This is a genomic window from Streptomyces sp. MK7 (assembly GCF_032658145.1).
Taxonomy (GTDB): domain Bacteria; phylum Actinomycetota; class Actinomycetes; order Streptomycetales; family Streptomycetaceae; genus Streptomyces; species Streptomyces spiralis.
Window position 1 is genome coordinate 57,672 of the sequence record NZ_JAVACL010000004.1, and the last position, 57,671, is coordinate 115,342.

Annotated in this window: 48 protein-coding genes (2 of these 48 cut by a window edge); 31 read left to right on the forward strand and 17 right to left on the reverse strand. The window is 72.8% G+C overall.

Annotated elements, in window-relative coordinates; all coding sequences use genetic code 11:
- Both R2S09_RS07020 and R2S09_RS07025 read left to right on the forward strand, forming a co-directional pair.
- Positions 1-1,099, forward strand: the 3' portion of a protein-coding gene (locus R2S09_RS07020) for a succinic semialdehyde dehydrogenase (protein WP_316740166.1). It extends 515 nt beyond the left edge of the window; only the last 1,099 of its 1,614 coding nucleotides appear in the window; its start codon lies beyond the left edge, outside the window; it ends in the stop codon at positions 1,097-1,099.
- A gap of 63 nt (positions 1,100-1,162) precedes the next feature.
- Positions 1,163-2,983 carry a GMC family oxidoreductase gene (locus tag R2S09_RS07025; RefSeq protein ID WP_316740167.1) on the forward strand — a complete coding sequence of 607 codons (1,821 nt, stop codon included), beginning with the start codon at positions 1,163-1,165 and terminating at the stop codon, positions 2,981-2,983.
- Positions 2,984-3,120: 137 nt separating this feature from the next.
- Here the strand turns inward: R2S09_RS07025 and R2S09_RS07030 are convergent, their stop codons facing one another.
- Positions 3,121-3,885 (reverse strand): LAETG motif-containing sortase-dependent surface protein, encoded by a 765-nt coding sequence (locus tag R2S09_RS07030; protein ID WP_306186460.1) that lies wholly within the window; start codon positions 3,883-3,885, stop codon positions 3,121-3,123.
- Position 3,886: 1 nt separating this feature from the next.
- Between R2S09_RS07030 and R2S09_RS07035 the strand changes: the two genes are divergently transcribed.
- Positions 3,887-4,015: a hypothetical protein gene (locus tag R2S09_RS07035; RefSeq protein ID WP_316740168.1), complete on the forward strand. Its 129-nt coding sequence runs from the start codon at positions 3,887-3,889 to the stop codon at positions 4,013-4,015.
- 705 nt (positions 4,016-4,720) lie between these two features.
- On the opposite strand, the gene R2S09_RS07040 is transcribed toward R2S09_RS07035, so the two are convergent.
- Positions 4,721-5,023, reverse strand: a complete 303-nt coding sequence (locus R2S09_RS07040; RefSeq protein ID WP_316740169.1) for a chorismate mutase — start codon at positions 5,021-5,023, stop codon at positions 4,721-4,723.
- Positions 5,024-5,364: 341 nt separating this feature from the next.
- On the opposite strand from R2S09_RS07040, the gene guaA reads away from it, so the two are divergent.
- Positions 5,365-6,945, forward strand: coding sequence for a glutamine-hydrolyzing GMP synthase (gene guaA / locus R2S09_RS07045; protein WP_306186455.1), 1,581 nt, complete (start codon positions 5,365-5,367; stop codon positions 6,943-6,945).
- 19 nt (positions 6,946-6,964) lie between these two features.
- Here guaA and R2S09_RS07050 read toward each other — a convergent pair whose 3' ends face one another.
- On the reverse strand, positions 6,965-7,468 hold the full coding sequence (locus tag R2S09_RS07050) for a pyridoxamine 5'-phosphate oxidase family protein (protein WP_306186453.1): 504 nt from the start codon (positions 7,466-7,468) through the stop codon (positions 6,965-6,967).
- A 139-nt stretch (positions 7,469-7,607) separates the two neighbouring features.
- Here R2S09_RS07050 and R2S09_RS07055 point away from each other — a divergent pair, with 139 nt between their 5' ends.
- Positions 7,608-8,402 carry a class II aldolase/adducin family protein gene (locus R2S09_RS07055; RefSeq protein WP_316740170.1) on the forward strand — a complete coding sequence of 265 codons (795 nt, stop codon included), beginning with the start codon at positions 7,608-7,610 and terminating at the stop codon, positions 8,400-8,402.
- Positions 8,403-8,521: 119 nt separating this feature from the next.
- Here the strand turns inward: R2S09_RS07055 and R2S09_RS07060 are convergent, their stop codons facing one another.
- The gene (locus R2S09_RS07060) at positions 8,522-9,406 is read right to left on the reverse strand and encodes a DUF4429 domain-containing protein (protein ID WP_306186449.1); all 885 of its coding nucleotides are present in this window, start codon (positions 9,404-9,406) and stop codon (positions 8,522-8,524) included.
- Between the two features lie 161 nt (positions 9,407-9,567).
- Between R2S09_RS07060 and R2S09_RS07065 the strand changes: the two genes are divergently transcribed.
- A complete protein-coding gene (locus tag R2S09_RS07065; RefSeq protein WP_306186447.1) occupies positions 9,568-10,845 on the forward strand; it encodes a hypothetical protein in 1,278 nt (425 codons plus the stop codon).
- Between the two features lie 134 nt (positions 10,846-10,979).
- Positions 10,980-11,507, forward strand: coding sequence for a DoxX family protein (locus tag R2S09_RS07070; protein WP_306186445.1), 528 nt, complete (start codon positions 10,980-10,982; stop codon positions 11,505-11,507).
- Between the two features lie 32 nt (positions 11,508-11,539).
- Here the strand turns inward: R2S09_RS07070 and R2S09_RS07075 are convergent, their stop codons facing one another.
- Both R2S09_RS07075 and R2S09_RS07080 read right to left on the reverse strand, forming a co-directional pair.
- On the reverse strand, positions 11,540-11,782 hold the full coding sequence (locus R2S09_RS07075) for a hypothetical protein (RefSeq protein ID WP_306186443.1): 243 nt from the start codon (positions 11,780-11,782) through the stop codon (positions 11,540-11,542).
- Complete coding sequence (locus R2S09_RS07080; protein WP_316740171.1) at positions 11,769-13,424, reverse strand: PspC domain-containing protein; 1,656 nt, start codon at positions 13,422-13,424, stop codon at positions 11,769-11,771. Before R2S09_RS07080 ends, R2S09_RS07075 begins: the two co-directional genes overlap by 14 nt.
- A 277-nt stretch (positions 13,425-13,701) precedes the next feature.
- Between R2S09_RS07080 and R2S09_RS07085 the strand changes: the two genes are divergently transcribed.
- A complete protein-coding gene (locus tag R2S09_RS07085) occupies positions 13,702-14,991 on the forward strand; it encodes an ATP-binding protein (RefSeq protein ID WP_306186438.1) in 1,290 nt (429 codons plus the stop codon).
- Positions 14,991-15,734, forward strand: coding sequence for a response regulator transcription factor (locus R2S09_RS07090; protein WP_306186436.1), 744 nt, complete (start codon positions 14,991-14,993; stop codon positions 15,732-15,734). Before R2S09_RS07085 ends, R2S09_RS07090 begins: the two co-directional genes overlap by 1 nt.
- Positions 15,735-15,755: 21 nt before the next feature.
- On the opposite strand, the gene R2S09_RS07095 is transcribed toward R2S09_RS07090, so the two are convergent.
- Positions 15,756-16,814: an NlpC/P60 family protein gene (locus R2S09_RS07095; RefSeq protein WP_306186434.1), complete on the reverse strand. Its 1,059-nt coding sequence runs from the start codon at positions 16,812-16,814 to the stop codon at positions 15,756-15,758.
- Between the two features lie 489 nt (positions 16,815-17,303).
- On the opposite strand from R2S09_RS07095, the gene R2S09_RS07100 reads away from it, so the two are divergent.
- Complete coding sequence (locus R2S09_RS07100) at positions 17,304-17,657, forward strand: hypothetical protein (RefSeq protein ID WP_306186432.1); 354 nt, start codon at positions 17,304-17,306, stop codon at positions 17,655-17,657.
- On the opposite strand, the gene R2S09_RS07105 is transcribed toward R2S09_RS07100, so the two are convergent.
- On the reverse strand, positions 17,635-18,609 hold the full coding sequence (locus tag R2S09_RS07105; protein ID WP_316740172.1) for a tellurite resistance/C4-dicarboxylate transporter family protein: 975 nt from the start codon (positions 18,607-18,609) through the stop codon (positions 17,635-17,637). The genes R2S09_RS07100 and R2S09_RS07105 overlap by 23 nt on opposite strands.
- 80 nt (positions 18,610-18,689) lie before the next feature.
- Positions 18,690-19,715, reverse strand: a complete 1,026-nt coding sequence (locus tag R2S09_RS07110) for a C40 family peptidase (protein WP_316740173.1) — start codon at positions 19,713-19,715, stop codon at positions 18,690-18,692.
- 229 nt (positions 19,716-19,944) lie between these two features.
- Here R2S09_RS07110 and pcrA point away from each other — a divergent pair, with 229 nt between their 5' ends.
- The gene (gene pcrA, locus R2S09_RS07115; RefSeq protein WP_316740174.1) at positions 19,945-22,437 is read left to right on the forward strand and encodes a DNA helicase PcrA; all 2,493 of its coding nucleotides are present in this window, start codon (positions 19,945-19,947) and stop codon (positions 22,435-22,437) included.
- Positions 22,438-22,519: 82 nt separating this feature from the next.
- Here the strand turns inward: pcrA and R2S09_RS07120 are convergent, their stop codons facing one another.
- A complete protein-coding gene (locus R2S09_RS07120; RefSeq protein ID WP_316740175.1) occupies positions 22,520-24,082 on the reverse strand; it encodes a M23 family metallopeptidase in 1,563 nt (520 codons plus the stop codon).
- A gap of 195 nt (positions 24,083-24,277) precedes the next feature.
- A complete protein-coding gene (locus tag R2S09_RS07125) occupies positions 24,278-25,144 on the reverse strand; it encodes an alpha/beta fold hydrolase (protein ID WP_316740176.1) in 867 nt (288 codons plus the stop codon).
- Positions 25,145-25,584: 440 nt separating this feature from the next.
- Between R2S09_RS07125 and R2S09_RS07130 the strand changes: the two genes are divergently transcribed.
- The gene (locus R2S09_RS07130) at positions 25,585-26,001 is read left to right on the forward strand and encodes a cobalamin B12-binding domain-containing protein (protein WP_030165367.1); all 417 of its coding nucleotides are present in this window, start codon (positions 25,585-25,587) and stop codon (positions 25,999-26,001) included.
- Between the two features lie 167 nt (positions 26,002-26,168).
- Here R2S09_RS07130 and R2S09_RS07135 read toward each other — a convergent pair whose 3' ends face one another.
- The gene (locus tag R2S09_RS07135; RefSeq protein ID WP_316740177.1) at positions 26,169-27,797 is read right to left on the reverse strand and encodes a DUF5691 domain-containing protein; all 1,629 of its coding nucleotides are present in this window, start codon (positions 27,795-27,797) and stop codon (positions 26,169-26,171) included.
- A 247-nt stretch (positions 27,798-28,044) separates the two neighbouring features.
- Positions 28,045-29,400: an SWIM zinc finger family protein gene (locus R2S09_RS07140; protein WP_316740178.1), complete on the reverse strand. Its 1,356-nt coding sequence runs from the start codon at positions 29,398-29,400 to the stop codon at positions 28,045-28,047.
- Positions 29,401-29,533: 133 nt separating this feature from the next.
- Here R2S09_RS07140 and R2S09_RS07145 point away from each other — a divergent pair, with 133 nt between their 5' ends.
- From R2S09_RS07145 to sucD, 6 genes are all read left to right on the forward strand, one after another.
- Positions 29,534-30,694, forward strand: coding sequence for an AAA family ATPase (locus R2S09_RS07145; protein ID WP_316740179.1), 1,161 nt, complete (start codon positions 29,534-29,536; stop codon positions 30,692-30,694).
- Between the two features lie 184 nt (positions 30,695-30,878).
- Complete coding sequence (locus tag R2S09_RS07150) at positions 30,879-33,374, forward strand: DUF5682 family protein (RefSeq protein ID WP_316740180.1); 2,496 nt, start codon at positions 30,879-30,881, stop codon at positions 33,372-33,374.
- Positions 33,371-34,561 (forward strand): VWA domain-containing protein, encoded by a 1,191-nt coding sequence (locus R2S09_RS07155; RefSeq protein ID WP_306186416.1) that lies wholly within the window; start codon positions 33,371-33,373, stop codon positions 34,559-34,561. The genes R2S09_RS07150 and R2S09_RS07155 overlap by 4 nt, the downstream gene beginning before the upstream one ends.
- A gap of 241 nt (positions 34,562-34,802) precedes the next feature.
- The gene (locus R2S09_RS07160) at positions 34,803-35,915 is read left to right on the forward strand and encodes a hypothetical protein (protein ID WP_316740181.1); all 1,113 of its coding nucleotides are present in this window, start codon (positions 34,803-34,805) and stop codon (positions 35,913-35,915) included.
- Between the two features lie 569 nt (positions 35,916-36,484).
- On the forward strand, positions 36,485-37,663 hold the full coding sequence (gene sucC, locus R2S09_RS07165; RefSeq protein WP_306186413.1) for an ADP-forming succinate--CoA ligase subunit beta: 1,179 nt from the start codon (positions 36,485-36,487) through the stop codon (positions 37,661-37,663).
- A gap of 28 nt (positions 37,664-37,691) precedes the next feature.
- Positions 37,692-38,576 carry a succinate--CoA ligase subunit alpha gene (gene sucD, locus R2S09_RS07170; RefSeq protein ID WP_306186411.1) on the forward strand — a complete coding sequence of 295 codons (885 nt, stop codon included), beginning with the start codon at positions 37,692-37,694 and terminating at the stop codon, positions 38,574-38,576.
- A 93-nt stretch (positions 38,577-38,669) separates the two neighbouring features.
- On the opposite strand, the gene R2S09_RS07175 is transcribed toward sucD, so the two are convergent.
- Entirely contained in the window at positions 38,670-39,605 is a 936-nt protein-coding gene (locus tag R2S09_RS07175; RefSeq protein ID WP_316740182.1) for a sigma factor-like helix-turn-helix DNA-binding protein, read from the reverse strand.
- A gap of 96 nt (positions 39,606-39,701) precedes the next feature.
- Between R2S09_RS07175 and R2S09_RS07180 the strand changes: the two genes are divergently transcribed.
- Complete coding sequence (locus R2S09_RS07180) at positions 39,702-41,480, forward strand: DUF6350 family protein (protein WP_306186408.1); 1,779 nt, start codon at positions 39,702-39,704, stop codon at positions 41,478-41,480.
- Positions 41,481-41,732: 252 nt separating this feature from the next.
- Here the strand turns inward: R2S09_RS07180 and R2S09_RS07185 are convergent, their stop codons facing one another.
- On the reverse strand, positions 41,733-42,590 hold the full coding sequence (locus tag R2S09_RS07185) for a hypothetical protein (protein WP_316740183.1): 858 nt from the start codon (positions 42,588-42,590) through the stop codon (positions 41,733-41,735).
- A gap of 296 nt (positions 42,591-42,886) precedes the next feature.
- Between R2S09_RS07185 and purN the strand changes: the two genes are divergently transcribed.
- Both purN and purH read left to right on the forward strand, forming a co-directional pair.
- A complete protein-coding gene (gene purN / locus R2S09_RS07190; RefSeq protein WP_316740184.1) occupies positions 42,887-43,516 on the forward strand; it encodes a phosphoribosylglycinamide formyltransferase in 630 nt (209 codons plus the stop codon).
- Positions 43,513-45,075, forward strand: a complete 1,563-nt coding sequence (gene purH, locus R2S09_RS07195; RefSeq protein WP_306186403.1) for a bifunctional phosphoribosylaminoimidazolecarboxamide formyltransferase/IMP cyclohydrolase — start codon at positions 43,513-43,515, stop codon at positions 45,073-45,075. The genes purN and purH overlap by 4 nt, the downstream gene beginning before the upstream one ends.
- Positions 45,076-45,196: 121 nt before the next feature.
- Here purH and R2S09_RS07200 read toward each other — a convergent pair whose 3' ends face one another.
- A complete protein-coding gene (locus R2S09_RS07200; protein WP_306186402.1) occupies positions 45,197-45,760 on the reverse strand; it encodes a hypothetical protein in 564 nt (187 codons plus the stop codon).
- Between the two features lie 288 nt (positions 45,761-46,048).
- Here R2S09_RS07200 and R2S09_RS07205 point away from each other — a divergent pair, with 288 nt between their 5' ends.
- From R2S09_RS07205 to R2S09_RS07230, 6 genes are all read left to right on the forward strand, one after another.
- Positions 46,049-46,903 (forward strand): bifunctional methylenetetrahydrofolate dehydrogenase/methenyltetrahydrofolate cyclohydrolase, encoded by an 855-nt coding sequence (locus R2S09_RS07205; protein ID WP_306186400.1) that lies wholly within the window; start codon positions 46,049-46,051, stop codon positions 46,901-46,903.
- The gene (locus tag R2S09_RS07210; protein ID WP_306186399.1) at positions 46,893-47,435 is read left to right on the forward strand and encodes a DUF3017 domain-containing protein; all 543 of its coding nucleotides are present in this window, start codon (positions 46,893-46,895) and stop codon (positions 47,433-47,435) included. Before R2S09_RS07205 ends, R2S09_RS07210 begins: the two co-directional genes overlap by 11 nt.
- Positions 47,436-47,716: 281 nt before the next feature.
- Positions 47,717-48,250, forward strand: coding sequence for a helix-turn-helix transcriptional regulator (locus R2S09_RS07215; RefSeq protein WP_316740185.1), 534 nt, complete (start codon positions 47,717-47,719; stop codon positions 48,248-48,250).
- An 82-nt stretch (positions 48,251-48,332) separates the two neighbouring features.
- Complete coding sequence (locus tag R2S09_RS07220; protein WP_316740186.1) at positions 48,333-49,397, forward strand: DUF2690 domain-containing protein; 1,065 nt, start codon at positions 48,333-48,335, stop codon at positions 49,395-49,397.
- A 454-nt stretch (positions 49,398-49,851) separates the two neighbouring features.
- On the forward strand, positions 49,852-50,841 hold the full coding sequence (locus R2S09_RS07225) for a malate dehydrogenase (protein WP_306186393.1): 990 nt from the start codon (positions 49,852-49,854) through the stop codon (positions 50,839-50,841).
- Positions 50,842-51,378: 537 nt separating this feature from the next.
- Positions 51,379-52,077 (forward strand): hypothetical protein, encoded by a 699-nt coding sequence (locus R2S09_RS07230; RefSeq protein WP_306186391.1) that lies wholly within the window; start codon positions 51,379-51,381, stop codon positions 52,075-52,077.
- Positions 52,078-52,120: 43 nt separating this feature from the next.
- On the opposite strand, the gene R2S09_RS07235 is transcribed toward R2S09_RS07230, so the two are convergent.
- Entirely contained in the window at positions 52,121-52,501 is a 381-nt protein-coding gene (locus tag R2S09_RS07235) for a hypothetical protein (RefSeq protein ID WP_316740187.1), read from the reverse strand.
- A gap of 252 nt (positions 52,502-52,753) precedes the next feature.
- Here R2S09_RS07235 and R2S09_RS07240 point away from each other — a divergent pair, with 252 nt between their 5' ends.
- The 4 genes from R2S09_RS07240 to R2S09_RS07255 form a co-directional block, all read left to right on the forward strand.
- A complete protein-coding gene (locus tag R2S09_RS07240) occupies positions 52,754-54,280 on the forward strand; it encodes an aldehyde dehydrogenase family protein (RefSeq protein WP_316740188.1) in 1,527 nt (508 codons plus the stop codon).
- Positions 54,281-54,392: 112 nt separating this feature from the next.
- On the forward strand, positions 54,393-55,931 hold the full coding sequence (locus tag R2S09_RS07245) for a GMC family oxidoreductase (protein ID WP_306186388.1): 1,539 nt from the start codon (positions 54,393-54,395) through the stop codon (positions 55,929-55,931).
- Positions 55,928-57,157, forward strand: a complete 1,230-nt coding sequence (locus R2S09_RS07250; protein ID WP_316740189.1) for a glycine betaine/L-proline ABC transporter ATP-binding protein — start codon at positions 55,928-55,930, stop codon at positions 57,155-57,157. Before R2S09_RS07245 ends, R2S09_RS07250 begins: the two co-directional genes overlap by 4 nt.
- Positions 57,157-57,671 carry the 5' end (the start) of an ABC transporter permease subunit gene (locus tag R2S09_RS07255; RefSeq protein WP_316740190.1) on the forward strand. Its footprint extends 1,435 nt past the window's final position, so only the first 515 of its 1,950 coding nucleotides appear in the window; the start codon lies at positions 57,157-57,159; the stop codon falls past the right edge of the window. Before R2S09_RS07250 ends, R2S09_RS07255 begins: the two co-directional genes overlap by 1 nt.

Here is a 57,671-nt window from a genome sequence, read left to right on the forward strand (position 1 = left end):
CCAGATCGCCCCCTGGAACTACCCGCTGGAGCTCTCGGTCGGCGACGCGCTGCCCGCCTTCGTCGCGGGCAACGCCGTGGTGATGAAGCCGGACACGGAGACCTGCCTGACCGCGCTGTGGGCGCGCGACCTGCTGATCGAGGCCGGGCTGCCCGCCGAGGTGTTCCAGGTCGTCATCGGTGACGGCCCGGTCGTCGGCCCGGCGGTCGTCCAGCACGCCGACTACGTCTCCTTCACCGGCTCCACCCGCACCGGCCGCGAGGTCGCCCAGGGTGCCGCCGCGCGCCTGGTGGGCGTCTCCCTCGAACTCGGCGGCAAGAACGCCATGCTGGTCCTCGAGGACGCCGACATCGAGAAGGCCGCGGCCGGAGCGGTCCGCGCCTGCTTCTCCTCCGCCGGACAACTGTGCATCTCCATCGAGCGGTTGTTCGTCCACGAGTCGGTCGCGGACGCGTTCCTGGAGCGCTTCGCCGCCCGGACCAAGGCGATGCGCCTGGGTACGTCCCTCGCGTACGGCGCCGACATGGGCTCGCTGGTCGGCGAGCGGCAGCTGAAGACCGTCACGCGGCATGTGGAGGAGGCCGTCGCCAAGGGCGCCAAGGTGGTGGCGGGCGGTGTCGCCCGCCCGGACGTCGGCCCGTACTTCTTCGAGCCGACCATCCTCGACGGCGTCGAGACACCGATGTCGGTCTGCACCGAGGAGACCTTCGGCCCGGTCGTCTCGATCTACCGCTTCTCTGCCGACGACGAGGCCGTCGAGCATGCCAACTCCACGCCGTACGGTCTGAACTCGTCCGTGTGGACCAAGGACGCCCGCCGGGGCCGCGAGATCGCCGCCCGGCTGCGCACCGGCACGGTCAACATCAACGAGGGCTACGCGCCCGCGTACGGCAGCGCCCAGTCGCCGATGGGCGGCATGAAGGACTCCGGCCTGGGCCGCCGGCACGGCTCCGAGGGCATCCTCAAGTACACCGAGGCGCAGACCATCGCCCACCAGCGGCTGCTGCCCATGGCCCCGTCGCTCGGCATGGACGACGCGGCGTACGCGGCGTTCATGAGCCGGAGCCTGAAGCTGATGAAGGCGTTCCGCTTCCGCTAGACCACACCCGAACACCCCCCGCCCCCACCCCCGTCCCCACCCCGTTCTCGACGAGGAGAGCACGTGTCGCAGGAGAAGACTGTCCAGGCCCGGGACGAGAACGAGCACGGCGAAGACGGGTACGACTACGACGTCATCGTGGTCGGGTCGGGATTCGGCGGCTCGGTCAGCGCCCTCCGGCTGACCGAGAAGGGCTACAGGGTCGGCGTACTCGAAGCCGGCCGCCGCTTCACCCGCGACACCCTCCCCAAGAACTCCTGGGACCTGAAGAACTACCTGTGGGCCCCGAAGCTCGGCCTGTACGGCATCCAGCGCATCCATCTGCTGGGCAATGTCATGGTGCTGGCCGGTGCGGGTGTCGGCGGCGGCTCCCTCAACTACGCCAACACCCTCTACGTACCGCCGAAGGCCTTCTTCGACGACCCGCAGTGGCGTGACATCACCGACTGGCAGGAGGAACTGGCCCCGTACTACGACCAGGCCAGGCGCATGCTCGGCGTGCGGCTCAACCCCACGATGACCCCCTCCGACGTGCACCTGAAGGCGGCGGCGCAGAGCATGGGCGTCGGCGACTCCTTCCACATGGCGCCGGTCGGGGTCTTCTTCGGGGACGGCGAGGACGCCGACGGCAAGGCGAAGGCCGGGCCGGGCGAGCGGGTCGCCGACCCCTACTTCGGCGGGGCCGGCCCGGACCGCAGGGCGTGCACCGAGTGCGGCGAGTGCATGACGGGTTGCCGGCACGGCGCGAAGAACACGCTGACCGAGAACTACCTCCACCTCGCCGAGAAGGCGGGCGCGGTGGTCCACCCCATGACGACGGTCGTGTCCGTCACGGACGACTCCCGCGGCGGCTACGCGGTCGCCACGCTCCCGACGGACGACAAGAAGAAGGGCGCGGGCCGGATCTTCACGGCCCGCCGGGTCGTCCTGGCCGCGGGCACCTACGGCACCCAGACGCTGCTGCACCGTATGAAGGCGGGCCGGCAGCTGCCGCACCTCTCGCCCCGGCTGGGCGAGCTGACCCGCACCAACTCCGAGGCGCTGGTGGGTGCCCAGACCGACAACCGGCGCTACCGCCGGGCGACCGGCGAGCCGAGAGCCGACTTCACCCGCGGGGTCGCCATCACGTCCTCCGTCCACCCCGACGAGAACACCCACATCGAGCCCGTCCGCTACGGCAAGGGCTCCAACTCGATGGGCGGCCTGTCGGTCCTTCAGGTCCCCTATGCGGACGGCGGGTCGAGGATCGCGGCCTGGCTGGCGAACGCCGCCCGTCATCCGCTGCTGGTGCTGCGTTCGCTGTCGAACCGCCGCTGGTCGGAGCGGACCATCATCGGGCTGGTGATGCAGTCCCTGGACAACTCCCTGACCACGTACCTCAAGCCGGACGGCGTCGGCAAGGGCCTGCTCACCGCCCGCCAGGGCCACGGCTCGCCCAACCCCAAGCAGATCCGGGCCGCCACCGAGGCCGCCTCCGCGCTCGCCGCCGAGATCAACGGCTTCCCCGGCTCCAACGTGGGCGAGCTGATGGGCACGCCGCTCACCGCGCACTTCCTCGGCGGCTGCCCGATCGGCGACTCGGCCGAGACGGGCGTCATCGACCCCTACCACCGCCTGTACGGCCACCCGGGCATCTCGGTCGTCGACGGGGCGGCGGTGTCCGCGAACCTGGGCGTGAACCCGTCCCTGACCATCACCGCGCAGGCCGAGCGGGCGATGTCGTACTGGCCGAACAAGGGCGAGGCCGATCCGCGCCCGGCGCAGGGCGCGGCCTACGAGCGGCTGAAGCCGGTCGAGCCCCGCCGTCCGGCGGTCCCGGCGGACGCGTTCGGCGCGCTGCGGCTGCCGTTCCTGGGGATACCGGCGGTGCCGCCGAAGAAGTAGCCCCTGGGCGGACAGGGAACAGACAGGGGACAGACAGGGAACAGGGGTCCTGCGCGGTGTTCGCGCAGGACCCCTGCCCATGGATTTCAGAGAACGCGGGACGCGTCGGGAGAAGCGTCACGCGTCGTCAGAACGCGTCAGGCGTTCGAGACGCCGCCCTTGCGGCGACGCACGGCGAACAGCGCACCGGCACCGACGACGACCGCGACGCCGCCGACGAGACCGATGGTCGGCACCATGGAGCTGGAGCCGGTCTCGGCGAGGCTGCCGGTGGCGTGCTGGGTGTTGTTCTGGTTCGGCTTCTCGCTGGGAACGGGGACCTTGCCGCCTTCCTGCGGCTTGGTCCCGCCGGTGTCGGTACCGGGCTTGACGATCTGGATGATGTAGTGCGCCTGGTCCGCGCTGAGGCAGTTCGCCTCCTCGTCGAAGTAGACTCCGCCGCCGATGGTCAGGCCCTCACCGATCGGGGCGTTCGCCTTGACGTTCAGCCGGAGCTGGTAGGTGACCGTCTTGCCGCCGGCGATGTCGGAGAGGTCGAGGTAGCCCACGGAGTGGACGTCGTCGTCCGTGACGTCGACCCAGTCCCCGTCGTACTTCACCTGCAGCTGGACCTGGCTGGTCTTGTACGCGTCGGGGGCGTTCGGGTCGCTGGGGCCGACGCCCGCGTAGAAGACGATGTCCTTGACGTCGGTCTGCGTCGGGTTCTTGACGGTGAGCGTGAAGGGGTGCCAGCCGCTGCCGACCGCTATCTTGCCGGGCAGGCCGCTCAGCTGGGCGTCCAGCTTGGACTTGTAGTTGGCGTCCTCGTCCTCGCAGAAGCCGGGCTCATCGGTCGGCTCATCGGTCGGCTCGGACGACTCGCTCGGCGTCGTCGGGGCGGAGACGGTGTCGGAGGGGGACACGTTGTCGGAAGGCGACGACGTGCTGTCCGAGGGGGACACGTTGTCCGATGGCGACGTGCTGTCGGAAGGAGACACGCTGTCGGAAGGCGACGTGCTGTCGGACGGGGAGGCACTGTCGGACGGCGACTGACTGGCGGACGACTCGCTGGCGCTCGGCGAGACGCTGGGCGACTCCTGGGCGAAGGCCGTCGTCGCGGACAGGAGCGCCAGCGGGGACAGGGCAGCCGTCGCGGCCGCAGTGACCATCGCGCGGCGAAGCTTCATGAAGACCTCGGAAAGTTCAGGCGTATCGCGCGTCGGCGCGGTACGAACTGGCGAGCCACCGCGTGGCGGCGCGGGAGTGGACCTTGTTCGCCAGGTGTGACCCCGGGCGCGCGCGAATGGTTGTGCTGACTCTCACAGGTTCTTTATGTGATGTGCGTCATGGGCGGTGCCGCGGCGCTGGTCCGTACGCACTGCAAGGCGGTGGTCCGCTCGGGGACTTGGGGCCGAGGGGTCCCTGTTTCCGCCGGTCGGCCCCGGGCGTCCCCGGAGCCGACCGTTATCTGGGTGACCGGGCTGCTGTCCCCTGCCGTCCGGTCACTTCCCTGGAGCGAGGTCCCACGACGCACGGCACGGCCGCCACGTCTCATCGCTCCAGAGAGCCACGCGTGGTTCTATCGGGCCCGCCCCTGGCTGGCACGGACACCGATACCAACGAGGTGGCGCACACGGCGGTCACGCGCCGTACGGGTGAGATGCGGCGGACGCGGCACGCAGGTGCGGGACAGGGGTGCGGGACAGGGGTGCGGGATGAGGACGCGGGACGAGGAGGCGGGCGGAGCCGCGGGCGGGCTCAGATCTTGCCGCGGCACAGCTCCAGCAGGGTCATCGCCACGGTCGTGCCCGGCTTCCCGAGCGCGTCCCGGTAGTGGCCGAGGATCTCCATCTCGCGGGAGAGGTTCACCCGCCGGCCGCCGGAGGCGATCCGGGCCTCCTGGATGACGGCGGAGACGGCCATGCGCTCCTGGATCAGGCCGATGATCCGGTCGTCGAGCGCGTCGATGCGCTCCCGGGCGCCGGTGATCACGTCGGCGGCCTCGGGGGTGCGCGCTCCGGTGACGTCGGTGGCGGTGGTGGCGGCGGCTGTGGCGGTCATCAGGGGGCTCCTCGTCGGACGGGGTGCCCCGGAGCGGCAAGATCCGGAAAACACCAGGCGCCCCGGACCTTGTCGGCCCGGGGCGCCTGGGAAGTCGCTTGTCAGTTGCTCAAGCAGCACGACCATGGCAGCCGGCGGGCCGGTTGCCATAGGTAAAGACGAAGGTCTGGTGCTGGAGCATGGGGCCCAGTATGCCGGGTCCCGGGGGCGAGTCCAACACGGTTCGCATGGTGAGACGGGGGTTCCGGGTGCGGGCCCGAGGACGACGTCGAGGTCGCGCACGCCCACCCCGGTAGAATTGGCCAGCACAGAGACCCCGCCCGATCCGCCGGAAGGCTCCCGTGTCATCAGCGTCCCCCGCTGCCGCCACCCCCGACACCGTCCTGGTCGTCGACTTCGGTGCGCAGTACGCCCAGCTCATCGCCCGTCGCGTCCGCGAGGCGCGGGTCTACAGCGAGATCGTCCCCAGCACCATGCCGGTGGCCGAGATGCTCGCCAAGAACCCGGCGGCGATCATCCTGTCCGGCGGCCCCTCGTCCGTGTACGAGGAGGGCGCCCCCCGCCTGGACCGCGAGATCTTCGAGGCCGGAGTCCCCGTCTTCGGCATGTGCTACGGCTTCCAGCTGATGGCCCAGGTCCTCGGCGGCACCGTCGACAACAGCGGCGCCCGCGAGTACGGCCGTACGCCACTGCACGTCTCCAAGACGTCCTCCACGCTCTTCGAAGGCACCCCGGCCGAGCAGCCGGTGTGGATGTCGCACGGCGACGCCTGCTCCGCCGCTCCCGAGGGCTTCACCGTCACGGCCTCCACGGACGTCGTCCCGGTCGCCGCCTTCGAGAACGACGAGAAGAAGCTCTACGGCGTCCAGTACCACCCCGAGGTCATGCACTCCACGCACGGCCAGCAGGTGCTGGAGCACTTCCTGTACCGCGGCGCGGGCCTGGAGCCGAACTGGACCACGGGCAACGTCATCGAGGAGCAGGTCGAGGCGATCCGCGAGCTGGTCGGTGACAAGCGCGCGATCTGCGGCCTGTCCGGCGGTGTCGACTCCGCGGTGGCCGCCGCCCTGGTGCAGAAGGCCATCGGCTCCCAGCTGACCTGCGTGTACGTCGACCACGGCCTGATGCGCAAGGGCGAGACCGAGCAGGTCGAGAAGGACTTCGTCGCGGCCACCGGTGTGCAGCTGAAGGTGGTCGACGCCGAGGAGCGCTTCCTGAAGGCGCTCGCCGGGGTCAGCGACCCCGAGGAGAAGCGGAAGATCATCGGCCGCGAGTTCATCCGGGTCTTCGAGCAGGCCCAGGCGGAGATCATCGCGGACGAGGGCCCGGCCGTGGAGTTCCTGGTCCAGGGCACGCTCTACCCGGACGTCGTCGAGTCCGGCGGCGGCACCGGCACCGCCAACATCAAGTCGCACCACAACGTCGGCGGCCTGCCCGAGGACCTCGAGTTCAAGCTGATCGAGCCGCTGCGCAAGCTGTTCAAGGACGAGGTCCGCATGGTCGGCCAGGAGCTCGGCCTGCCGGAGGAGATCGTCCAGCGCCAGCCGTTCCCGGGTCCGGGTCTCGGCATCCGTATCGTCGGTGAGGTGACGAAGGAGCGTCTGGACCTGCTGCGTGAGGCCGACGCCATCGCCCGCGAGGAGCTGACCGCGGCCGGCCTGGACCGGGACATCTGGCAGTGCCCGGTGGTCCTGCTCGCGGACGTGCGCAGCGTCGGCGTCCAGGGCGACGGCCGCACCTACGGCCACCCGATCGTCCTGCGCCCGGTCTCGTCCGAGGACGCCATGACGGCCGACTGGTCCCGGCTGCCGTACGACGTCCTCGCGAGGATCTCGACGCGGATCACGAACGAGGTGCGGGACGTCAACCGGGTCGTCCTCGACGTGACCTCGAAGCCGCCGGGGACCATCGAGTGGGAGTAGGCCCCCGCGGTGAAGCGGCTCAGGTGCGCTTGATCGTGCGCACCGGCCGGCCGGGCTTCCAGACCTGGACGACGAGGTACGTGCCGTTCTCGACGTAGGTCCGTACGACCTCGGTCAGCTCGGTGCGGAAGAGGTGGAACGGCTGCGGCGGTCCCACCTCTTCCGTGTAAGCGGACTTCTGCGGGCCGTCGGCCACCTCGATCGCCCGCCCGCTGATCCGTACGTCGCCGCCCCCCATGCCGGTCCCCTCCCCGGGGTTCGCCTGGAGCGCGAAACGAGGGTCACGGCGCAGGTCGCGGGCCTTCAGCGAGTCCCACATCATCCCCAGCCACAGCTCGCCGCGGCGGAAGTCGACCTCCAGACCGGAGGTGCGCGGCGAACCGTCCTTGCGCAGGGTGACGAGGACGTGGTGGGTGCTGTGCTGTGCGGGGTGCACCCCCGCACCCCCGCCTCGGAAGCGTTCCTCGACGGTCCTGGCGAGGTCCGGTTCGGCGGTGACGAAGGATTCCCAGTGGGCTGCCATACCGGCGAGTGTGGCGCCGAAACCCGACATCTCCTGTCGCCTTTCGGCACGGCGGGTTCTCCTCTTCCGGCAGGGCCTGTTCTCCTCGGCTGACCGACGGTAACTTCCCGCCCGTACGCAACCGAGTGCCGGAGGACCAATGCCCGGGCCCACTCCGCCCCCACCCCTGCCCACGGACCAGCTGCGGTTCGCCATGCCGCCCAAGCACGAGTCGGCCGAGGACGAGCGCCGGTACCGCAAGGAGCGTCTCGCGGGCGCGCTGCGGCTCTTCGCGCGCTACCGGTTCGAGGACGGCGTCTCCGGGCACATCACCGCCCGCGACCCCGAGTTCAGCGACTGCTTCTGGGTCAACCCCTTCGGGATGCCGTTCAAGCACGTCACCGTGAGCGATCTGGTCCTCGCCAACCAGGACGGGCAGGTCGTGGAGGGCCGCTACCACGTGAACCAGGCCGCGTTCACCGTGCACGCCCAGGTCCACGCGGCCCGCCCGGACGTGGTCGCGGTCGCCCACTGCCACTCGGTGCACGGGCGGGCTCTCGCGGCCCTGGGCGACCTCCTGGAGCCCATCACCCAGGAGAGCTGCGCCTTCTACGAGGACCACGCTCTCTACGACGCCTACACCGGTGTCGCGGTCGACGCGCAGGAGGGCCGCCGGATCGCGGCCGCGCTGGGCTCGCACAAGGCGCTGGTGCTGCGCAACCACGGCCTGCTGACGGTCGGCGACTCGGTGGACGCCACCGCCTGGTGGTTCCTGTCCATGGAACGCTCCGCCCAGGTGCAGCTCACCGCCCGCGCGGCCGGGCGGCCGGTCCTGATCGACCACAAGGCGGCGGTGGCGACGCGCGAACAGCTCGGCGGAGACCTGGTGGCCTGGATCAACTACCAGCCTCTGTGGCAGGACATCAGCCGCAGTGAGCCGGACCTGCTGAGCTGAGCCTCCCGGGCGGCCGGGGCCCCCGGCGGCTGGGACGTCGGTCGGCCCGGGCCTCGAGCGGCTGGGACCTCGGGCGCTCCGGGCCTCGAGCGGCTGGGACGTCGGGCGCTCCGGGTGGTCTAGAACCACCGCAGCACCGCCGCCTTGGTCATCGCGAACTCCTCGTCGGTGAGCACCCCGTCCCGGTGCAACTGGCCCAACTCCCGCAGGCGGCGCAGCAGTATGTCGTGGTGGTCGGCCCGCGGCGGGACGGCGGCCGCGAGTTCCCGGCGGTCGGTGAGGCCGGTCCCGGCGCGGGCCGAGGGGTGCGGCAGCCGGGCGGTGACGGCGGCCGCGACCAGCGCCGTGAGCAGGTCCCGGCGAGCGTTCCCCCACAGGTCCAGGGCGTAGGGGTCCTTCTCGGGCGGCAGCTTGGAGAAGACGGTCTCGCCGGTCACGAAGCGCAGGAAGCCGTCCTCGTAGCCGGAGTTGGGCAGCCACTCGACCTGGAACAGCTCGCCGAGACCGATGACGCGCGGGCCGGTGGCACGCTTGACCCGGTCGGAGGTGTCGGCCCAGTCGATACGGACCTGGGTGCCGTCGAAGCAGACCGTGCCGTCGGAGGAGCGGACCGAGACCGGCACCGGCGGCCCGGCCAGCAGATAGGCCTTGGCCGGCTCCTTGGGGACCTGGTCCAGGAGCAGGGCCTGACGGATCTCCTCGGCGATGTACTCGGCGACCGAGGAGCGGTCGGGATCCACCGCCAGCCGATAGGGGTCGGCGGCCTCCGGCAGCCGTCCGCCGGTCGCCTGGAGCAGGGGGTCGGCGCCCTCCCGCAGGCGCATGCGCAGCCGGCCTCGCCTGCGCTCGGACTCGTAGACCACGCCGGCGACGGCCTCCAGCGGCACGGCGATCTCCCCGTACGTCTGCCGGAACAGCGACACCGAGCGGTGGAGCCCCGGCGTGATCCTGACCGTGCTGCCGTCGAAGGCCCAGCTTCCGTCCCGCTGGATGATCTCGGCCATAAGGGAATTCTTGCAGCCGGGTCAACACGACGAACCGGGCTTCACCCGTGCTGACCAGACCGAGCGGACGGGGGCGGGGTGAGGTAGGGCACAATTCGCTGTCGGCGGTGGGGTGTTGTCGGCAGGACTTCTGCGGTTCCTGGGGAAGGCGGGCGTCGGGCGTGGCGGTGCAGGAAGCGAGAGACGGCGCGGCGAAGCGCGCCCACGCGGGCGGTTGCACGTGCGGGGACTGCCCGCACGGGGCGCGCACGGGGCACCGGCGGGCCGTGGCCGAATTCCTCCTCAAACGGGACGAGTTCGCCGCCGGGCAGGGCCTGCCCGCGGCCGTGGCCCACTCGGCGTCGGCCTCCCGGCAGTGGGTCTCGGAGGAGCTGACCCAGTCGGCGGAACTCGTCGCCGAACGCGGCCGTGCCGAGGGCGAGGCCTGGCTGGCGAGGCTGTGGCGCCGGACGGCGGCCGCGGTGGGGGCGGCGGTCGTGCTGCTGCTCCTGGTACAGGCGCTGACGGCGATCGGCGCGGGCTGGAGCACCGCCCGGACGGCGGGACTGCTGGCGGCGGTCCTGGTGGGCGGGGCGTTGACGGCCGCCGCCTGGTTCCACCGGGCGCGCGGCGGTGCGCTGGCCCCGGTCATCGGTGAGGACAACCGGCTGTCCACCTCCCGCGCGGTCGCCGCGGGCTGGGTGCTGTTCGTGGCGTACGCGGTGCTGGTGCTGGTGGGCCGCCTGGTGGCGGCCTCCGGCCATGCGGAGCGCGACGCGCTGATCTCCGGGCTCGAACTGGCCCGCGGCGCCGGTGTGGTCACCGTGCTCGCGGTGGTGTGCGGGATCGCGGTGCTGGTACGGCGGGTGGTCGGGCTGCGGGTGCTGGGACAGCGGCTCCAGAAGGTGCGCGCCGACCGGCCGCGCGCGGCCGACCTGCTGACCGACGACGCGGGCCGGGGCGCCTTCACGGACATCCAGTACGTCGTGGTCAGCGCCGTCGCGCTGGTGTTCGCGGCGGTGCGGCTGGCCCGGCGGCCCGACCAACTGCCCGACCTGCCATGGGGGCTGGCTCTGGTGGTCCTGGTGTCGGCCGCGACCTACCTGGCCGGCAAGTACGCGGAGGGCGGGCGCCCGGTGATCCTCTCGGTGGTCCGGGCCCGGGAGGCCGGCGACCTGGACGCGCCGATCCGCACCGGCGACGACATCGAGATCCGCGGCGCGGGGTTCGTCCCGCCCGGGGCGCAGGCCGCCGACCGGCTGTCACGGACGGTGGTCCGCATCGGCGCGGTCAACGTCCATGTGCCCCTGGTCCCCGTGACCGGAGGATTCAGCAACCCCACGGACACCGTGCTGACCGTCCCGGTCCCGGCGGACGTGGAACCGGGCCGGGTCGACGTGCAGCTGGTGACCGCGGCGGGGGTGGAGACGAACCGGTACGCGATCGACGTGACCGAGTGAGCCACGCGCGCCGAAACCATCCGGAAGGCGGAAAGAGAACGGGAAAACGGCCGAGCGCGGTTGAACGGGTCCTTTCTTCCGTACGTATGGTCGATTGAGTGGTAAACGGCCTTGCGGTGAGAGGTGGCTGAGTGATGACTCACGGTCTTCGTACGGATACACAGACGTCGTATGCGGATCGACGAGGTACCTGGCGGGATGCCGCCGCCCGTTACTCCCTCCTCCCCCTCCGCGTCTTCCTGGGCGTCACCTTCGTCTACGCCGGCCTGGACAAACTCACCGACAGCGCCTTCATGAAGGCCTCCGGGCCCGGCTCGCTCGGCGACACGATGCACGCGGTCCGTGACTCCTCCGCGATCCCGGCCCTCGTCGACCTGGCCCTGAAGAGCCCCGTCGGCTTCGGCTACGCCATCGCCTTCGGTGAACTCGCCGTCGGCATCGGGGTCCTGGTCGGCCTGCTGGGCCGCCTGGCCGCGCTCGGCGGCGCGCTGATCTCCCTCAGCCTGTGGCTGACCGTCAGCTGGGCCACCACTCCCTACTACTTCGGCAACGACCTCGCCTATCTGATGGCCTGGCTGCCCCTGGTCCTGGCCGGCACCCCGATGTTCTCCCTGGACGCCGCCCTGCGGGCGCGGCGGCGGGGAGGAGGGAACTACCGGTAGGTCCGGGGACCGCCCCGGTGGCCGGCTGCGGCTCAGCCCACCCCCTCCGTCCGGGTCTCGCGGATCCCGCCACGACGGGCTCTGCGGCGCCGCCGTACGGCCGCGTTGAGGCCCGCCACCACACCGGCCAGGCACAGGCCGCCCACCACCAGCGGGACCCCCACGAACCACGGGGTCTGCCAGAGGCCGCGGGCGTCCCCGGCGTAGACGACGCCCGCCGCGATGAGGAAGACCCCGCCCACCAGCTTGCCCGGCTGGAACTCATGACGCAGCACGGCTCACCTCCGCCTGTCCCACGCCGACCCGAAGGTCGAGATCGAGTGTCCCGGCGTTCTTCACACCCGCCGGCGGCGCCAGGGTCACCTGCTGGTGCCTGCCCGGGGCCACGTCCACGTCCTCGGAGCTGTCGCCCGGCAACCGGATGTCGCCGACCCCCACGTCGATGGTCGCCCGCACGGTCACGCCCTGGGGGACGATCACCCGCAGCCGTCCCATCCCCACCTGCGCCCGCGCGGACACCGTCTGGCCGCCGCCGACGTGTATTCGGGTCAGGTCGAGGGTGCCCTCGCCGGTGCCGAGGTCGTACTTCGGCCTCACCGCCGCCGCCGCGGCGGGCCGCCAGGTCGTGTGCGACCAGTGCGTGGTGATGTCCTTGGGAAGCGCCGCCGAGCCGGCGAGCAGTCCCGCGGTGACGAGCGCCAGCAGGATCGAGCCCGCACCTGTGCGGCCCAGGAAGGCACTGACCGCTATGCCCAGGCCGAAGACGCCGAGCGCGCAGGCCAGACCGGTCTGGAGGCTGGTGCCGAGCGTGTGGTCGCTCCAGGTCAGGCCGGTGCCCAGGCCGCCCGCGACCAGGGCGAGCAGGAAGACCCAGCCGCCGATCCAGCGCGGGCCGCGCGGACCACGTGTGCGGGGCGGCTCGGAGCGCGGGGTGCGCACCTCCTCGTCGCCGCGGCCGCCGAGGCTGATGTTGACGGCCGCCGCGATGTCCCGGTCGCGCGAGTCCCTGGGGCCCCACAGATAGCCGGTGCCACCGACATGGGTGCCGTCCTTGACGATCGGGTCGCGCCACCAGGACGGGTAGGCCGCGAGTGCCGGTGGCGCCTGGGCCTCCGGCGGGGCGTCGGCGACGGCCTGGGCGGCCAGCGGGTCGGGGTCGGGGGCACCGCGGTACCGCGACCAGTACCCGGCGCCCGCGAGCAGCAGGGAGAGGACGACCGCGAAGGTCAGCACACTGCCGTTGCTCAGCATCGACAGGAACACCCCGCAGCCGACCAGCGCGAACAGCACGGCCGCCAGCGCCTGGCCGTCCACCCGGCCGGTGAGGAGCTTGCGCACCTCGTTCTCGTCCTCGTCGTCGTACGGCACGAAGAGCCAGGCGAAGCCGTAGAAGATCAGGCCGATACCGCCGGTCGCGGCGAGCACGGCCAGTGTGATGCGGAAGATCACCGGGTCCATGTCGCACAGCCGGCCCAGACCCGAGCAGACCCCGCCGAGCAGCTTGTTGCGCCGGTCCCGCCGGAACCTCGCTGAGCCCGCGGTGGCTTCCGGCTCCTCGGCAGCCGGGGAGCCGGCTCCCCTTCCCCCTTCGGCCGCCGCTGCGGCAGCCCCGCCCCGGCCGGGCTGCTCGTCCCGGCCGGGGCGGGGCTCCTCGGCCGTCCCCGGCCGGCCCGTCGCCCCCGTCGTCCCCGTCACACTCGCCTCTCCGGTCCGTCCGGGCCCGTCGTCCGCACCCGGCTGTCCGACTGTTCGCTCTGTCCCTGTTCTCTCTGTTCCGTGCGCGCCCGTGTGCTCGTGCGCGCGCGGTTCCTCACCCGCACCCGTGCCGGGCGCGGTGTCCCGCGGCCCGGCGCCCGGGACCGGGCGGGGGCCGGGGCCGGGTTCCGGACCCGTCGCGGCGTGCTGGTGATTCCTCATGCGTCCATGGTGACGGGCGCGCCGCCGCGGCGGGAGCCGGGACGACCCTGGCCGAACCCTGATTCGCCCCTGAGCCACGGCCGGGGATGCGTTCGACGGGCTTCCGGCACGGCCTCCGACTCGGTCTTCGACCCGTCCTCGCCAGGCCCTCGGCGGGCTCTCGGCCCGCGGACGGTACCGCACTGCCCCGGTTCCCCCGAAGATCGCTCCAAGATCAGGGGCGTCTCGGGGGCGGACCCTGATGACCCGGCCCCGCGGGCATGTGACCATCGATGACATGCCGGAAGCCGCAGCACTGCCTCTCGACGACCCGCGGCCGCCGCGCAAGCTCTACCGCAGCAGCGACGGACGCTGGCTCGGGGGAGTGGCGCGGGGCCTCGCCGGGCACCTCGGGCTGCCCGTGGTCTGGGTGCGGCTCGTCTTCGTCGGCCTGTTCATGGCGGACGGTCTCGGCGCCCTGCTGTACGCGGCCTTCTGGTTCTTCGTCCCGCTCGGGGTCGGCGGCGTCGGTGACCAGAAACCGCCCTCCCTCGTCACCACGGAGACCTCGCCCGACGGCCGGCGAAGACTCGTCGCCCGCAAACCGGACAAGGGCCAGATCGTCGCCCTGCTCCTCATGGTCGTCGTGGCGATGGTCTTCGTCGGCAGTGTGAACCTGGGGGGCGGCGCCAAGGCGTACCTCGTGCCGGCCGTCCTTGTCGCCGCGGGCGTCGCCCTGGTCTGGCGTCAGGCGGACAACGCCCGCCGGGCCCGCTGGGTCGAGGTGGGCCGCCACCGCCGTACGCTCACGCTGCTGCGCGCCGGCGCGGGAGTCCTGCTGGTCACCGCCGGTGTCTCGGCCATCTTCGTCCTGCAGGGATCCGCCGCCCACCTCGGCTCGGTGCTCCAGGCGGCCCTCGCCGTCCTCGTGGGCATCACACTGCTCGCCGGCCCGTACCTCGTGCGCATGACCCAGGACCTCTCCGAAGAGCGCCTGATGCGCATCCGTGCCCAGGAGCGCGCGGAGGTCGCCGCCCACGTCCACGACTCGGTGCTGCACACCCTGACCCTGATCCAGCGCAACGCGGAGAACGCGGGCGAGGTCCGCCGCCTCGCCCGTGCCCAGGAGCGCGACCTGCGCGCCTGGCTGTACAGACCGGAGGGCAACGGCAAGGACGAGGCCGACGAACCGACCACCCTCGCCGAGGCGGTCAAGCGCAACGCCGCCGAGGTCGAGGACAAGCACGGCGTCCCCATAGATGTGGTCGTGGTCGGCGACTGCCCGCTCGACGAACGGATCGGCGCCCAGATGCAGGCCGCGCGCGAAGCCATGGTGAACGCGGCCAAGTACGGTGGCGAGGGCGGCGCCGTGCAGGTGTACGCCGAAGTCGAGGGCAGGACGGTCTTCGTGTCCGTACGTGACCGCGGCCCCGGCTTCGACCTCGACGCGATACCCGCCGACCGCATGGGCGTCAGAGAATCGATCATCGGCCGCATGGAGCGCAACGGAGGCACGGCCCGGCTGCGCGCCGTGCCGGACGGCGGCACGGAGGTCGAGCTGGAGATGGAGAGGGCGGAGAACACGTGATGAGCGACCCGACCGAGGCGAACGGTACGGCGGGAGCGGAGACGACGGAGGCGGCCGGGGCCGCCGAGGGTGGTGCGGGCCGGCGGCATGCGCGGGTGGTCCTCGTCGACGACCACCGCATGTTCCGCACGGGCGTCCAGGCCGAGATCGGCCGGACGGAGGAGACCGGGGTGGAGGTCGTCGGCGAGGCCGCCGACGTCGACCAGGCCGTCACGGTCATCACCGCGACCCGCCCCGAGGTGGTCCTCCTCGACGTCCACCTTCCCGGCGGCGGCGGTGTCGAGGTGCTGCGGCGCTGCACCGCGCTGATGGCCGACGCCGAGCAGCCGGTCCGTTTCCTCGCGCTGTCCGTCTCGGACGCGGCGGAGGACGTGATCGGCGTGATCCGCGGCGGGGCACGCGGATATGTGACGAAGACGATCACCGGCTCCGACCTCGTCGACTCGGTCTTCCGGGTCCAGGAGGGCGACGCCGTCTTCTCGCCGCGCCTGGCCGGCTTCGTCCTCGACGCCTTCGCCTCCACCGACGCCCCGCCGGTCGACGAGGACCTCGACCGCCTCACCCAGCGCGAGCGCGAGGTCCTGCGGCTGATCGCCCGCGGCTATGCCTACAAGGAGATCGCCAAGCAGCTGTTCATCTCCGTGAAGACGGTCGAGTCCCATGTCTCGGCGGTCCTGCGCAAGCTCCAGCTGTCCAACCGCCACGAGCTGACCCGCTGGGCGACGGCGCGCCGGCTGGTGTGACCGGCGGCCCCGCCGGCTCTTCTACGCCACCCGAGTCGCCCCCGCGAACGGCATCTGGTCGATCGGGGCCAGGCGGACCGGGGCCGAGGGGTTCGGGGCGTGGATCATCTGGCCGTTGCCCACATAGATGCCGACGTGGCTGATCCCGGAGTAGAAGAACACCAGGTCGCCGGGGCGGAGATCGGAGCGTGAGACGCGGCGGCCGGCATTGATCTGGGCGTAGGTGGTGCGGGGGAGGGAGATCCCGGCGGCCCGGTAGGCGGCCTGGGCCAGGCCCGAGCAGTCGAAGGCGTCGGGGCCGGTCGCGCCCCAGACGTAGGGGCTGCCGAGTTTCTGGTACGCGTAGGTGACGGCCGCCGCCGCACGGGAGCTGGGTGCCGCCGCCGAGCCGGGGGCGCCGAGCGTGTCCCTCGGGGAAGCCGTGCGGGAGGCGTGCGGGGAGCCCGTGCCGTCGCCGAGCGCGGCGCGCTGCTGCGGGGAGAGCCCGGCCAGCAGCCGCCGGGCCTCGTCGAGTTTGCGGGTGATCGCCTTCTTCTGCCGGCGCAGCTCCGCCTGCCGTGACCTGAGCGAGGTCAGCTCGATGCGTGCGGCGCCGCGCAACTGCTCGATCTCCCGCAGCTGCCTGCGCACGTCGGACACCGCGGCCGTCTGCCGGGCACCGGCCCGTTCCGCGAACTCGGCGCCCTGCAGATACCGCCCGGGGTCGTCGGAGAGCATCAGCCGCACCGAGGGGTCGATCCCGCCCTCTCGGTACTGCGCCGCGGCGATCGAGCCGAGGGCGTCCCGTGCCGCGTTGAGTCCTTCCTGCCTGCGGGCCGCCTCGTCGCCCAGCGTCTTGATCCGTTTCTCCGCCGCGTCCGCCTTCTCCTTCGCCCCGTCGTACTTCTCGGTGGCGGCCTCCGCCTCCTGGTACAGCTTGTCCACCCTGGCCTTGACCTGTTCCGGCGTCGGCTGCGGCGCCGCCTGCCCGATGCCGTCGAAGCCGGTGGCCGTCGCCGCGCCCGCGAGGGCGATCGTGGCGGCCGTACGCGCCGTACTGCCGTTGAGCGAGCGCTGTCGGGGCCTGCGGTGCGCTGCCACGTGGACCGTCACGTCCCTTCGTCGGGCCGCGGAAGCGGGCGGGGGCGTCCGGCGGCGGCCCACACAGGGGGAGCGCGCCGCCGCCGGACTTTCTGGCGGGGGTTTCCGGCTGCCGCCCCTGGCCCGGGCGGCGGTGGGGAGCCGGGCACCTGGGGGAGGACGGTAGAGCGCTCCGTGCCGACCCTGTGACTCCATGTACGGAACTGGCGTGAGGGGACCATCCGGTGACCGTATGTGACCCTGATCCAGGGCTGGGGGTGGCGACTTCACGCAGAGCGATGACCGATGCGGCGGTTCGGGGGGAGGCGTGGACGCCCGGGTGCTATGGGGCGCATATATGCGTCGGCGGTCGGCGGGCATCGGGCCGCGCGCGTGCCTCTCGCGAGCCGCTGACCGAGGTGCCGAGCGCGTATCCGCAGCGACGGGCGCGTGTCCGGGGTGCCGGGCCGGTGTCCGAGGCGACCGGCCCGCTGGCTAGGCTCCGGCCTCATGGACGTACTCATCCATCTCTTCGTCGGCCTGCACATCATCGGGATCGCGGCGCTGCTCGGTGGTTTCCTCACCCAGATGAAGGCGATGGGCCAGGGCACGGCCCGGTTCGTGCCGGCCATGCTGCACGGCGCGCTGACCATGCTGGTCACCGGTGTCGTCCTGGTCGGCCTCAACGAGGCACAGGACTACCACGTCGACAACATCAAGATCGGCGTGAAGCTGGCGCTGCTGATCGTGATCCTCGGCCTGGTCTACGTCAAGCGCGACGACGAGAAGATCGACAAGAGCATGTTCGGCGTCGTTGGCCTGCTGACCATGGCGAACATCTTCATTGCGGTGCTGTGGACATGAGTTCGGCGCGCGCGTCCGCGACGGCACCCGCGGCGACGACCACCCAGGCCGCCACGGCCACCCACAGCAGCGCCTCGCCGGGCACCGTGAGCTGAGGGATGTCCAGGGAGGAGGCCACGGACAGCATCGCCGCCGCCGTCATGCCCAGGGGGAAGACGGTCGACCAGCGGCACACGTCGTAGCCGAGCCGGGGCCGTGCCAGCTCGGCCACGAGCAGGACGGCGTACCAGCACAGGTCGAAGGCGAACAGGGCCAGGGTGACCTTGTGCAGGACTCCGCGGTCGTCCTCGTTCCACAGGTACGGGCCCCCGCTGCCGGCGGCGATCAGCTCGGCGCCGGCGAGCGCGGAGATCGCCAGTGCTCCGCCCGCCACCCAGTGGTCCCCGCGCCCCTCGACGACCTGCCGCAGATCGAAGCGGGTCAGTGCGAAGACGTAGAGCGCGAGACCTAGCCAGAAGAACACCAGCGCCGTGTGCGCGAGCCAGGCCGTCGCCTCCGCCCTGGCCAGCGACGCGCCGAGCACGGCCAGCCCCTCCGTGGCCACGCAGCACAGGAAGACCGATCCCGGCATGGGCCGTTGTGAGTTCCGCACGACCCGCACGAGCAGCCACGGCCACAGCACGACGGCCAGCGCGAGCGACACCTCGGCGACGAACTGCCAGCCCAACGCCGAGAAGCGCGTGCCCACGACGGTCGTCGCGGCGACCCCGGTGAGCCCGCCAGGTGTCCCCGCCTCCTGGACCCAGCGTGCCCGCTCGCACAGCAGCCGTGCGACGAAGTCCGCCGCCAGCGCCAGCCAGGCGACGCAGGCCACCGCGAGGACGGCGAGCGACAGCGCCTCGTAGCCCGTCAGATGAAGCCCGACCGACAGGATGCCGGTCGCCATGACGGCGGCCCCGGCCGCCGGCGGACGCTGCGCCAGCCAGGCGCGAAAGGGTGAGGTGGCGGGCATGATCCTGATGCTAAGAGCTGTGCGCGCCGCGCGAGCGGGGCACGCGCGCGGGCGCACGCAAAAAGGGAGCCGGCAGGCGCTCAGGCCGGACGCACCACGCCCAGGATCGCCGACGTCCCCTCGTAGAAGATCGATTCCTCACGGACGTGGGCGCCGGGCCCCGGAGCGTGGATCATCATGCCGTCGCCGGCGTAGACCCCGACGTGTCCGGCCTCACCGTGGAAGAAGACCAGGTCGCCGTGGAGAGCCTCGGACAGCGGGACCCGCCTGCCCGCACCGGCCTGATCGTGGACGCCACGCGGCAGGGCGACTCCTGCGGCCTTCCACGCGGCCTGGGCCAGGCCGGAAGAGTCGTACGAACCGGGTCCGGCCGCGCCCCAGACGTACGGCTTGCCGATCTGCGCACGGGCGAAGGCAAGGGCCTTCTGCGCCTCTCCCTGCACGGCCCCGCCCCCCGCGGACTGCGGGGCCGGCTCCTCGGCGCCGGCCCTCTCCGGCGCGGCGGCCGCGTCCGCCAGCAGCGCACGAGCGTCGGCGAGCTTGTGCTGGACGGCGGCCTTGGCCGCCCGGATGCCGCGCTGAGCCCCGGCCGGCGCCTCGGCCCCCTGCCCGGACGCCGACTGCTCGGACGACGACGCCCCGGGGCTCGCGGGGCCGGCGGCCTCTCGCCGCCTCACCGTCGTCGTCGGGCCCGCGGCCCTCACCGACCTCGCCGACCGCTGCGTCGACGAGTGGGTCACCAGACTCCTCTGGCGCGCGATCAGCCGGCTCATCAGCTGAGCCTGGTCGAAGTAGCCCTGCGGGGTCTCCGGGAGGAGGGCGGTGGCGTCCGGGGCGACGGGCTCGGTGCGGGCCTGGCTCCCGGCGATGGCCTGCAGCATCTCGCGCGCCCTGCCGAGCATGTCGGTGCGCCTGGCCATGTCGTCGAGGAGTGCGGCGACCCGGCCGCGCTGCCTGGCGGGCTCCTCCCGGCCCGCGGTGTGACCGGCCGGGCTGTACGGCCCGGCGTCCGACCCGGCCTGCCGGTACAGCTCGTCGATCTTCTTCTCGACCTCTTCCGCCGAGGCGGACGGCGATACCGGCGTGGTGGTGTGGTGCGACGCCAAGGGACGGCGACTCCTTCGGCTCCGGGGCAAGGGTCCGGGCGGAACGGTAACCAACTGGTGTGGCTTGTGTGAAGGTTGATGCGTAATATGCCCGATACGTTTTCGTGACCCGGCCTGACCTGACCTCGTCGAGCCGTTTGACGTGACGGTCCGGCTCCGGAACGTGAGACCGGCGATGTTCCAAGGGCGGCCACGGGTTGTCGGTGCGGCGCCCTAGACTCGTAGAGCGATGAGCAGCCTCTTTGACGACAGCTTCCTGGCGGATCTCCAGGCCCCGCGGGGCCACGGGGAAGAGCCCCCGCCGCCGCCCGAGGACGATCACGCTCCGGAGCCGATTCCGGACGATCTGTTCGGCGGGAAGTTCGACGTGCCCCCGAGCCGGGACGCCCACCGGGACGCGTACTACCGCGACGGCGCCCACCGTCCCGTCGTGGACCCGGCCGCGCTCCTGGAAGGGCTGAACGACAACCAGCGCGCCGCCGTCGTCCACTCCGGCTCCCCGCTGCTCATCGTGGCCGGCGCCGGCTCCGGCAAGACCCGCGTGCTCACGCACCGTATCGCCCACCTGCTGGCCGAGCGGGGCGTCCACCCCGGCCAGATCCTGGCGATCACCTTCACCAACAAGGCCGCCGGCGAGATGAAGGAGCGCGTCGAACAACTCGTCGGCCCGCGGGCGAACGCGATGTGGGTGATGACCTTCCACAGCGCGTGCGTGCGGATCCTGCGCCGGGAGAGCAAGAAGCTCGGCTTCACGTCCTCCTTCTCGATCTACGACGCCGCCGACTCCAAGCGTCTGATGGCCCTGGTCTGCCGCGACCTGGACCTCGACCCCAAGCGCTACCCGCCCAAGTCCTTCAGCGCGAAGATCAGCAACCTCAAGAACGAGCTGATCGACGAGGAGGACTTCGCCGCCCAGGCCACCGACGGTTTCGAGAAGACCCTCGCCCAGGCCTACGCCCTCTACCAGTCGCGGCTGCGCGAGGCCAACGCCCTCGACTTCGACGACCTGATCATGACGACGGTCAACCTGCTGCGCGCCTTCCCGGACGTCGCGGAGCACTACCGCCGCCGCTTCCGGCACGTCCTGGTCGACGAGTACCAGGACACCAACCACGCGCAGTACGCCCTGGTCCGGGAGCTCGTCGGCACCGCCGAGCACCCCGCGGACGTACCGCCCGGCCCGGACGACCTCCAGCCCGCCGAACTGTGCGTGGTCGGTGACGCCGACCAGTCGATCTACGCCTTCCGCGGCGCGACCATCCGCAACATCCTCCAGTTCGAGGAGGACTACCCGGACGCGACGACGATCCTGCTGGAGCAGAACTACCGCTCCACGCAGACGATCCTGTCCGCCGCCAACGCGGTCATCGAGCGCAACGAGTCGCGCCGCCCGAAGAACCTGTGGACCAATGCGGGCGCCGGCGCCCGCATCACCGGGTACGTCGCCGACACCGAGCACGACGAGGCGCAGTTCGTCGCCGACGAGATAGACCGCCTCACGGACGCGGGCGAGGCCAAGTCCGGCGACGTCGCCGTCTTCTACCGCACCAACGCCCAGTCCCGTGTCTTCGAAGAGGTCTTCATCCGCGTCGGCCTGCCCTACAAGGTCGTCGGCGGTGTCCGCTTCTACGAGCGCAAGGAGGTCCGGGACGTCCTGGCCTACCTGCGGGTGCTGGCCAACCCGGAGGACTCCGTCCCGCTGCGCCGCATCCTCAACGTGCCCAAGCGGGGCATCGGCGAGCGCGCCGAGGCGATGATCGACGCCCTCGCCCAACGGGAGAAGATCAGCTTCCCGCAGGCACTGCGCCGCGTCGACGAGGCGTACGGCATGGCCGCGAGGTCGACGAACGCCGTCAAGCGGTTCAACGCGCTGATGGAGGAGCTCCGCACGATCGTCGAGTCCGGCGCCGGTCCGGCCACGGTCCTGGAGGCCGTCCTGGAACGCACCGGCTACCTGGCCGAGTTGCAGTCCTCCACCGACCCCCAGGACGAGACCCGCATCGAGAACCTCCAGGAACTCGCCGCCGTCGCCCTGGAGTACGAACAGGAGCGCGGCGAGGGCGAGTCGGTCGCGCTGTCCGACTTCCTGGAGCAGGTCGCCCTGGTCGCCGACTCCGACCAGATCCCCGACGAGGAGGAGGGCGACGGCGTCATCACGCTGATGACCCTGCACACCGCCAAGGGCCTGGAGTTCCCGGTGGTCTTCCTCACCGGCATGGAGGACGGCGTCTTCCCGCACATGCGCGCCCTCGGCCAGACCAAGGAGCTGGAGGAGGAGCGGCGCCTGGCCTACGTCGGCATCACGCGCGCGCGGGAGCGGCTGTATCTGACCCGCTCGGCGATGCGCAGTGCGTGGGGACAGCCCTCGTACAACCCGCCCTCCCGCTTCCTGGAGGAGATCCCGGCGGCGCACGTGGACTGGAAGCGCACGGGTGGCTCGGCGCCCGTCTCCTCCGGTCCGGCCTCCGGTGTGGCGGCCTCACTGTCGTCGTCCCGCTCCCGCTCGTCGGCGGCCGGCGCCTCGGGCTTCGCCACGCGCCGCGCCTCGGAGAAGCCGGTGGTGTCCCTCGCCGTGGGCGACCGGGTCACGCACGACCAGTTCGGCCTCGGCACGGTGGTCGCGGTCAAGGGCACGGGTGGCAACGCCGAGGCGACCATCGACTTCGGTGACGCCAAGCCCAAGCGGCTGCTGCTGCGGTACGCGCCGGTGGAGAAGCTGTAGCGCGAGGAGCCGTACCGCTCACACAGCGGTGAGCCCCCGCCGGAAGGGCGGGGGCTCCACGGTGTTCAGGGTGCGCGGGTGCTCACGTCGGGTTCAGGCCGTGGCTGCGCAGCCACGGCAGCGGGTCTATGGGCGCCCCGCCGGCCGGCCGTACCTCGAAGTGCAGGTGCGGGCCGGTGGAGTTGCCCGAGTTCCCGGAGTACGCGATCGGCTGCCCGGCCTTGACGACGGCACCGGAGGGGACCTGGTACCGGGAGAGGTGGCAGTACCACGTCTCCGTGCCGTCCTTCGCCGTCAGGATCAGCATGTTGCCGTAGGCGCTGTTCCACTGGGTACGGACCGTGCCGTCGGTCGCGGCCATGACCGTCGTCCCGTAGGAGACGGGGAAGTCGATGCCGGTGTGCACGGACATCCAGTTCACACCCGCCTGGCCGAAGTAGGCGCTGAGCCCCCGCTGCAGGACCGGAAGGGCGAACTTGGGGCGCAGCCGCTCCTTGCGGGCCGCCTCCTCCGCCGCCTTCTTCTTCTCGGCCTCCTGCTGCGCCTTGAGGTCGATACGTTCCTGCGTACGGCTGGCGCGGTCGGCGAAGTCGTCGGCACCGGCGGACAGGCTCTGCAGCTGGGTGTCCAGCTTGTTGTTCGCGGTGGCCGGCTGCACGGGGTGCGCGTCGGACGCGGACGCCGAGGTGTCCTTGCCGTCATCGGTGAAACCGCCGACGGAGGCGGCGGCGATGCCGGCGACGCCCATCACGCAGGCCGAGGGAACCGCCACGGTCAGCAGCGCGGAACGCTTGGCCGGGCGGCGCCGGGAACGGCCCGCGCTGCGGGAGCCCGCACGGGAGACCGGGGGCGGGGTGGTCTCTTCCTGGTCCTCGAGCAGCCCGGGGACGGCGGGCAGCTCGCCGGTGGCGTCCGGCTCGGCCTCGCCGGAGCCGGTCTCGTCCTGCTGCTCGGGGCCGCCGTACTCGCCGTACTCGCCGTACCCCGCGGTCTCGCCGAACTCGTCGCCGTCCGCGGAGGGCGCGGAAGGCGAGGCGACGGTGGCCGTGGCGGTGGTGTCGCCTGCCGCGCCGTCGGTGTTCCACTGCGTGGCGTCGTACGCGCCGGAGTCGAAGATCTGGGTGCCCCAGTCCCACTGCTGGGTGTGGCCGGCCGCGGCGTCGGCCTGGCCCGTCCCGCCGAACGGGTCCGTCTGATCGGCCCCGCCCGGCTGGAGCCAGGCGCTCGCGTCCCACTGGCCACTGACGTCCACCGGCCCGGACTGCTGTGGTACGGCGGCCAGTTGCTGGTATCCGGTGGCCCAGGCCGTCGTGTCGTACGCGCCGGTGTCGTAGGCGGCGGCGTGGTGCTGGGCCGCGTACGCGTCGTAGGTCGGGGTGTGCTGGGTGTCCGTGGACCACTGGGTGGCGTCGTACGAGCCCGTCGACTGCGCGCTGTCGGCGGAGAAGTGGCCGAAGAGCGGGTCCGTCGCGAAGCTGGCCGTGGCGTGCGTGCCGGTGTGAAAACCGGTGGCGGCGTAGTCGCCGTACGTGGTGAAGTCACCGTACGCGGCTTCCTGTCCGCCGTACGGCGCGTAGGGCGCCGAGGCGTCATCGGAGGCCGGAGCCGGGGTGGTCACGTTCCCCGACGGGTGACGGTCGTTCACCAACTTCTCTTTCGCCTCGACAACAGGGGCTGCCAGAGCAGTGCGGCGACTGTACCCGGCGGTACGCGGGCGCGACAATCTTCCGCAGGTTTCCCGCACCCAGGAAACGGGCAATCACCGCGATTCACCGAAGTGCGGACACAGCTTTGGGACTGTGTTCGAGACGAGGTTCGACCCCGATGGGTCAATGTCCTGTCAGGCCACGGTGAGGCCGTCGGCGCGCGTGGTGGACGGGTCGCCCGGCCGCACAGTGTCCAGGGCCTGCCGTATCCCGCTGGCGACGGCGGGGTGCACGGGCAGGGCGAGATGGCCTATGCCGCTCACCTGGATGTTCGTGGCCTCGAGGTCCGGGTGCTCGACGCAGGCCGATTCCAGCGGGTCCATCAGGTGGTCGAGGTCGCTCCAGAAGCTGACGAAGTGCGTGCGGCAGCCGGGAGCGGGGCGGGACAGCTCCTCGATGAGCTCCGAACCGGGCCGCATCTGGCGCACGATCGGATGGGCGTTGGCCAGCGGCGCGACGCGGGTGCCGGAGTGCGGGGTGCCGAGCGTGACGAGGGTGCGCACCCGCAGGTCGCCGCCGAGCCGCTGCACGTAGTACCGGGCGATCAGGCCGCCGAGGCTGTGGCCGACGACGTCCACGCGCTCGCTGCCGGTGCGGTCGCAGATCTCCTCTATGTGCCGGCCCAGCAGTTCCGCGGCGGTGCGGATGTCACAGGTCAGCGGCGAGTAGTTGAGGGACTCCACCCGATGCCGGCCGTGCTGGGCGAGGTTGCGGCGCAGCAGGACGAACACCGAGCGGTTGTCGATGAACCCGTGCAGCAGCACCACCGGGGGCTTGGCCCCGGTCGGCAGCTGCGCGGTGCCGTCGGTCGCGGGCGCCGGGTGGGCCTGGGCCCGGCGCTCCTGGATGATCCCGGAGGGGTAGAGCAGGAGGTGCCCCGCGAGGATCGCGAGCTCCAGGGCGGTCGCCTTCAGAAGGGCCAGCGACAGTCCCGCGATCTTGACTGGGAGGAGGCGCTGCGCGAACGGAAGGATCGGGTCTGCGACGCTGGTGACCTTCATGGCCGACCTCCTGTCGGCACGCGGGAGGACGGCTGTGTCCCCCAGGTGCCCTCGTGGGCAGTCGCGGCGAAGGCGCGGGACGGGGCATGAGCGGGGTACGCGGGGCGGATCGCGCGACGCGCGGCGTGCCAGACGCCGATGAGGTGACGGGGCTCCCTGCCGGTGTGGCGACGAGGGCCCCCGTTGTCGTGCCGTACCCGTCCGGTGTGTCCTTCGTGCCCGAGACGACCTCGTTGCGGCTCCCGTGGCGCTTGTTCCCACAGCCTCACTCGTGCCCGGAGCCTGGGGAAGTGTCCCACCGTGTGATTTCCCCCTCGGTCCGCACCGTGAAACTGCCGGTTGCGGGATGCTGGCGATAACGTTCGTTCACTTCCCCGGACGATGTGGTGCCGGGCGTCCGTCCCGCAGGGCACGGATGGAATCGCTTCATGGAGGCAGTGATGGGTGTGGCAGCCGGTCCGATCCGCGTGGTGGTGGCCAAGCCGGGGCTCGACGGCCACGATCGGGGTGCGAAGGTGATCGCGCGGGCGCTGCGCGACGCCGGCATGGAGGTCATCTACACGGGGCTGCACCAGACCCCGGAGCAGATCGTCGACACCGCCATCCAGGAGGACGCCGACGCGATCGGGCTCTCCATCCTCTCCGGCGCGCACAACACGCTGTTCGCCGCCGTGATCGACCTGCTCAGGGAGCGTGACGCCGAGGACATCGTGGTCTTCGGCGGCGGCATCATCCCCGAGGCGGACATTCCGCCGCTGAAGGAGAAGGGCGTCGCGGAGATCTTCACCCCGGGCGCGACCACGCAGTCCATCGTGGACTGGGTCCGGGCGAACGTCCGCCAGCCGGCGGAGGCCTAGTGTCGCAGCAGGCACCAGGAGCTCCGGCGGCCGGCCAGGGGCCTGCGCCGGTCGGCGCGCGCCGGGGGGTACCGGCCCGGCCGGCGTGCGGGTAGGAGGCCGCTCGGGCCCGCCGAGGGTCTGGCCGCACAGCCCCCCGGGGCCGTCATCCGGACGCGGGGTGTAGTTCAGCCGGCCCGGCCGGCGAGTTCCTCGGCCATGGCGTGGCGCAACCGCAAGGTCGTCACCAGCCGCTGGAACGCCTCCGCCCAGTACCCCCCGGCCCCGGGCGACGCGTTCTCCGCCTCGTCCGGCACCGCCAGAAGTCCGTCGAGCCGGTTCGCCTCCGCGGGGTCCAGACACCGCTCGGCCAGTCCCATCACTCCACTGAAACTCCATGGGTAGCTCCCTGCGTCCCGCGCGATGTTGAGCGCGTCGACCACCGCCCGTCCGAGCGGCGAGGCCCACGGCACCGCACACACCCCGAGCAGCTGAAACGCCTCGGACAGCCCGTGCGCCGCGATGAACCCGGCGACCCAGTCGGCCCGCTCGGCGGCGCCCAGCGTGCCGAGCAGTCGGGCGCGCTCGGCCAGGGACACCGCGCCCGGCCCGCCGGCCCCGGGTGCCGCGGGCGCCCCCAGCAGTGCCCGCGCCCACTGTGCGTCCCGCTGCCGCACCGCCGCCCGGCACCAGGCCGCGTGCAGCTCGCCCTGCCAGTCGTCCGCCACCGGCAGCGCCACGATCTCCTGCGGCGTCCGCCCGCCCAGCCGCGCGGACCACGCGCCGAGCGGGGCCGCCTCCAGCAACTGCCCCAGCCACCACGACCGCTCTCCCCTCCCCGCCGGAGCCTTGGGTACGACACCGTCGCACTCCATGCTCGCGTCGCACTCGTGGGGGGCCTCGACGACGATCGTCGGCGTGCCGCGCGTGTGGTCGACGGCCACACAGGCCGAGGCCCGGTCCGCCATCCGCGCGGCGAGCGCCGAACCGGGCAGCGCGGAGAGCAGCTCCGCGGACATGGCCCGTACGTTGCGGCTGCGGTCGGCGAGCGCCTGCTCGAGGAACGGCTCGTCGTCCGGGCCCAGCCCGGTGCGCAGCGAGTCGAGGAACATCAGTCGGTCCTCGGCCCGCTCAGCGGCCCAGGTGGCGGCGAGCAGCTCCCGCCCGGCCGCGGGCCGGCGTTCCCGCAGCGCGGCCAGCAGGGCGACCCGCTCGGCGAACAGGCCCTCCTCCCACAGTCGCCGGATCCGCTCCGCGTCCTCGGGGCCGGGCAGCGCCGAGCGGCCCCCCGGGGCCGCCCGCAGGGCGAACCGCCACTCCGGGTTGAGCCGGGCCAGCCACAGCGCGCGGGGGCCCGCGAAGGCCAGCGCGGCCGGGCGCAGGTCCGTACGGCCCCGGGCCGCGTCCAGCAGCGCCGGCAAGGTCTCCGGGGGTGCCGCGTAGCCGTGCGCGTCCGCCGCCGCGAGCCACTGCGGCAGCAGCTCCATCAGGTCGGGTGCCGTGCCTCTGCGGCCGCCGCCCGCCGGGCCGGGCCGGTCGGCCAGCAGCACCGAGAGCCTGCGGGCCGCCGCCTCGGGCAGCGCCGGGCGCGGATCGGGGGCCGCCGGCTGCGGGCGCTCGGCCGCCCGCCCGGGACGCAGCCCCGCCCGTCGGCGCACGGTCTGCACGGCCGCCGTGTCCAGCAGCGCCACCGGAGCCTCTCGGCCGGGCGTGCCGCCCGGGGGCGTACGGCGGTCCGTGCCGAGCAGGGCGGCGGTGACCGACTCCTCCCAGGCGCCCGCGGCGGGCGCCTCCACCGGGGCGGAGGTCCTGATCATGAGCTTCCTTTCCGTTGCCGGTGCCGGAGGGTCACCCGGTCCGGGTTTCCCCTGGTGCGGAAGAAATTCGTGAATCGGATGAGAAAGGGCGGGCGGATGGGTGAATTGCGGTGGTGGTCGGTGTGCGCCTTTCGGGTGAGGTTTCCCGCTGTGCCGAGGACGCCCCGCCCCGCGCGGTGACGTCACTCCAACGCCGGACAGGAAAAGCCGGTAACAGGACCCGATGTCACGGACGGTGGGCGGCCGGTCAGCAGAGTGCGACCGCCGGTCCCCCGGTTCGCGGCCACGCCGTCAGGGGGGTGAACCCGCGGTGTCCGCACTCGCCGAAAACCGTGACGGGCGCCCCGCCCGACAGCGCGACCAGCCGCCACAGACCCGGCCGGCCGAGGGCCACCGGAGTCAGCGGCAGCGCGGTGTCGGAACCGGCGTCGGCCAGCTGCCAGGAGTCGCCGTCCGGCACGGGTATCACCTCCTCCAGCGTCACCGGCACCGACTCCAGCCACGGGTCGTCCCGCAGCGCCTCGCCGTAGCGCGCGGCCGCCTGCGCCGTCGTCACACCGGGCGGGCGTATCCGTGTGGGCTCCGGCGCGGCGAACCGCTCGCCCAGGGCCGCGCGCAGCTGCCCGGCGCCCGGATGCGCGGCCACCTCCGCGTCCACGGCCAGCCCCACCGGCAGCGCCAGCTCCGGCGCGCGCCCTGCGGCGCCGTACGACAGCAGCAGGACCGTACGGCCGGAGCCGGCGCCGTGCAGCCAGATCCTGCGCGTGGTGAGCTTCGCGTCCGCGGTGTCGTACTGGGCCAGGACCAGCCAGCGGTCCCGCGCCGGGGGGCCGTCCGCGGAGCCGGGCAGGCCGACGCGGGAGCGGACGGTCGCCGCCAGCGACTCGGGCAGCCGCTCGCGGCGCAGCCAGCCCTGGTCCAGAAGGTGCAGCAGCGCGCACTCCTCCAGCAGCCGCACCGGCCAGCCCGGCCCGGACGACGCGATCGCCCCCAGTTCCCGCACCCGGGCCGCCAGGCCGGGGGCCTGCGCGTCGACCATGCGGGCCGCCGTCTCCTCCCACAGCCCGTACCCCGCCTGCTCGGCCGCGGCCAGACCGCCGCGCAGCAGGTCCGCCAGACGCTGCTCCAGCTCCGTCGCACCCGCCGTGATCCGCTCGGCCCGGCGCTCCGCCCGGCGCCGCGCCGCCTCCGGATCAGCGGTGCCCGAGCCGGAACCGGACGCCCCGGCCCCCCGCTGCTCCGCGGTCCTCCGTCTTCTGCCCGCCGTCCACTGCTCCGCCCACTCCGGCACGTTCCCCGGCGGCACCGCATCCTCCCCGGCCGCCCACAGCAACAGCAGCCCGAGCGCGTGCTTGCACGGGAACTTGCGGCTCGGACAACTGCACTTGTACGCCGGCCCCGCCGCGTCCGCGATGTCGACGACCGTCTGATACGGCCTGCTGCCACTGCCCTTGCACAGCCCCCACACCGTCCCCTCGTCCGAACTCCCCGCCTCCGACCACGGCCCGGCGACGCCGAGTTTGCTTCCCGCTTTGCGTGACGCGTCGTCAGGCGCCAGTGCCAGCACCTGGTCCGCGCCCCAGCGCACCCCCTGCTGAGTCATGCCATCGACGGTAGATCCCCCCACTGACAATCGGCCCGGCGAGGGCGTTTGCGCAGGTCGGAACGGATTGTCAGTGGCGTGGTGCACGGTTGGTGGCAGATCCGAACCGGCCGAGCTGGAGGGGGCCTCAGCCATGTCTGTGTCCGTGGAACCGACGTCCGTCGCACCGAGCCGGAACCACTCCGCGCCCGCGAACGCGGGCGGTGCGGAGGGTGCCGGAGCGCTGCGGCCGCACGCCGAGGACGCCTTCGCCGCCGAACTGGCCGCGCTGGCCGCGCAGGACGACCGCCCGCGCCCGGCCCGCTGGAGGCTGTCGCCGTGGGCGGTGGCGACCTACCTGCTCGGCGGCACCCTGCCGGACGGCACGGTGATCACACCGAAGTACGTCGGCCCGCGCCGCATCGTCGAGGTCGCCGTCACCACCCTCGCCACCGATCGCGCGCTGCTCCTGCTCGGCGTGCCGGGCACGGCCAAGACCTGGGTGTCCGAGCATCTGGCCGCCGCGGTCAGCGGCGACTCGACCCTGCTGGTGCAGGGCACGGCGGGCACACCGGAGGAGGCGATCCGCTACGGGTGGAACTACGCGCAGCTGCTGGCGCACGGCCCGAGCCGCGACGCCCTCGTGCCGAGCCCGGTCATGCGGGCCATGGCGCAGGGCATGACCGCCCGGGTCGAGGAGCTGACCCGGATCCCGGCCGACGTGCAGGACACGCTGATCACGATCCTCTCGGAGAAGACCCTGCCGATACCGGAGCTGGGCCAGGAGGTGCAGGCGGTCCGCGGTTTCAATCTGATCGCCACGGCCAACGACCGCGACCGCGGCGTCAACGACCTGTCCAGCGCCCTGCGCCGGCGGTTCAACACGGTGGTGCTGCCGCTGCCGGAGACCCCGGAGGCCGAGGTCGACATCGTCTCCCGCCGCGTCGACCAGATCGGCCGCTCCCTGGACCTGCCGGCCGTGCCGGACGGCATCGACGAGATCCGCCGCGTGGTGACCGTCTTCCGCGAGCTGCGCGACGGCGTCACCACCGACGGCCGTACGAAGCTGAAGTCGCCCAGCGGCACGCTGTCGACGGCCGAGGCGATCTCGGTGGTCACCGGCGGCCTGGCGCTGGCGGCGCACTTCGGCGACGGCGTGCTGCGCGCGGGTGACGTGGCCGCCGGCATCCTCGGCGCCGTCGTCCGTGACCCGGCGGCCGACCGCGTGATCTGGCAGGAGTACCTGGAGACGGTGGTCCGTGAGCGCGACGGCTGGAAGGACTTCTACCGGGCCTGCCGGGAGGTGAGCGCGTGAGCGGCAAGAGCACGAGCGTGAGTCCGGGCGGGGCGGGGCGGCTGACGGACGGCGCCGCGCGGGGCCGCTCCGACGACGAGCCCAGCTGGACGGGCGGGCGAGGCGGACGGCGCGGGCCGTACGGAAGGAGCCGGATGGGGCGAACGGCACATGCGAGGGGGACGGCACGAACGAGGGGGACGGTGTGACAGGGGGTGACGGGGCGCTGGGCCGCCGGGCCGGCGCGCAGCCGTTGCTGCTCGGTGTGCGGCACCACGGGCCGGGATCCGCGCGGGCGGTGCGGGCCGCGCTGGAGGCCGCGCGGCCGAAGGTGGTGCTGATCGAGGGCCCGCCGGAGGCGGACGCGCTGATCCCGCTCGCCGCCGAGGAGGGCATGCGGCCCCCGGTCGCCCTTCTCGCCCATGCCGTGGACGAGCCGGGCCGTTCCGCGTTCTGGCCGCTGGCCGAGTTCTCCCCGGAGTGGGTCGCCCTCCGCTGGGCGCTGCAACGCGGCGTCCCGGCCCGCTTCATCGACCTTCCGGCCACGCACACGCTGGCGTGGGGGAGGCACGACGCAGGCGCGGGCCCCGACGCCGAGAAGGCCGAGACCTCCGGGGACGGCCGGGGCTCCGCGGGGGAGGGGACCGCGGAGCGCCCGGCGGGAGCCGGGTCGGACGGGGCCGGGTCGGACGGGGCCGGACCGCCGGAGGCCGACGTGCGCGTCGACCCGCTCGCCGTGCTCGCCGAGGCCGCCGGCTACGACGATCCCGAGCGCTGGTGGGAGGACGTCGTCGAGCACCGGGGCCCGGGGCAGGGCGACGCGTTCGCCCCGTTCGCGGCGCTGGAGGAGGCCATGGGGGCGCTCCGGGAGACGTACGGAAGCGGGGGTGGCGGCGACCGGGACCTCGTGCGGGAAGCCCACATGCGGCTCCGGGTGCGGGCAGCGCAGCGGGAGTTCGGGGACGGCGTGGCCGTGGTGTGCGGGGCGTGGCACGTGCCCGCGCTGCGGCGCAAGGCCGCCGTCGCCGCCGACCGGACGCTGCTGAAGGGACTGCCCAAGGTCAAGGCGGACATGACATGGGTGCCGTGGACGCACCGCCGGCTGTCCCGGTTCAGCGGCTACGGCGCGGGCATCGACGCGCCGGGGTGGTACGCCCACCTGTTCGGCGTGCCGGACCGGCCCGTCGAGCGGTGGCTGACCAAGGTGGCCGGACTGCTCCGCGAGGAGGACCGGATCGTGTCCTCCGCGCACGTCATCGAGGCGGTGCGGCTGGCGGAGACCCTCGCCGCGATGCGGGGCCGTCCGCTGCCCGGACTGAGCGAGACGACCGACGCCGTACGGGCGGTCATGTGCGACGGCTCGGACGTGCCGCTGGCACTGGTGCACGACCGGCTCGTGGTCGGGGACGTGCTGGGCGAGGTGCCCGAGTCGGCGCCGGCGGTCCCGTTGCAGCGCGACCTCGCCCGCCTCCAGCGGCGCCTGCGGCTCAAGCCCGAGGCCCTGGAGCGGGAGCTGGAGCTCGACCTGCGCAAGGAGACCGACGCCGGGCGGAGCAGGCTGCTGCACCGGCTGGGGCTGCTGGGCGTCGGCTGGGGCGAGCCGACGGCCTCGCGGGGCAGCACGGGCACGTTCCGGGAGACCTGGCGGCTGCGCTGGGAGCCGGAGCTGTCGGTGCGGGTCGCCGAGGCCGGGGTGTGGGGGACCACCGTGCTCTCCGCGGCGACCGCCAAGACCGAGGCGGACGCCGTCGGCGCGCAGGCCCTCGCGGAGGTGACCGCTCTCGCCGAGCACTGCCTGCTCGCCGAACTCGCCGACGCGCTGCCCGTGGTGATGCGGGTGCTCGCCGAGCGTGCGGCGCTGGACGCGGACGTCGGCCACCTCGCCCAGGCGCTTCCGGCCCTGGTCCGCTCCCTGCGCTACGGCGACGTGCGCGGCACGGACACCGGGGCGCTGGCCGAGGTCGCCGCGGGCCTGGCCGAACGCGTCTTCGTCGGCCTTCCCCCGGCCTGCTCGGCCCTGGACGCGGACGGGGCCGAGGAGATGCGGCGCCATGTGGACGCGGTGCACACGGCCGTGGGCCTGCTGGGCGACACCCTCACGGCCGGCCACGAGGACCTGCGCGTCCGCTGGCACGGCGTGCTCCGGGGGCTTTCGGGGCGCGACACCGTGCCCGGCGTCATCCGGGGACGTGCGGCGCGGCTCCTGCTCGACGACGGGGAGGTCGAGCAGGAGCAGGCGGCACGGCTCATGGGGCTCGCGCTGTCACCGGGCACCCCACCGCCGGACGCGGCCGCCTGGATCGAGGGCTTCGTCGGCGGCGGAGGCGGAATGCTCCTCGTGCACGACGAGCGGCTGCTCGCACTGGTCGACGCCTGGCTGACCGGGGTGCCGGCGGCGGCGTTCACCGATGTGCTGCCGCTGCTGCGGCGCACCTTCTCCGCGTACGAGCCGGGAGTGCGCAGAACACTCGGCGAGCTGGTCCGGCGCGGCCCGGGACGGGGCGGCGGCATCGCCGGGGCCACGGCGGCCGGTGTGCCCGGCTTCGCCGCGGACCTCGACCAGGAGCGGGCAGACGCCGTACTCCCGGTGCTCCGCCTGCTGCTGGGCCCGGACGGCGTACAGGACGCACAGGACGTACAGGCAGTGGACACGGCGGCGCGCGGGGCCGTCGGCGAGGAGCTCACGGGGGTGGCGCGATGACGACGGCGGAGGGCTACGACACCGGCATGGCGGACCCGGCTCAGGAGCGGCTGCGGCGCTGGCGGCTCGTGCTCGGCGGCGACGCGGCCGACGGCACCGGATGCGCGCTGTCCGGCAGGGACGCGGCGATGGACGGCGCGCTCGCCGCGCTCTACGGCAAGGGCGACAAGCCGCAGTCGGGCCGGACGGCACGGGACCGTTCGGCGGGACTGGGTGCCTCGGCGCCCTCGGTGGCGCGCTGGCTGGGGGACATACGGACCTACTTCCCGTCCTCCGTCGTGCAGGTCATGCAGCGGGACGCCATCGACCGGCTCGGCCTGGCCACGCTGCTGCTGGAGCCGGAGATGCTGGAGGCGGTGGAGGCGGACGTGCACCTCGTCGGCACCCTCCTCTCGCTCAACAAGGCGATGCCGGAGACCACGAAGGAGACGGCGCGCGCGGTGGTGCGCAAGGTCGTCGAGGACCTCGAGAAGCGGCTCGCCACCCGCACCCGGGCCACCCTCACCGGCGCCCTCGACCGCAGCGCGCGCGTCAACCGGCCCCGCCACCACGACATCGACTGGCACCGCACGATCGCGGTCAACCTCAAGCACTACCTGCCCGAGTACCGGACGGTCGTGCCCGAACGGCTCATCGGCTACGGGCGGGCGTCGCAGTCCGTGAAGAAGGAGGTGATCCTCTGCATCGACCAGTCCGGGTCCATGGCCGCGTCCGTCGTGTACGCGTCCGTGTTCGGGGCGGTGCTGGCGTCCATGCGGTCGATCAGCACGCGACTGGTCGTGTTCGACACCGCGGTCGTCGACCTCACCGACCAGCTCGACGATCCGGTCGACGTGCTCTTCGGCACCCAGCTCGGCGGCGGCACGGACATCAACCGGGCGCTGGCGTACTGCCAGTCGCAGATCACCCGGCCGGCGGAGACGGTGGTCGTGCTGATCAGTGACCTGTACGAGGGAGGCATACGCAACGAGATGCTGAAACGGGTCGCGGCGATGAAGGCGTCGGGAGTGCAGTTCGTGACACTGCTCGCGCTCTCCGACGAGGGGGCGCCCGCCTACGACCGGGAGCACGCGGCAGCGCTCGCGGCGCTCGGCGCACCGGCGTTCGCCTGCACGCCCGACCTGTTCCCGGAGGTGATGGCGGCGGCGATCGAGAAGCGTCCGCTGCCGATACCCGACACCGCATGAGGAACGGGGCCCAACGCAGGACCGCCCACGCAGGACCGCCCAACGGAGAACCGCCCAACGGAGAACCGCCCAACGGAGCGAAGCTGACGGTGCGCTGACGACTTGTCGACCACGCCCGGCCAGCAAAACGGACATGCCTACCCATCGGTAACAGCGGGCTTGCGCGACCGCTGGAGTCCCGTGCGAGGATCGATGCCTCGTTCGGCGGTGTGTCGCCCGCTTGGGAAGGAACCGTCCCCTCTTGACCGTGCCAGCAGCCCTGCCCGCTGCCGTCCTGCGCGCGATGCGCACGGCGGCCGGGCGGCGTGCGCTGCAACTGGTCCTGCTGGTGGGGGCCTTGTTCGTCCTGGGATTCCTCTGCGGGGAGCGGGCGCAGGCCGCGGAGGGCGGGCCGAGAGTGCCCTCGCCCGTCGCGGTCCGGAACGCGGCCACCTGGCGCGACGCGGCCACAGACCGCCCGGACCACGGCCGGGAGAACCTGCCGGCTCTCCCGGTGCAGGCCCGCGCCGTCCGTCCGGCGACCGAGCCGGCGGTGGCGACGACGAAGGCTCCTGCGGCGGTGTCCCTACCGAACCTCCCGGATCTACCGAACCTCCCGGACCTGCCCGACGTACCGGTACCAGACCTGGCCGGTTCGTCCGACGTGCCGGGGTCACCGGACCTGCCCGGCCTGCCGGCTCTCCCAGACCTGCCCGGCCTGCCCGAAACGCCCGTGACCGCCCCGTCCGGGCTCGGGGACGCGGGAAGCGTGCTGCCGCACCCCGCACTGCCCGCGCCCATCGCACTGCCCGCGCCCATCACGCTGCCCCAGTCGGTCACGCTGCCCGCGTCCATCGCACTGCCTGCGCCCATCACGCTGCCCGCACTTGTCACGCTGCCCGCGCCCGTTGCCCCCACGGCCTCCGAGCCCCGGCTCCAGACTCTTCCGCAGCAGCCGCCCGGTGCGACGGTCGCGGCGCCCGCCGGGCACCGTGCCGACGGACATCGCACCCACGGACACCCCCGTACGGCCGAGCGCGCCGCCGGGCCGGCCACGGTGATCGCCTTCGGACCGCGGTCGGCGCACCCGCTGCCCCCGCTCTCCGGGCAGGCCGCGACGCACGGCACCTCGCGCGCCGTGCACCACCCCTCCGCGGCCCCGTACGCCCCCGCCCGGCAGGTGCCCGGCGGCGACCCGGACGGGGTCGTGGGCACCCGGTCGACGGCCGACTCCGGTGAGCCGATCCACGGTGACCCGCACGCCATCACCTCCGGCGGCCGGGCCCCGCTGCCCCAGGCGCGGAGCACCGTCACCTCCCGCACGGATGCCGGAACCCGGGACGTGCGTGATGACGTCCCCGTATACCCCGGCTAGGCGAATCCGGGCATCCGGGCCCCGTCCCTTCCGCCGGCCTTCCCGGCAGTCCTTCCGGGCAGCCCTGCTTGGCAGCCGTTCTTGGCAGCCGTGCTCGGCAGTCCTGCCCGGAGGACTCCCCTGGCAGGCGCGGGACGGGACCCGGCCCCTCCCGCCCCCCTGTCTCCGCGGACCCGGTGGACCCGGATGGCCGAAAACCGTCGGTTCGTCCGGCAGTCCCTTGGAACTCCGCGGAAGGGCCGCTGGTCCCCATTGGGGTGGGGATCATCCGCCCTGGGCCCTTCGGGGCTGTTCAAGGGACCTCACCGGGTCAACCCCAGCCCGGTGAGGTCCCGCACACCCGGCACGCGGTGCCAGAGAGCGCGGCATCATGTGACAGGTATCACCGCTCACGTGTGACCCCTGATTTAGGGCGGGTCCGGGAGCGGAGATAACCTGCGAGATGGACATGCCGCGCGCTCGGACACCGTGTGCGCCTCCCTTGTGACACAGAGCGGACGTCACGTTGCCCTTCGCGGCACGCCCACGCATCCAACGAACCGCGAGATCACTGATAGGGACGGAAGCGCGTGGACCTGTTCGAGTACCAGGCGAGGGACCTCTTCGCCAAGCACGGTGTACCGGTGCTGGCCGGTGAAGTCATCGACACGCCTGAGGCGGCGCGCGAGATCACCGAGCGGCTGGGCGGCAAGTCGGTCGTCAAGGCCCAGGTGAAGGTCGGTGGTCGAGGCAAGGCCGGTGGCGTGAAGCTCGCCGCCACCCCGGACGAGGCCGTCGCCCGCGCGACGGACATCCTCGGCATGGACATCAAGGGCCACACGGTCCACAAGGTCATGATCGCCGAGACGGCTCCGGAGATCGTCGAGGAGTACTACGTCTCCTTCCTCCTCGACCGCGCCAACCGGACCTTCCTCTCCATCGCCTCCGTCGAGGGCGGCGTGGAGATCGAGGAGGTGGCCGCCACCCGTCCCGAGGCCGTCGCCAAGATCGCGATCGACGCCATCGACGGTGTGGACGAGGCCAAGGCCCGCGAGATCGTCGAGGCCGCCAAGTTCCCGGCCGAGGTCGCCGACAAGGTCGTGAACGTCCTGATCACGCTGTGGGACACCTTCATCAAGGAGGACGCCCTCCTGGTCGAGGTGAACCCGCTCGCCAAGGTCGCCTCCGGTGAGGTCATCGCGCTCGACGGCAAGGTGTCCCTCGACGACAACGCCGAGTTCCGTCACCCCGACTTCGAGGAGCTCCACGACAAGGCCGCCGCCAACCCGCTCGAGGCGGCCGCCAAGGAGAAGGGCCTCAACTACGTCAAGCTCGACGGCGAGGTCGGCATCATCGGCAACGGCGCGGGTCTGGTCATGTCGACCCTGGACGTCGTCGCGTACGCCGGTGAGCAGCACGGCGGCGTCAAGCCCGCCAACTTCCTGGACATCGGCGGTGGCGCCTCCGCCCAGGTCATGGCGAACGGCCTCGAGATCATCCTGGGCGACCCGGACGTCAAGTCCGTCTTCGTCAACGTCTTCGGCGGCATCACCGCCTGCGACGAGGTCGCCAACGGCATCGTCCAGGCCCTGAAGCTCCTGGAGGGTCGCGGCGAACAGGTCACCAAGCCGCTCGTCGTCCGCCTCGACGGCAACAACGCCGAGCTGGGCCGGAAGATCCTCACCGACGCCAACCACCCGCTGGTCCAGCGCGTCGACACCATGGACGGCGCGGCCGACAAGGCCGCCGAGCTGGCCGCCGCCAAGTAAGCACCGAGGACGAGGACATCAAGACACCATGGCTATCTGGCTCAACAAGGACAGCAAGGTCATCGTCCAGGGCATGACCGGCGCCACCGGCATGAAGCACACCAAGCTCATGCTCGGCGACGGCACCAACGTCGTGGGCGGCGTGAACCCGCGCAAGGCGGGTCAGACCGTGGACTTCGACGGCACCGAGGTACCCGTCTTCGGCACCGTCAAGGAGGCCATCGAGAAGACCGGCGCCAACGTCTCCGTCATCTTCGTGCCGGAGAAGTTCACCAAGGACGCGGTCGTCGAGGCCATCGACGCCGAGATCCCGCTGGCCGTCGTGATCACCGAGGGCATCGCCGTGCACGACACGGCCGCCTTCTGGGCGTACGCCGGCAAGAAGGGCAACAAGACCCGCATCATCGGCCCGAACTGCCCCGGCATCATCACCCCGGGCCAGTCCAACGTCGGCATCATCCCGGGCGACATCACCAAGCCGGGCCGCATCGGCCTGGTGTCGAAGTCCGGCACGCTGACGTACCAGATGATGTACGAGCTGCGTGACATCGGCTTCTCCACGGCCGTCGGCATCGGCGGTGACCCGATCATCGGCACCACCCACATCGACGCGCTCGCCGCCTTCCAGGCCGACCCCGACACCGACCTGATCGTCATGATCGGCGAGATCGGCGGCGACGCCGAGGAGCGGGCCGCGGCCTTCATCAAGGAGAACGTGACCAAGCCGGTCGTCGGCTACGTCGCGGGCTTCACGGCGCCCGAGGGCAAGACCATGGGCCACGCCGGCGCCATCGTCTCCGGCTCCTCCGGCACCGCCCAGGCGAAGAAGGAGGCCCTGGAGGCCGCCGGCGTCAAGGTCGGCAAGACCCCGACCGAGACGGCCAAGCTCGCCCGCGAGATCCTCGCCGGCTGAGCAGGCTTCGGTCTCCTGACGGAACATCGGTGGGCCCGTCCCCTGCGAAGGGGGCGGGCCCACCGCCATGTCCGGCCGGAGCCCCCGCTCTCACTACCGCGCCTCCGGATCCAGCCGTGCCGGCCCTCCCGCCGCCTCCTTCCGCAGCTTGGTGCTCAGCTTCAGCTCGTGCTGCGACAAGGGGCCGAGCATGCCCTGCGCGGGAAGCCCCTGGACCGGATGGCCGGGGGGCACCGGCGCCAGGTAGTGGGTGGGGGCCGTCCGCAGCGTGAGGGCGGTCGCGCCGACGATGGTGACGGTGAGCGCGATGGCGGACCGGGTCCAGAAACGGCAGCTGCGCTCCCCGGCGGTCCGCAGGGCCACCGGCCCTGCTGTCGGTCGCCCTGCTGTCGGTCGCCCGGCTGTCGGTCGCCCGGCTGTCGGCGGTCCGGCGGTCGGACGAGTGGCGGACGAGGGGGACGAGGCCGACGGCGAGGGCGGCGATCCGGCCGCCGTGAGGTGTCCGGCCGAGCCCAGCCGGACCAGGCGCCGGTGCAGTTCCGCCGGGTCGGCCAGTTCCGGCAGGTGTGCGGCGACGGCCTCCCGGGCGTGCAGCAGCCGGTTCGCCGCCGCCGGGGTGCTGGCCTCCGTCTCCGCCGCCGTCTCCGGCAGGTCGAGGCCGACGCCGTCGTAGAGCACCAGTGTGCGGCGGTAGGACGGAGGAAGCCGCAGGAGCGCCCGCTGGAGCACGCGGTCGACGGGATCGGGCGGCGGGTCGGGGAGGTGCCCGCGGGGTATGAAGCGGTGCCAGGGCGAGAGGGCGCACTCGTACGCCGTCGCCCGCACCCAGCCCGCCGGGTCCCGGTCGTGGGCCACTTCGGGCCAGCGCTGCCAGGCGAGTCGGAAGGCGCGCTCCACGGCGGCACGTGCCCGCTCGCGGCGGCCGGTGAGCAGATAGGCCTGGCGTATGAGCGCCGGGGCACAGAAGGCGTAGAGCGCGTCGAAAGCCTGAGCGGGCGTCAGCGCCTGGTCCGCGTGACCGTCCGTCATGGTGCGTCCTTCCGTATGAATAAGCACATGAACACATATTGAGCGACACTTCGGAGGTTCGCCTGTTACGCCGGGAACGCGTGTGACGTTGGGAGCATGGCGGGCGTGATCCAGACGACCCATCGACGTCCGCCCCTGCCGCACCTGCGCACCCGCGTACGGGACCGCTCACCCGGACTCGGCGCCGGATTCGTGGGCGGTGTGGTCGCGGCGGGACTCGGGCTCGGCTCGTTCGCCGTGCTCGTCATCGCCCTGTGGATCAGCTCGCCGTACCCCGACAGCGGGCCGGGCGGCGCGCTGCACGTCGCCGCCGCGCTGTGGCTGCTGGCGCACGGAGCCGAACTGGTCCGCACCAACACGCTCACCGGGGCGCCCGCACCCCTGGGGGTGACCCCGCTGCTGCTGCTCGCCCTGCCCGCGCTGCTGGTGCACCGGGCGGCGCGGGACGCGGCCGACGGCGGCGACGGCGGCCCGCTCGTCCCCGCGCGCACCGCCTGGACCGGCGTCGTCGTCGGCTACCTCGGCGTCGCCGGCGCCGCGACCGCGTACGCGGCGGGCGGCACGCTGCGCCCCTCCTGGGTGTGGACGGCCATGTGGGTACCGCTGGTCGCCGCGGTGGCGGCGGGCAGCGGCGTCTGGGCGGCGTACGGCTGCCCACGCGCGCCCCTGGAACGGGTGCTGGGCCCGCTGCCACCCGGCGTACGGCGTCTGCTGCTCGGGCCGGGGCCACGGGTGCGCCTCGGCGCCTCGGCACGGGCGGCGGGGGCCGGGGCGGTGGTCTTCGGCGGGGGCGGCGCGCTCGTCCTCGGGGTGTCGCTGGTGGGGCATTCCGGGACGGCCCAGGGGGCGTTCCTGCGGCTGACGGAGGGCTGGTCGGGACGGTTCGCGGTGCTGCTGCTGTGCCTGGCGCTGCTGCCGAACGCGGTGGTGTGGGCGGTGGCGTACGCCCTCGGGCCCGGCTTCCTGCTCGGCGCCGGCCATGCCGTCGACCCCTTCGCCTCCGACCCGGGACCGATGCTGCCGCCCTTCCCGCTGCTCGCGGCGGTACCGGACGCGGGCCCCGGCACCTCCCTGAACTGGGCGGCCTCCGCCGTACCGGTGGCGGCCGGGCTGACCATCGGCTGGTTCGTCGCGGGAAGCGCCGTACGCGACGGACGGGACGCCGAGGGTAACGTGGCCGGTCCGAAGCGGGCGTGGTCGTGGCGGCGGACCGCCGCCGGAGCGGGACTGGGCTGCCTGCTGTGCGCGATCGGGCTAGGGGTGTTCGCGGAGTTGGCGGGCGGCGCGCTCGGGGACTCCGGGCTCTCCCGGTTCGGTCCGGTGGGATGGCAGGTCGCCGGGGCCGCGCTGCTGTGGACGGCGACGGCGGCCGTACCGACGGCGCTGGTGGTGCGGGCCTGGCGCTACTGGGGCGGCGGCCGGGCGCCGGCGCCCGACGGGACCGAGCGGCGGATCGGCCGGCCCCGGGACGGCGGAGCCCCGGCGACCCGGCTGCCGGACACCGGCCCAGACCTGACCCTGGGCTACGACCCCGCCCTGGAACCGTACGACGTACTGCCCCTCGACCCGCCGAACGCCGAGCCGGCCGCCTGGCAGGACGGCGAAGCCGCCCGCCGGGCTCGCTGGGAGGCCCTCAGACGAGCGGCGACGACACCCGCGACACCGGGACCGGACGCCACGGAGCCGACCGCGCCCGAGGCAGAGACCGATCCCGGCCGGCCAGCCGATCCCGAGAAACCGTCCGCCCTCGAGAAACCGACCGATCCCGATCTCGAAAAGCCGGCAGAACCGCGGGCAGAATCACCGGCGGAACCGCCCACCGCCCCACCAGCGGCGGAAGCCCCACCGGCACCCGACACCCCCACCCCTCGCTAGGGCCTTTCGTTTGGATCACGCCGGGCTCGCGGGCCCTGGCACCGCGCCTCGCCGCGTTGTCGTCGGTTGCCATGGCTCCGCCCTGACGCCCTCCTCCGCCTTGCGATCCTCCCCCACTGCCTGAACGGCGTGGGAGGTGCCCCCAGCACCAGACCCCGCTCCCTGATCCGGCCTGATCCAAACGAAAGGTCCTAGGAGCGCCGCAGGCAGCAGCGCCGCAGGCAGGAGCTCGCAGGCGGCAGCGCCGCTCTCTCAGCCGTCCATCCCCAGCACTCCCCGCAGCTCACGCGGCAGATGCTGGTCGCAGGACTGCTTGGCCTGGCTGGTGAGGGCGTCGTTCATGCACGTGTAGTAGTCGCGGTAGACGAACTGCGCGGCGAAGTTCGTGGCGACCAGGGCGAGGGCCAGGGACGCGGTGACCAGGCCGCTGACCGCCGCCGTCGTCTGGGGGCGGCTCTCCGCCACCGCGGCCGTGTTCGGGTCGGGCCTGCGTGACTTGGTGCGCAGCGAGCTGATGCCCCAGTACAGGGCCAGCGCGCCGAGCAGCAGGGCCACGTACTGCCAGCCGAAGAGGACGAAGAAGAAGGCCCACATGCCGCACAGCAGGGCGTACCGAGCGCGACGCTGTGCGGGGTCCGTGGGGTCCCAGCGCATGCCGGGGCCGCGTCCGCCGCCCGGCCCCTCGGGGCCGCCGCCGGGCCGCTGCGGGCGCTCGCCGAATCCGTCGGGGGAGCGGCCGGGCTGGCGGTCGCTCCACTGGCTGCCCCAGGGGGTGTACCCGCCGCCCTCGCCGGGGCCGCCCCCCTCGCCGGGGCCGGCCCCCTCGCCGGAGCCCTGTCCCTGGCCGGAGGAGTTCCCGCCGGAGGAGTTCCCGCCGGAGTCGGAGGCCGAAGGGTGGCGAGGCTGCCACGGGCGGTCGGGTGTGCCCTCGGGCGGGGGCGCGAAGGGGTTGCCGTCCTGGGCCGGGCCGCCCCGGCCGTCACCGTTGTCCCCGCCCGAGGGCGCGTCCGGCGGCGAGGCGGGGCGCTCCCGCAGCAGCACGGCGCCGCGCTCCCCTCCCTGCCTGGGCTGCGGGGGGAGCGTGAGGAGTCGCAGACTGCGGTCCGGCATCAAGTGAGCGTCTTCCCCTTGTGACTGTGTTACGTACGGACGTACGCGTGAGTACGGCTGGACTGACGTGTGAGCTGACGTGGGCTCTGTCTTGGTGAACGCACCATGCCGCCATCGCGTTCCCGAACCCCGTCCCCCCAGACGCTACCTTCCGGCCACGCCCCCGTCCCATGGGGGCCGTCCGGAGTGCCGGTATCGTTGCTGACGGTCGGCCGGTTCGTAGGCTTCCCCGTATCCGGGGGCCCGAAGCATTCGTGCGACCGTACAAAACAGCTCCCCCGAGAAAGGGCCCCACCGTGGCCGCCAAGCCCGTGGCCAAGCGCCTCGTCGTGCTGGTCTCCGGATCCGGCACCAATCTGCAGGCGCTCCTCGACGCGATCGACGAGACCGGAGTCGAGGCCTACGGCGCCGAGATCGTGGCCGTGGGCGCCGACCGCGACGGCATCGAGGGGCTCGCGCGCGCCGAGCGCGCCGGGGTACCGACCTTCGTGCGGAAGGTCAAGGACTACGGCACGCGCGAGGAGTGGGACGCGGCGCTCGCCGAGGCCGTCGCCGCCCACGAGCCCGACCTCGTCGTCTCCGCCGGGTTCATGAAGATCGTGGGGAAGGAGTTCCTCGCGCGGTTCGGCGGGCGGTTCGTCAACACGCACCCCGCCCTGCTGCCCAGTTTCCCCGGGGCCCACGGTGTGCGGGACGCGCTGGCGTACGGCGCCAAGGTCACCGGTTGCACCGTCCACTTCGTCGACGACGGCGTCGACACCGGGCCGATCATCGCCCAGGGCGTGGTCGAGGTCCGGGACGAGGACGACGAGAGCGCGCTGCACGAGCGCATCAAGGAAGTCGAGCGAAGGCTGCTCGTCGAGGTCGTGGGGCTTCTCGCCCGCAACGGCTATCGCATCGAGGGACGAAAGGTAGTTATCCAGTGACCGCCGAGAGCAACAAGCGGCCCATCCGGCGCGCGCTCGTCAGCGTCTACGACAAGACCGGTCTGGAGGAGCTCGCGCGCGGGCTGCACGAGGCCGGCGTCGAACTCGTCTCCACCGGCTCCACCGCCGCGAAGATCGCCGCGGCCGGCGTGCCCGTCACCAGGGTCGAGGAGCTGACCGGCTTCCCCGAGTGCCTGGACGGCCGGGTCAAGACCCTGCACCCCAAGGTGCACGCGGGCATCCTCGCCGACCTGCGTCTGGAGGACCACCGGCGGCAGCTGGCCGAGCTGGGCGTCGAGCCGTTCGACCTGGTCGTCGTGAACCTCTACCCCTTCCGTGAGACGGTCGCCTCCGGTGCCTCGCCCGACGAGTGTGTGGAGCAGATCGACATCGGCGGCCCGTCGATGGTCCGCGCCGCCGCCAAGAACCACCCGTCGGTGGCGGTCGTCACCAGCCCCGCGCGGTACGCCGACGTCCTCGCCGCCGTCCAGACCGGCGGCTTCGACCTGGCCGCCCGCAAGCGGCTGGCCGCCGAGGCCTTCCAGCACACGGCCGCCTACGACGTGGCCGTGGCCTCCTGGTTCGCTTTCTCCTACGCCCCGGCCGACGACTCGCCGTTCCCCGACTTCCTCGGCGCCACCTACGAGCGCAGGCACACCCTGCGCTACGGCGAGAACCCGCACCAGCCGGCCGCCCTGTACGCCGACGGCAGCGGCGGGCTCGCGGACGCCGAGCAGCTGCACGGCAAGGAGATGTCGTACAACAACTACACGGACACGGACGCCGCCCACCGTGCCGCGTACGACCACGACGAGCCCTGCGTCGCGATCATCAAGCACGCCAACCCGTGCGGCATCGCGGTCGGCGCGGACGTCGCCGAGGCGCACCGCAAGGCGCACGCCTGCGACCCGGTCTCCGCCTACGGTGGTGTCATCGCCGTGAACCGGCCGGTCAGCAAGGCGATGGCCGAGCAGGTCGCCGACATCTTCACCGAGGTCATCGTCGCGCCCGACTACGAGGACGGCGCGCTGGAAGTCCTCACCCGGAAGAAGAACATCCGCATCCTGAAGACGCCGAGCGGCCCGTGCAACCGGGTGGAGGCCAAGCAGATCGACGGCGGTGTCCTCCTCCAGGCCACCGACCGCCTCCAGGCCGACGGCGACGACCCCGCCAACTGGACACTGGCGAGCGGCGAGGCGCTGGCGGCCGACGAGCTGGCCGAGCTGGCGTTCGCCTGGAAGGCCTGCCGGGCGGTGAAGTCCAACGCGATCCTGCTCGCCAAGGACGGCGCCTCGGTCGGCGTCGGCATGGGCCAGGTGAACCGTGTCGACTCCTGCAAGCTGGCCGTCGAGCGGGCGGGCGAGGAGCGGGCGCGCGGTTCCTACGCCGCCTCGGACGCGTTCTTCCCGTTCCCCGACGGCCCGGAGATCCTCATCGCGGCGGGCGTGAAGGCCATCGTCCAGCCGGGCGGCTCGATCCGCGACGAGCAGGTCGTCGAGGCCGCGAAGAAGGCGGGCGTGACGATGTACTTCACGGGCACGCGCCACTTCTTCCACTGAGCGCCTGACGGAGCGATCCGATACGCGCGACGGCCTCCGGCCCTCCTCGAGGAGAGGCCGGAGGCCGTCGCCGTCGCGACCCGGTGTCAGCCCGGACAGGTGTCCGACGCCGGCAGCGCGATCAGTAGCGCGGCCGGCTGAACCAGGCCTTGCCCTTCGAACCGCCGACGAAGCAGGCGATCAGGATGGCGAGCACCAGGTGCACGATGCCCGCGACGGTGAACGGGTACAGGGCGATGACCGCGGTGACGATGCCGAACACCATGATGGTGATCCGGACGCCGTTGCCGCCCGTCCTGAACTTCGTGGCCAGGACGGCCGCGAGCACGCCCCAGACCACCGCGAACACCACGAGCGCCCACAGCCGGCCGGTCGAGTAGTCGGCGAGCCGCTGGAAGGCGGCGCTGTCCTTGAGGCTGTCGTCGTCCTTCGCCGCGTTGATCGTGGCCGCGCCGACGGCGAACAGGGCCGCGCCGAGCACCTGGAGGCCGACGATCACCCACATCATCACCCGGGCGGCGGAGACGTTGCCCGGCATCGTCTCCGGTACGCCGACGCCGTACGGCTGCTGCACGGGCGGGGCCTGCGGGTAGCCGTAACCGGGCGCCTGGCCCGGCTGCTGCGGGGCGCCGTAACCCGGCTGCTGCGGGGCGCCATAGGGATTGTTCGGGTCGCCGTAGCTCATGGCGATGTTTCCTCCGTGGATCACGTGCGGGGACGACGCGCGGCACCGCACGGAGGAGAGTTCTACAGAAAGCGGTCCGTCCCCCCGATGAGCTGCCCGCGGCACTGTGGTTCCTCATCGTTCTTGACCAGTTGCTTACTTGTCCAGCCGGATTTCGCAGGTGTTGTGCAAGTGCAACCTCGCGATCACGGAGGCGGAGAGGCGGAGGAGGGGCGACGGCCACCCGGCCGGGTCCGACATGCCCACCCGGATTGGAACCGTGGGGTGGTCATCCGCGAGGATGGTGGCATGACCGCCCAGATTCTCGATGGCAAGGCCACCGCAGCCGCGATCAAGTCCGAACTGACCGCCCGGGTGGCGGCGCTGAAGGAGAAGGGCGTCACGCCCGGCCTCGGCACCATCCTGGTGGGTGACGACCCCGGCAGCCGCAAGTACGTCGCCGGCAAGCACCGCGACTGCGCCGAGGTCGGCATCGCTTCCATCCAGCGCGAGCTGCCGGCCACCGCGACCCAGGAGGAGATCGAGGCGGTCGTCCGGGAGCTCAACGAGGACCCGGCGTGCACCGGCTACATCGTCCAACTGCCCCTGCCCAAGGGCATCGACGAGAACCGCATCCTCGAACTGATCGATCCGGACAAGGACGCCGACGGCCTGCACCCGATGAACCTGGGCCGTCTGGTCCTCAACGAGCCGGCCCCGCTGCCCTGCACCCCCAACGGCGTGCTGACGCTGCTGCGCCGCTACGGCGTGGAGATCAAGGGCGCCGAGGTCGTGGTCGTCGGCCGCGGGGTGACCATCGGCCGTCCGATGCCGCTGCTGCTCACCCGGCGCAGCGAGAACGCCACGGTCACCCAGTGCCACACCGGCACCCGCGACCTGTCCGCCCATCTCAAGCGGGCCGACATCATCGTCGCCGCGGCCGGAGCGGCCCATCTGATCCGGGCCGAGGACGTCAAGCCGGGCGCGGCCGTCCTCGACGTCGGCGTCTCCCGCAACGCCGAGGGCAAGATCGTCGGTGACGTCCACCCGGACGTCGCCGAGGTGGCCGGCTGGCTCTCCCCGAACCCCGGCGGCGTCGGCCCGATGACGCGCGCCGAACTGCTGGTCAACGTGGTCGAGGCGGCGGAGCGCAGTGTCGGCTGAGGCGAGCGGCGCCCCGCGGGACGCACGGGACGCGCAAGAGACAGAGGATGCGCAGGAGACGCGGGACGCCGGCCGGGACCAGGGGCCGGACCAGGCCCGGGACCCGGGCGGCGCGCCGGACGCCGGAGCCCGGCCGCGGCGGGTCACGCGCCGCTTCCCGCTGCTGACGAAGGACACGGCACGGCCCGAGGGCGGCGGCCGTGCCGCATCGAGCGACGCCCCCGCCCCCGCGCGGCAGTGGCCGCTGCTCGCCGTGCTGGTCCTGGTCGGGCTCGGCCTGCTGGTGACCGCCTTCGACGCGTTCCGGGTGGGGCTGCTGCTGATCGGTGCCGGGCTGCTGGGCGGTGCCGTGCTGCGCTGGGTCCTGCCCCGCGTCGGCATGCTCGCCGTCCGCTCCCGTTTCACGGACATCGTCACCTACGGGATCCTGGGCTGCGCGATCGTGCTGCTGGCGCTTGCTGCCCAGCCGAAGCCCTGGCTGGAGATCCCGTTCCTGGACGACGCGCTGCACTTCACGGTCCGCAACAGCTAACAGCTGTCGGACGGCTGACGGCGTCTTTACCTCCGTACGGCTACGGTGACGGCGGCCCATCCTCTCCCCCGAGTAAGGACGGACCGCCGTCGGGAACAACACTCCTGCATGGTGAACGGCCTGTTCAACGGCTGTCCGCGCGCTGTGGCACGGAAGTGACCATTCCGCTACGGTGTCCGCGCTCTGCCACAGGGGTGCCCGCGCGCGGCGTGGGAACCGATCCACCCGCCGTCCTCGTCACTCTCCGCGAGGGGCGACGCGAGGATGCCGGGAGGTGTGGGATGGGCGCCTGGCAGCCGCTACCGGAGGATCTGCCGCCGGAAGTACGGCACTTCGTGGAGCAGCTGCGGCTCCTCAAGGACGGGACCGGCCTCAGCCTGGCCGCGCTGGGTGCGCGCACGGCGTACAGCAAGTCCTCCTGGCAGCGCTACCTCAACGCCGGCCAGCCGCCGCCGCGGCAGACGGCCGCCGCCCTGTGCCGGGTCGCGGGCCTGACCGGCGCGGACGCCGAACGGCACACCGTGCGCTGGGAGATGGCCGTCAAGGTCTGGCCCAGACCGGCCGCGGTGCCGGAAACGGACGCGGTGGCGGAGGGGGCCGCTCAGGTCGAGACGACCCGGACCCACGACGCCCACGACGCCTACGAGACCCACGAGACCCACGAGGCCTACGAGGAAGTCCCCACCGTGCCCTGGTGGGACCGGCCGGAGGAACGGCCGCGTCCCGGGCCGGGCGGACGGCTCCTGCTGTATGCCGTCGTGCTGCTCGCCGCCCTGGTGCTCACCGCCGTCGTGGGCACTCTTGCCCTGGGGTGACAAACTAGGGATCTGGGGAGAAGTCGCCCAACGGCCGGGCAGGCACGGGCAATCCGTGCAAGGGGGAAGAGGGGGAGTCGCGATGGCTCGTTGGAAGGCCCTGCCCGATGAACTCGACCCGCAGGTCAAGGAGTTCGCGGGGCAGCTGCGGCGGCTGGTCGACCGCAGCGGTCTGAGCGTCGCCGCGCTCGCCGACCGCACCGGCTACAGCAGGACGTCGTGGGAGCGCTACCTGGGCGGCCGGCTCCTGGCGCCCAAGGGGGCGGTGGTCGCCCTCGCCGAGGTCACCGGCAGCAACCCGGTCCACCTCACCACGATGTGGGAGCTCGCCGAGCGGGCCTGGAGCCGCGCGGAGTCGCGCCACGACAGGACCATGGAGGCCATCCGGATCGCCCAGGCCCGGGCGGCGTTGGACGCACCGGGCGCACGCACGGTCGGCAGCGCCGCGGCGGCACTGCGGCTGCCCGCGCCCGGGGTCGCGGATCCGGCGGGCGTGTCCCCGACGGCGGTGCCGCCGCAGCCGACGGTCTCCGACGCGGACGCGCGGGACGCGCGGGAGGCGGCCCCCGTCTCCGCCGCCGCCTCCGGTTCCGCGCCGGCCCCGGGATCCGGCCCCCGCCCACCGCGGACCGGTACGCCGAGCCGGTTCGGGGCGCGGGGGCGGCAGCTGACGATGTTTCTCGCGGGCGTGGTCGCGGTGCTGGTGGTGGTCGGCGCCGTTTTCCACTTCACCGGCGGCGACGACGGGCGCAAGGCCCCGGTCGTGAGGACATCACCGTCGCCGTCCGTGAGCACCGGCGCCGGCCTGCCGCCCGGAGTGAAGTGCGACGGGAGCGGCTGCACCGGCAAGGACGCCGAGGCCATGGGGTGCAGCGGCGAGCTGGTGACCACGGCCCGCAGCGTCACCGTGGGGACGACCGTCGTCGAAGTGCGCTACAGCAAGACCTGCGGCACCGCCTGGGGCCGTATCACCCAGGCCGCGCAGGGCGACCAGGTACAGGTGACGGTCGGCACGCGCACGGAGACCGACAAGGTCACCGAGCCCGGCGACACGATCGCGTACACACCGATGGTGGCCGTGAAGGACGCCGCCCAGGCGAGGGCGTGCGTGACGCTGGCGTCGGGACGGACGGGCTGCACGACGTGAACCGGCGGAGGCAGGCGCGCCCTTCGCACGACGTGAGCGGAAGAGGCCGCCCTCCGCACGGAAGACGTCCGTCCCGGCCGGACGAGCGGAAGAAAGGCGGCCGCCCGTCCGGGAGAGGAGTGACTGAGGCGGCCGCCGTGGGGGGTTGCCGGAAAACCGGACTCCCGTGGGGGGTGAGGTTCGCGTGCCCCGAACGGCGTATCCCATGCGTGCGGCGCGCCACTTCTTCGCGGCTTCTTCACCGTGCCGTCTGTGGGACGGGCCACAGGGGGGCGGCAGTCCGGGATGCCGGATGCGCGATAGCCTGACCGTGGATCTCTCTTGACGCCAAGAGATCGATCATCCGTACCCCTGATCGATCATCGCGGCGGGCGTACGGCCACCAACCGGACGCGGGGATCCCGCACCCCGGGGCAGGGACGCCCCGACCGCCAGCTGTCATACGGAGAACGCCATGACCCGCACTCCCGTGAACGTCACCGTCACCGGCGCGGCCGGCCAGATCGGTTACGCCCTGCTCTTCCGCATCGCCTCCGGCCAGCTGCTCGGCGCGGACGTGCCGGTCAAGCTGCGCCTCCTGGAGATCACCCCGGCCCTGAAGGCCGCCGAGGGCACGGCCATGGAGCTGGACGACTGCGCGTTCCCGCTCCTTCAGGGCATCGACATCACGGACGACCCGAACGTCGCGTTCGACGGCGCCAACGTCGCCCTCCTCGTCGGCGCCCGCCCGCGCACCAAGGGCATGGAGCGCGGTGACCTGCTCGAGGCCAACGGCGGCATCTTCAAGCCGCAGGGCAAGGCCATCAACGACCACGCCGCGGACGACATCAAGGTCCTGGTCGTCGGCAACCCGGCCAACACCAACGCGCTGATCGCCCAGGCCGCCGCGCCGGACGTACCGGCCGAGCGCTTCACCGCCATGACGCGCCTGGACCACAACCGCGCGCTGACCCAGCTCGCCAAGAAGACGGGCTCGACGGTCGCCGACATCAAGCGCCTGACCATCTGGGGCAACCACTCCGCCACCCAGTACCCGGACATCTTCCACGCCACCGTCGCCGGCAAGAACGCCGCCGAGGTCGTGGGCGACGAGAAGTGGCTGGCCGAGGACTTCATCCCGACCGTCGCCAAGCGCGGCGCCGCCATCATCGAGGCCCGCGGCGCCTCGTCGGCCGCCTCCGCCGCCAACGCCGCCATCGACCACGTCCACACCTGGGTCAACGGCACGGCGGACGGCGACTGGACCTCCATGGGCATCCCGTCGGACGGCTCCTACGGCGTCCCGGAGGGCCTGATCTCCTCCTTCCCGGTCACCTGCAAGGACGGCAAGTACGAGATCGTCCAGGGCCTGGACATCAACGAGTTCTCCCGCGCCCGCATCGACGCCTCCGTCAAGGAGCTCGAGGAGGAGCGCGAGGCGGTCCGCGGCCTCGGCCTCATCTGAGCCGGTCCGGGCCGATCCGAGTCGAGCGGCCCTCGCCGTAGGGCTCGCTTCGTCACGACCCCGCACGGGCCCCGTTCCGGTTTCGTCCGGAACGGGGCCCGTGGCCGTTTTCGCCGCTACCGTCGAATGGCGCGAATGACGTCGAAATCGGTACGGCGGTACGGCGGTACCCGGCGGGGTGGCCTCGGGGGGTTCAGGATGAGCGGTTGGGACGGCCACAGCTCCGGTTCGGGACCGGAGCACGAGCCGAGCGAGGACAGAGGCCAGGCGGCCTGGGGAGGACCGGAGGGACCGTCTCCGGAGCCGCCGTGGGCGTCCGCCGAGACCCGGACGGGCACCCCGCTGCCGCCCCCTTGGGGGACCCCGCCGCCCACACCGCCCTCGCCGTACCTGCCGCCCGCGGCGGGCCCGTCGCCTTCGCCGTACGTGCCGCCCGCGGCGCCCCCGTCGTCTCCGCCGTACGCGCCGTCCGCGCCGCCCGCGCCGGCGCGGCGCCCCGCGGGCGGGGCTCACCGCGGGGGCCGCGTCCTGGCGACGGTGGCCGCGGCGGCCGTGCTCGGGGCGGGAGCCGGCGCGGGGGTCTGGTACGTCCTGCTGCGGGACGGCTCCACCGGCGCGTCGGCCGGCCCGGCGACCGGCGTCACCGTGACCACCTCGCCCCCGGCCTCCCCGGCGCTCCCCTCTTCGCGGGACACGGCCGAGGCGGGGAACGGCACCCCGGCGACCGGCCCCGGCCAGGATGCCGCGGCCTCGCCCCCGGCCGCCCCCGCGACCGCACCCGCCCCCGGCTACCGCCGCGCCCAGGACCCCGTCGGCTACACGCTCGACGTCCCCGAGGGCTGGACCCGCAGGCAGAAGCAGGGCGAGAAGGCGCCGGTGGTCTACTACGACTCCCCGTCCGACGGCCGTCAGCTCCAGATCTTCGCGGTCGCGGAGGACTCCCCGGCCGCCTCCCTGGACCTGGCCGAGAACGACCCCGGCTACGGCTTCGCCCGGCAACCCGGCTACGAGGCCCTGGACCGCGACTCGGGCCCCACCTGGGCCGAGCTGACCTACCGTTACGACGACACGGACAAGGGCCCCCGCCAGGTCGTCGACCACCGCTTCCAGGCCGCCGACGGCACCCTCTACGCCCTCCGCGTCAGTGGCCCCGCCACCCTTCCCGCCGCCCGCATCCGCGCCACGCTCACCGCCGCACTGAACTCCTTCTGCCCACCGGGCGGTCGGTGCGGCTAGGGCCTGTCCGGCGGATCAAGGTGCAGGTAAGTAGCGGCGCCGATCAACCCGGCGTGCCAGCCCCCGCGTCTGCGCCATGATCCGCCGGACAGGCCCTAGAAGTGGGAGAACAGGCCGAAGAAGCCGCCGGCGGTGCCCAGGGTGGCGGCGCGCGCAGCCGGGGCGAGGCGAGAACGCGCGGGTCGAACAGCGGGGCGGGCGAGCGCAGGGCGTGCCGGGCGAAGAGGGCGGTGAGCAGGGCGCCCGCGGTGAATGCGACGACGATGCCGGGCGAGTCCCAGCCGTGGGCCAGGTTCTCGATGATGCCGAAGAGCACGGCGACCAGCACGGCGGTGAGCGGCAGGGTACCGAGCGGGTCGGGGTCGCCGCGCGCGGAGCGTTCGGTGCGCGGCACGGCGACGGCGGTGACACCGACCCGGCGCACGCCTGGCTGCGCCGGTGCGTCCGCGACCTGATGGACCAGTGGGCGGTGACCGGCGGAAGCCGGCGATCGGCCACTGGCTGATCGAAGTCTGCCGCTTTCGTCCCTTTATGCCTTCAAATTCCGTGACGCCGAACACTTTCGGTCATGGATTGCGCATGCAATTCGTGGGGAGGGGGCAGGCGCTCACGGTCCCTGTGGGTGACACCCGCGTCACCCAGGGCAGCCAGGCAGGAACGGAAGGCATCACCGATCATGGCGGACAGTACGCAACGCACGGCGCGCACCACGATTCACGCGGGAGGGGAGTGGCGGGAGGCGGTCTCCGGCGCCACGCGCGACATCCTCGACCCCGCGGACGCGACGCCGTTCGCCGTGGTCGCCGAGGGCGACGAGAAGGACGCGGACCGGGCCGTGGAGGCCGCCCGGCGTGCCTTCGACGCAGGCGCCGGCGCCTGGCCGCGCACTCCCGTCGCCGAGCGCGCCGCCCTGCTGCGTGAGGTCGCCGGCCTGCTGGTGCGCGACCGCGAGAAGCTCGCCCTGCTGGAGAGCCGGGACGCGGGCAAGACCCTGGAGGAGGGCCGCGTCGACGTCGACTGCGTCGCCGACGCCTTCCGCTACTTCGCCGACCTGGTCGCCGCCGAGGCACCCGGCCGGGTCGTGGACGCCGGTACGCCCGACGTCCACAGCGTCGTCGTCCATGAACCGGTCGGTGTCTGCACCCTGATCACCCCCTGGAACTACCCGCTGCTCCAGGCCAGCTGGAAGATCGCCCCGGCGCTCGCCGCGGGCAACACCTTCGTGATCAAGCCCAGCGAGATCACCCCGCTCACCACCGTCGCCCTCGTCGACCTGCTCATCGAGGCCGGCCTGCCCGCCGGGGTGGCCAACATCGTCACCGGCCCCGGCCGCACGGTCGGTGCCCGCCTCGCCGAACATCCCGACGTCGACCTCGTCTCCTTCACCGGCGGCCTGGCCAGCGGCACGAAGGTGGCCCAGGCCGCCGCCCCCACCGTCAAGAAGGTCGCCCTCGAACTGGGCGGCAAGAACCCCAACGTCGTCTTCGCCGACGCCTGCGCCACCGACGAGGGCTTCGACACCGCCGTCGACCAGGCCCTCAACGCGGCCTTCATCCACAGCGGCCAGGTCTGCTCGGCCGGCGCCCGGCTGATCGTGGAGGAGCCCGTCCGGGACCGGTTCGTCGCCGAACTCGCCCGCCGCGCATCACGGATCCGGCTGGGCCGCGGCACCGAGCCCGGCGTCGAGTGCGGGCCGCTCGTCTCCGAGCAGCAGCGCGCGAAGACCGAGGCGTACGTCGCCTCCGCGCTCGCCGAGGGCGCGGTGCTGTGCTGTGGCGGCAAGCGGCCCGAGGCCGACCGGACCCGGCCCGCCACCGGCTACTTCTACGAGCCGACCGTCCTCGACCGCTGCCACCGGACGATGCGGGTCGTCCGCGAGGAGGTCTTCGGACCGGTCCTCACCGTCGAGACCTTCCGCACCGAGGACGAGGCCGTCCTGCTCGCCAACGACACCGAGTACGGTCTGGCCGGCGCCGTCTGGACCGCCGACGCCGGCCGGGCGCGCAGGGTCGCGGGCCGGCTGCGCCACGGCACGGTCTGGATCAACGACTTCCACCCCTACCTGCCCCAGGCGGAGTGGGGCGGCTTCGGCAAGAGCGGAGTGGGCCGCGAACTGGGACCCGCCGGACTCGCCGAGTACCGCGAGACCAAGCACCTGTACCAGAACCTCGCGCCGAAGCCGGTGCGCTGGTTCGCGGGCTGAGCCCCGCCCCGTACGCAGCGAAGCCGCTCCCGTACGCCGCAGACCCCGTACGCCGCAGACGCCGTACGCCGCAGCCCTCCGTGCGCCGGACCCCCACCTGGAGTACCCCCTGATGCCCGACAACCCCCCTGAGAACACCTACGACTACGTCGTCATCGGCGGCGGCACGGCGGGCTCCGTCATCGCCTCCCGCCTCACCGAGAACCCCGACGTCACCGTCGCCGTCATCGAGGGCGGCCCCAGCGACGTCGGCCGCGACGACGTGCTGACCCTGCGCCGCTGGATGGGCCTCCTCGGCGGCGAGCTCGACTACGACTACCCCACCACCGAGCAGCCCCGCGGCAACTCCCACATCCGGCACAGCCGCGCCCGCGTCCTCGGCGGCTGCTCCTCGCACAACACCCTCATCGCCTTCAAGCCGCTGCCGTCCGACTGGGACGAGTGGGAGGCGGCCGGCGCCAAGGGCTGGGGCGCGGTGCCGATGGAGGCGTACTACGCGCGGCTGCTCAACAACATCGTCCCGGTGGACGAGAAGGACCGGAACGCCATCGCCCGCGACTTCGTCGAGGCGGCACAGGCGGCCGTCGGGGTGCCCCGGACCGAGGGCTTCAACAGCAAGCCGTTCAGCGAGGGCGTCGGCTTCTTCGACCTCGCCTACCACCCCGAGGACAACAAGCGGTCGAGTGCGTCGGTGGCGTACCTGCACCCGGTGATGGACGAGCGGCCCAACCTGACGATCCTGCTGGAGACCTGGGCGTACCGGCTGGAGCTGAACGGCACCCGCGCCGAGGGCGTGCACGTGCGGACCAAGGACGGGGAGGAGATCCTCGTACGGGCCCGCCACGAGGTGGTCCTGTGCGCCGGCGCCGTGGACTCCCCGCGCCTGCTGCTGCACTCGGGCATCGGCCCGAAGACGGACCTGGACAGGCTCGGCATACCCGTCGTCCACGACCTGCCGGGCGTCGGGGAGAACCTGCTCGACCACCCCGAGTCGGTGATCGTCTGGGAGACGAACGGCCCGATCCCGGAGAACTCCGCGATGGACAGCGACGCCGGTCTGTTCGTGCGGCGCGATCCCGAACACGCGGGCCCCGACCTGATGTTCCACTTCTACCAGGTTCCGTTCACGGACAACCCGGAGCGACTGGGCTACGAGCGTCCGCAGCACGGCGTGTCGATGACCCCGAACATCCCCAAGCCGAAGAGCAGGGGCCGGCTGTACCTGACCAGTCCCGACCCGTCCGTCAAGCCCGCCCTGGACTTCCGCTACTTCACCGACGAGGACGACTACGACGGCCGCACCCTCGTCGACGGCATCCGCATCGCCCGCGAGATCGCCCGGACCGAGCCTCTGGCCGGCTGGCTGAGGCGCGAGGTGTGCCCCGGCCCGGACGTCACCGGCGACGAGGAACTCGGCGAGTACGCCCGCAAGGTCGCCCACACCGTCTACCACCCGGCGGGCACCTGCCGGATGGGCGCCGCCGACGACGAACTGGCCGTCGTCGATCCCGAGCTGCGCATCCGTGGCCTGGACGGCATCCGCGTCGCGGACGCCTCCGTCTTCCCGACCATGACCGCGGTGAACCCGATGGTCGGGGTGCTCATGGTCGGGGAGAAGGCCGCCGGCCTGATCGGAGGCGAGATCCGATGACTCTCACGGTCCCCACCCGCAAGCCGCCCACCCGCGGCGACGACCCGGCCACCACCCCCGTCTTCTCGGTGGACGGCCTGTGGAAGGTCTTCGGCCCGAAGGCCGACCGGATCCCCACGGACCCCGAACTCAGCGCCCTCGCCCCCGCCGACCTGCGTCGACGCACCGGCTGCACAGCCGCCGTACGGGATGTGGGCTTCGAGGTGCACAGGGGTGAGGTCTTCGTCGTCATGGGCTTGTCCGGCTCCGGCAAGTCCACGCTCGTACGCTGCCTGACCCGGCTCATCGAACCGACCGCGGGCACCGTAGCCCTCGACGGCGAGGACGTGCGCGCCATGGACAGGGCCCGGCTGCGGGAGCTGCGCCGGCACCGCACCGCGATGGTCTTCCAGCACTTCGGCCTGCTGCCCCACCGCACCGTCCTCGACAACGTCGCCTACGGCCTGCAGATCCAGGGCGTGGGCCGCTCCGAGCGCCGTGAGAAGGCCGCGGAAGTGGTCGAGAAGGTCGGCCTGAAGGGCATGGAACAGCGCCGGCCGGGCCAGCTCTCCGGCGGCCAGCGTCAGCGCGTCGGCCTCGCCCGCGCCCTGGCCGTCGACCCCGAGGTGCTCCTGTTCGACGAGCCGTTCAGCGCCCTCGACCCGCTCATCCGGCGGGACATGCAGGAGGAGGTCGTCCGCCTGCACCAGGAGGAGGGCCGCACGATGGTCTTCATCACCCACGACCTGCAGGAGGCCCTCAAGCTGGGCGACCGCATCGCGTTGATGCGCGACGGCCGCGTCGTGCAGCTCGGCACCCCCGAGGATATCGTCGGCTCCCCGGCCGACGACTACGTCCGCGAGTTCGTCCGCGACGTCCCGCGTGAACAGGTGATGACGGTGCGCGGGGCCATGCGCCCGGCCTCTGCCGAGGACGCGAGCGCCGGCCCGGCGGTGTCCCCGCAGGCCACGGTCGCGGAAGCCATCGAGGCGGTCGCCCGGGCGGGCGCACCGGCCCGCGTGGTGGACGAGGGCAGGTGCGTGGGCCTGGTCGACTCGGACGCACTGCTGGGCGTGGTCGCGGGCGTCACCGGCACCGACGCGGCCGCGGGCAGTCGTGCCGATGGGGCGGCACCGGTGGGCGGTGGTGGTGCCCCCGCGCGAGCGCATTCGAGCGTGGGGGAGGCATCCCGCTCGCGCGGGCGGGCCACCCCGCCCGGGGCCGGCGCTGACTCGGGAGCCGTCTGATGGCGACGATCACCGCATCGGTCCCCCGTGCGACACCCGGCGCCCCGCGCAACCGTGCCCTGCGGAAGCTGGCGGTCCTCGCGGTCCTCGCCGCCGTCCTCGGCCCCCTCGCAGGCGCCCACTGGGCGGGCAGCACCTGGCCGCACGCGCTGACGGTCGACCTCACCGAACCGCTCACCGGCGCCAGCACCTGGATCATCGACAACCGCGACAGCCACCCCCTGTTCCTCTACTTCTTCGGCTACATCAGCAACGCGGTCGTCATCTGCGTACGCGCGGTGTACCTCTTCCTCCTCGCCGCAGGCTGGGCCGGTGTCACCGCCCTCGCCTCCGCCGTCGCCTGGCGGGTGGCCGGAGTCCGGCTCGCCCTGGGCACGGCGGCCGCGTTCCTCGCCTGCGGTCTGCTCGGCATGTGGGTGCCCACCATGCAGACGCTCGCGCTGATGGTGATCGCGGTGCTCGCCTCGGTGGCCGTCGGGACGCTGCTCGGTCTCGCCGCCGGGCTGTCGGACCG

What these genes read in the sequence shown, in the direction of transcription:
- R2S09_RS07225 (WP_306186393.1), top strand. Translation starts at nt 49,852, where the DNA reads ATGACCCGCACTCCCGTGAACGTCACCGTCACCGGCGCGGCCGGCCAG.
- R2S09_RS07090 (WP_306186436.1), top strand. Translation starts at nt 14,991, where the DNA reads ATGAGCGACCCGACCGAGGCGAACGGTACGGCGGGAGCGGAGACGACG.
- R2S09_RS07220 (WP_316740186.1), top strand. Translation starts at nt 48,333, where the DNA reads ATGGCTCGTTGGAAGGCCCTGCCCGATGAACTCGACCCGCAGGTCAAG.
- R2S09_RS07105 (WP_316740172.1), bottom strand. Translation starts at nt 18,609, where the DNA reads ATGCCCGCCACCTCACCCTTTCGCGCCTGGCTGGCGCAGCGTCCGCCG.
- R2S09_RS07200 (WP_306186402.1), bottom strand. Translation starts at nt 45,760, where the DNA reads ATGAGCTACGGCGACCCGAACAATCCCTATGGCGCCCCGCAGCAGCCG.
- pcrA (WP_316740174.1), top strand. Translation starts at nt 19,945, where the DNA reads ATGAGCAGCCTCTTTGACGACAGCTTCCTGGCGGATCTCCAGGCCCCG.
- R2S09_RS07050 (WP_306186453.1), bottom strand. Translation starts at nt 7,468, where the DNA reads ATGGCAGCCCACTGGGAATCCTTCGTCACCGCCGAACCGGACCTCGCC.
- R2S09_RS07250 (WP_316740189.1), top strand. Translation starts at nt 55,928, where the DNA reads ATGACTCTCACGGTCCCCACCCGCAAGCCGCCCACCCGCGGCGACGAC.
- R2S09_RS07205 (WP_306186400.1), top strand. Translation starts at nt 46,049, where the DNA reads ATGACCGCCCAGATTCTCGATGGCAAGGCCACCGCAGCCGCGATCAAG.
- R2S09_RS07145 (WP_316740179.1), top strand. Translation starts at nt 29,534, where the DNA reads ATGTCTGTGTCCGTGGAACCGACGTCCGTCGCACCGAGCCGGAACCAC.
- R2S09_RS07055 (WP_316740170.1), top strand. Translation starts at nt 7,608, where the DNA reads ATGCCCGGGCCCACTCCGCCCCCACCCCTGCCCACGGACCAGCTGCGG.
- R2S09_RS07060 (WP_306186449.1), bottom strand. Translation starts at nt 9,406, where the DNA reads ATGGCCGAGATCATCCAGCGGGACGGAAGCTGGGCCTTCGACGGCAGC.
- R2S09_RS07125 (WP_316740176.1), bottom strand. Translation starts at nt 25,144, where the DNA reads ATGAAGGTCACCAGCGTCGCAGACCCGATCCTTCCGTTCGCGCAGCGC.
- R2S09_RS07245 (WP_306186388.1), top strand. Translation starts at nt 54,393, where the DNA reads ATGCCCGACAACCCCCCTGAGAACACCTACGACTACGTCGTCATCGGC.
- R2S09_RS07240 (WP_316740188.1), top strand. Translation starts at nt 52,754, where the DNA reads ATGGCGGACAGTACGCAACGCACGGCGCGCACCACGATTCACGCGGGA.
- R2S09_RS07155 (WP_306186416.1), top strand. Translation starts at nt 33,371, where the DNA reads ATGACGACGGCGGAGGGCTACGACACCGGCATGGCGGACCCGGCTCAG.
- R2S09_RS07185 (WP_316740183.1), bottom strand. Translation starts at nt 42,590, where the DNA reads ATGCCGGACCGCAGTCTGCGACTCCTCACGCTCCCCCCGCAGCCCAGG.
- R2S09_RS07175 (WP_316740182.1), bottom strand. Translation starts at nt 39,605, where the DNA reads ATGACGGACGGTCACGCGGACCAGGCGCTGACGCCCGCTCAGGCTTTC.
- R2S09_RS07215 (WP_316740185.1), top strand. Translation starts at nt 47,717, where the DNA reads ATGGGCGCCTGGCAGCCGCTACCGGAGGATCTGCCGCCGGAAGTACGG.
- R2S09_RS07085 (WP_306186438.1), top strand. Translation starts at nt 13,702, where the DNA reads ATGCCGGAAGCCGCAGCACTGCCTCTCGACGACCCGCGGCCGCCGCGC.
- R2S09_RS07100 (WP_306186432.1), top strand. Translation starts at nt 17,304, where the DNA reads ATGGACGTACTCATCCATCTCTTCGTCGGCCTGCACATCATCGGGATC.
- R2S09_RS07130 (WP_030165367.1), top strand. Translation starts at nt 25,585, where the DNA reads ATGGGTGTGGCAGCCGGTCCGATCCGCGTGGTGGTGGCCAAGCCGGGG.
- R2S09_RS07180 (WP_306186408.1), top strand. Translation starts at nt 39,702, where the DNA reads ATGGCGGGCGTGATCCAGACGACCCATCGACGTCCGCCCCTGCCGCAC.
- R2S09_RS07080 (WP_316740171.1), bottom strand. Translation starts at nt 13,424, where the DNA reads ATGAGGAATCACCAGCACGCCGCGACGGGTCCGGAACCCGGCCCCGGC.
- R2S09_RS07140 (WP_316740178.1), bottom strand. Translation starts at nt 29,400, where the DNA reads ATGACTCAGCAGGGGGTGCGCTGGGGCGCGGACCAGGTGCTGGCACTG.
- sucD (WP_306186411.1), top strand. Translation starts at nt 37,692, where the DNA reads ATGGCTATCTGGCTCAACAAGGACAGCAAGGTCATCGTCCAGGGCATG.
- R2S09_RS07135 (WP_316740177.1), bottom strand. Translation starts at nt 27,797, where the DNA reads ATGATCAGGACCTCCGCCCCGGTGGAGGCGCCCGCCGCGGGCGCCTGG.
- R2S09_RS07040 (WP_316740169.1), bottom strand. Translation starts at nt 5,023, where the DNA reads ATGACCGCCACAGCCGCCGCCACCACCGCCACCGACGTCACCGGAGCG.
- R2S09_RS07070 (WP_306186445.1), top strand. Translation starts at nt 10,980, where the DNA reads ATGACTCACGGTCTTCGTACGGATACACAGACGTCGTATGCGGATCGA.